The organism is Kosakonia sp. 1610 (genome assembly GCF_050435845.1).
In the GTDB taxonomy this organism is placed as follows: domain Bacteria; phylum Pseudomonadota; class Gammaproteobacteria; order Enterobacterales; family Enterobacteriaceae; genus Kosakonia; species Kosakonia cowanii.
In genome coordinates, this window is sequence record NZ_JBNDKZ010000003.1 from 56381 (window position 1) to 113367 (window position 56987).

General features: G+C 56.2%; 51 protein-coding genes, 3 tRNA genes and 2 pseudogenes (2 of these 56 running past the window's edge). 34 read left to right on the top strand and 22 right to left on the bottom strand.

Annotation, left to right across the window (positions count from 1 at the left end; genetic code table 11):
• Positions 1 to 413 carry the final stretch of an elongation factor P--(R)-beta-lysine ligase gene (gene epmA / locus ABIC80_RS10905; protein ID WP_346439928.1) on the top strand. It extends 565 nt beyond the left edge of the window, so the window shows 413 of its 978 coding nt (coding positions 566-978); its start codon lies off the left edge, out of view; the stop codon is at positions 411 to 413.
• 87 nt (positions 414 to 500) lie between these two features.
• On the opposite strand, the gene mscM is transcribed toward epmA, so the two are convergent.
• The 3 genes from mscM to rsgA all read right to left on the bottom strand — a co-directional run bounded on the left by mscM (position 501) and on the right by rsgA (position 5981).
• Positions 501 to 3833, bottom strand: a complete 3333-nt coding sequence (mscM, locus tag ABIC80_RS10910) for a miniconductance mechanosensitive channel MscM (protein ID WP_429177094.1) — start codon at positions 3831 to 3833, stop codon at positions 501 to 503.
• Between the two features lie 22 nt (positions 3834 to 3855).
• Entirely contained in the window at positions 3856 to 4827 is a 972-nt protein-coding gene (asd, locus tag ABIC80_RS10915) for an archaetidylserine decarboxylase (RefSeq protein ID WP_429177096.1), read from the bottom strand.
• A 98-nt stretch (positions 4828 to 4925) separates the two neighbouring features.
• Positions 4926 to 5981 (bottom strand): small ribosomal subunit biogenesis GTPase RsgA, encoded by a 1056-nt coding sequence (rsgA, locus tag ABIC80_RS10920; protein ID WP_429177099.1) that lies wholly within the window; start codon positions 5979 to 5981, stop codon positions 4926 to 4928.
• 94 nt (positions 5982 to 6075) lie between these two features.
• Between rsgA and orn the strand changes: the two genes are divergently transcribed.
• The 4 genes from orn (at position 6076) to ABIC80_RS10940 (ending at position 7238) form a co-directional block, all read left to right on the top strand.
• Entirely contained in the window at positions 6076 to 6621 is a 546-nt protein-coding gene (gene orn, locus ABIC80_RS10925; protein WP_023478488.1) for an oligoribonuclease, read from the top strand.
• A gap of 254 nt (positions 6622 to 6875) precedes the next feature.
• Positions 6876 to 6951, top strand: a tRNA-Gly gene (locus ABIC80_RS10930).
• 63 nt (positions 6952 to 7014) lie between these two features.
• Positions 7015 to 7090 (top strand) — tRNA-Gly (locus ABIC80_RS10935).
• 72 nt (positions 7091 to 7162) lie between these two features.
• Positions 7163 to 7238 (top strand) — tRNA-Gly (locus tag ABIC80_RS10940).
• Positions 7239 to 7507: 269 nt separating this feature from the next.
• Here ABIC80_RS10940 and queG read toward each other — a convergent pair.
• A complete protein-coding gene (gene queG, locus ABIC80_RS10945; RefSeq protein ID WP_312278934.1) occupies positions 7508 to 8647 on the bottom strand; it encodes a tRNA epoxyqueuosine(34) reductase QueG in 1140 nt (379 codons plus the stop codon).
• Positions 8648 to 8661: 14 nt separating this feature from the next.
• Here queG and nnr point away from each other — a divergent pair, with 14 nt between their 5' ends.
• The 13 genes from nnr (at position 8662) to rnr (ending at position 23636) form a co-directional block, all read left to right on the top strand.
• Positions 8662 to 10173 carry a bifunctional ADP-dependent NAD(P)H-hydrate dehydratase/NAD(P)H-hydrate epimerase gene (gene nnr, locus ABIC80_RS10950; RefSeq protein ID WP_429177101.1) on the top strand — a complete coding sequence of 504 codons (1512 nt, stop codon included), beginning with the start codon at positions 8662 to 8664 and terminating at the stop codon, positions 10171 to 10173.
• Complete coding sequence (gene tsaE, locus ABIC80_RS10955) at positions 10166 to 10627, top strand: tRNA (adenosine(37)-N6)-threonylcarbamoyltransferase complex ATPase subunit type 1 TsaE (protein WP_042716066.1); 462 nt, start codon at positions 10166 to 10168, stop codon at positions 10625 to 10627. Before nnr ends, tsaE begins: the two co-directional genes overlap by 8 nt.
• A gap of 16 nt (positions 10628 to 10643) precedes the next feature.
• Positions 10644 to 11972, top strand: coding sequence for an N-acetylmuramoyl-L-alanine amidase AmiB (gene amiB / locus ABIC80_RS10960; RefSeq protein WP_313161903.1), 1329 nt, complete (start codon positions 10644 to 10646; stop codon positions 11970 to 11972).
• 11 nt (positions 11973 to 11983) lie between these two features.
• Positions 11984 to 13861: a DNA mismatch repair endonuclease MutL gene (gene mutL, locus ABIC80_RS10965; protein ID WP_200134181.1), complete on the top strand. Its 1878-nt coding sequence runs from the start codon at positions 11984 to 11986 to the stop codon at positions 13859 to 13861.
• Positions 13854 to 14804 carry a tRNA (adenosine(37)-N6)-dimethylallyltransferase MiaA gene (gene miaA, locus ABIC80_RS10970; RefSeq protein ID WP_042716071.1) on the top strand — a complete coding sequence of 317 codons (951 nt, stop codon included), beginning with the start codon at positions 13854 to 13856 and terminating at the stop codon, positions 14802 to 14804. The genes mutL and miaA overlap by 8 nt, the downstream gene beginning before the upstream one ends.
• Positions 14805 to 14900: 96 nt before the next feature.
• On the top strand, positions 14901 to 15206 hold the full coding sequence (hfq, locus tag ABIC80_RS10975) for an RNA chaperone Hfq (RefSeq protein ID WP_023478362.1): 306 nt from the start codon (positions 14901 to 14903) through the stop codon (positions 15204 to 15206).
• A 74-nt stretch (positions 15207 to 15280) separates the two neighbouring features.
• On the top strand, positions 15281 to 16561 hold the full coding sequence (gene hflX, locus ABIC80_RS10980; RefSeq protein WP_023478522.1) for a ribosome rescue GTPase HflX: 1281 nt from the start codon (positions 15281 to 15283) through the stop codon (positions 16559 to 16561).
• 82 nt (positions 16562 to 16643) lie between these two features.
• The gene (gene hflK, locus ABIC80_RS10985; protein WP_042711823.1) at positions 16644 to 17900 is read left to right on the top strand and encodes an FtsH protease activity modulator HflK; all 1257 of its coding nucleotides are present in this window, start codon (positions 16644 to 16646) and stop codon (positions 17898 to 17900) included.
• Between the two features lie 2 nt (positions 17901 to 17902).
• Entirely contained in the window at positions 17903 to 18907 is a 1005-nt protein-coding gene (hflC, locus tag ABIC80_RS10990; protein WP_023478485.1) for a protease modulator HflC, read from the top strand.
• A 76-nt stretch (positions 18908 to 18983) separates the two neighbouring features.
• Positions 18984 to 19181, top strand: coding sequence for a DUF2065 domain-containing protein (locus ABIC80_RS10995; protein WP_023478406.1), 198 nt, complete (start codon positions 18984 to 18986; stop codon positions 19179 to 19181).
• Positions 19182 to 19285: 104 nt separating this feature from the next.
• Complete coding sequence (gene purA, locus ABIC80_RS11000) at positions 19286 to 20584, top strand: adenylosuccinate synthase (protein ID WP_023478343.1); 1299 nt, start codon at positions 19286 to 19288, stop codon at positions 20582 to 20584.
• 152 nt (positions 20585 to 20736) lie between these two features.
• Positions 20737 to 21162 carry a nitric oxide-sensing transcriptional repressor NsrR gene (gene nsrR / locus ABIC80_RS11005; RefSeq protein ID WP_023478375.1) on the top strand — a complete coding sequence of 142 codons (426 nt, stop codon included), beginning with the start codon at positions 20737 to 20739 and terminating at the stop codon, positions 21160 to 21162.
• Between the two features lie 38 nt (positions 21163 to 21200).
• Positions 21201 to 23636: a ribonuclease R gene (gene rnr / locus ABIC80_RS11010; protein WP_124970421.1), complete on the top strand. Its 2436-nt coding sequence runs from the start codon at positions 21201 to 21203 to the stop codon at positions 23634 to 23636.
• Positions 23637 to 23712: 76 nt separating this feature from the next.
• Here the strand turns inward: rnr and ABIC80_RS11015 are convergent, their stop codons facing one another.
• Entirely contained in the window at positions 23713 to 24102 is a 390-nt protein-coding gene (locus ABIC80_RS11015) for a hypothetical protein (RefSeq protein WP_429177104.1), read from the bottom strand.
• A 231-nt stretch (positions 24103 to 24333) separates the two neighbouring features.
• Between ABIC80_RS11015 and ABIC80_RS11020 the strand changes: the two genes are divergently transcribed.
• Entirely contained in the window at positions 24334 to 24579 is a 246-nt protein-coding gene (locus tag ABIC80_RS11020) for a biofilm development regulator YmgB/AriR family protein (RefSeq protein WP_094192953.1), read from the top strand.
• Between the two features lie 53 nt (positions 24580 to 24632).
• Here ABIC80_RS11020 and ABIC80_RS11025 read toward each other — a convergent pair whose 3' ends face one another.
• The 4 genes from ABIC80_RS11025 to ABIC80_RS11040 all read right to left on the bottom strand — a co-directional run bounded on the left by ABIC80_RS11025 (position 24633) and on the right by ABIC80_RS11040 (position 28901).
• On the bottom strand, positions 24633 to 24917 hold the full coding sequence (locus ABIC80_RS11025; protein WP_042711827.1) for a hypothetical protein: 285 nt from the start codon (positions 24915 to 24917) through the stop codon (positions 24633 to 24635).
• 560 nt (positions 24918 to 25477) lie between these two features.
• Positions 25478 to 25999, bottom strand: a complete 522-nt coding sequence (locus ABIC80_RS11030; protein ID WP_200134178.1) for a DUF6882 domain-containing protein — start codon at positions 25997 to 25999, stop codon at positions 25478 to 25480.
• Positions 26000 to 26099: 100 nt separating this feature from the next.
• On the bottom strand, positions 26100 to 28097 hold the full coding sequence (locus tag ABIC80_RS11035; RefSeq protein WP_429177106.1) for a BCCT family transporter: 1998 nt from the start codon (positions 28095 to 28097) through the stop codon (positions 26100 to 26102).
• Positions 28098 to 28355: 258 nt separating this feature from the next.
• A complete protein-coding gene (locus ABIC80_RS11040; protein WP_023478513.1) occupies positions 28356 to 28901 on the bottom strand; it encodes a YfaZ family outer membrane protein in 546 nt (181 codons plus the stop codon).
• Between the two features lie 688 nt (positions 28902 to 29589).
• On the opposite strand from ABIC80_RS11040, the gene ABIC80_RS11045 reads away from it, so the two are divergent.
• Both ABIC80_RS11045 and rlmB read left to right on the top strand, forming a co-directional pair.
• Positions 29590 to 31515 carry a methyl-accepting chemotaxis protein gene (locus ABIC80_RS11045; RefSeq protein WP_429177108.1) on the top strand — a complete coding sequence of 642 codons (1926 nt, stop codon included), beginning with the start codon at positions 29590 to 29592 and terminating at the stop codon, positions 31513 to 31515.
• 147 nt (positions 31516 to 31662) lie between these two features.
• A complete protein-coding gene (gene rlmB / locus ABIC80_RS11050) occupies positions 31663 to 32394 on the top strand; it encodes a 23S rRNA (guanosine(2251)-2'-O)-methyltransferase RlmB (protein ID WP_042711831.1) in 732 nt (243 codons plus the stop codon).
• Between the two features lie 58 nt (positions 32395 to 32452).
• On the opposite strand, the gene ABIC80_RS11055 is transcribed toward rlmB, so the two are convergent.
• Positions 32453 to 33742: an MFS transporter gene (locus ABIC80_RS11055; protein WP_429177111.1), complete on the bottom strand. Its 1290-nt coding sequence runs from the start codon at positions 33740 to 33742 to the stop codon at positions 32453 to 32455.
• 192 nt (positions 33743 to 33934) lie between these two features.
• Between ABIC80_RS11055 and ABIC80_RS11060 the strand changes: the two genes are divergently transcribed.
• A complete protein-coding gene (locus ABIC80_RS11060; RefSeq protein WP_429177113.1) occupies positions 33935 to 35554 on the top strand; it encodes an isovaleryl-CoA dehydrogenase in 1620 nt (539 codons plus the stop codon).
• Here the strand turns inward: ABIC80_RS11060 and ABIC80_RS11065 are convergent.
• The 3 genes from ABIC80_RS11065 to bsmA form a co-directional block, all read right to left on the bottom strand.
• On the bottom strand, positions 35551 to 37485 hold the full coding sequence (locus ABIC80_RS11065) for a methyl-accepting chemotaxis protein (protein WP_429177115.1): 1935 nt from the start codon (positions 37483 to 37485) through the stop codon (positions 35551 to 35553). The genes ABIC80_RS11060 and ABIC80_RS11065 overlap by 4 nt on opposite strands.
• A gap of 169 nt (positions 37486 to 37654) precedes the next feature.
• Positions 37655 to 37945 (bottom strand): DUF1471 family protease activator YjfN, encoded by a 291-nt coding sequence (gene yjfN, locus ABIC80_RS11070; protein ID WP_042711837.1) that lies wholly within the window; start codon positions 37943 to 37945, stop codon positions 37655 to 37657.
• Between the two features lie 122 nt (positions 37946 to 38067).
• The gene (bsmA, locus tag ABIC80_RS11075; RefSeq protein ID WP_233631512.1) at positions 38068 to 38370 is read right to left on the bottom strand and encodes a biofilm peroxide resistance protein BsmA; all 303 of its coding nucleotides are present in this window, start codon (positions 38368 to 38370) and stop codon (positions 38068 to 38070) included.
• Between the two features lie 214 nt (positions 38371 to 38584).
• Here bsmA and yjfP point away from each other — a divergent pair, with 214 nt between their 5' ends.
• Positions 38585 to 39334: an esterase gene (gene yjfP, locus ABIC80_RS11080; protein WP_312278922.1), complete on the top strand. Its 750-nt coding sequence runs from the start codon at positions 38585 to 38587 to the stop codon at positions 39332 to 39334.
• A 10-nt stretch (positions 39335 to 39344) separates the two neighbouring features.
• Here the strand turns inward: yjfP and ABIC80_RS11085 are convergent.
• Positions 39345 to 39530: pseudogene (locus ABIC80_RS11085) on the bottom strand (hypothetical protein); the annotation flags it as partial.
• Positions 39531 to 39796: 266 nt separating this feature from the next.
• On the opposite strand from ABIC80_RS11085, the gene rpsF reads away from it, so the two are divergent.
• The 5 genes from rpsF to ABIC80_RS11110 all read left to right on the top strand — a co-directional run bounded on the left by rpsF (position 39797) and on the right by ABIC80_RS11110 (position 42373).
• Positions 39797 to 40192, top strand: coding sequence for a 30S ribosomal protein S6 (gene rpsF, locus ABIC80_RS11090; RefSeq protein WP_042711843.1), 396 nt, complete (start codon positions 39797 to 39799; stop codon positions 40190 to 40192).
• A gap of 6 nt (positions 40193 to 40198) precedes the next feature.
• A complete protein-coding gene (gene priB, locus ABIC80_RS11095; RefSeq protein ID WP_429177118.1) occupies positions 40199 to 40513 on the top strand; it encodes a primosomal replication protein N in 315 nt (104 codons plus the stop codon).
• Between the two features lie 4 nt (positions 40514 to 40517).
• Positions 40518 to 40745: a 30S ribosomal protein S18 gene (rpsR, locus tag ABIC80_RS11100; RefSeq protein ID WP_005974788.1), complete on the top strand. Its 228-nt coding sequence runs from the start codon at positions 40518 to 40520 to the stop codon at positions 40743 to 40745.
• 41 nt (positions 40746 to 40786) lie between these two features.
• Positions 40787 to 41236, top strand: a complete 450-nt coding sequence (gene rplI, locus ABIC80_RS11105) for a 50S ribosomal protein L9 (RefSeq protein WP_042711846.1) — start codon at positions 40787 to 40789, stop codon at positions 41234 to 41236.
• Between the two features lie 207 nt (positions 41237 to 41443).
• Positions 41444 to 42373, top strand: coding sequence for a DMT family transporter (locus ABIC80_RS11110; RefSeq protein WP_312605919.1), 930 nt, complete (start codon positions 41444 to 41446; stop codon positions 42371 to 42373).
• A gap of 21 nt (positions 42374 to 42394) precedes the next feature.
• Here ABIC80_RS11110 and ABIC80_RS11115 read toward each other — a convergent pair whose 3' ends face one another.
• Positions 42395 to 43036, bottom strand: coding sequence for a LysM-like peptidoglycan-binding domain-containing protein (locus ABIC80_RS11115; RefSeq protein WP_429177120.1), 642 nt, complete (start codon positions 43034 to 43036; stop codon positions 42395 to 42397).
• Between the two features lie 263 nt (positions 43037 to 43299).
• Between ABIC80_RS11115 and fklB the strand changes: the two genes are divergently transcribed.
• Entirely contained in the window at positions 43300 to 43920 is a 621-nt protein-coding gene (fklB, locus tag ABIC80_RS11120; RefSeq protein WP_054803029.1) for an FKBP-type peptidyl-prolyl cis-trans isomerase, read from the top strand.
• 295 nt (positions 43921 to 44215) lie between these two features.
• Positions 44216 to 45628 carry a D-serine/D-alanine/glycine transporter gene (cycA, locus tag ABIC80_RS11125; protein WP_076768994.1) on the top strand — a complete coding sequence of 471 codons (1413 nt, stop codon included), beginning with the start codon at positions 44216 to 44218 and terminating at the stop codon, positions 45626 to 45628.
• Between the two features lie 58 nt (positions 45629 to 45686).
• Here the strand turns inward: cycA and ytfE are convergent, their stop codons facing one another.
• Positions 45687 to 46352: an iron-sulfur cluster repair protein YtfE gene (gene ytfE, locus ABIC80_RS11130; RefSeq protein WP_429177123.1), complete on the bottom strand. Its 666-nt coding sequence runs from the start codon at positions 46350 to 46352 to the stop codon at positions 45687 to 45689.
• A 273-nt stretch (positions 46353 to 46625) separates the two neighbouring features.
• Here ytfE and ABIC80_RS11135 point away from each other — a divergent pair, with 273 nt between their 5' ends.
• A complete protein-coding gene (locus ABIC80_RS11135; RefSeq protein WP_312278921.1) occupies positions 46626 to 48281 on the top strand; it encodes a methyl-accepting chemotaxis protein in 1656 nt (551 codons plus the stop codon).
• A 27-nt stretch (positions 48282 to 48308) separates the two neighbouring features.
• Here the strand turns inward: ABIC80_RS11135 and ABIC80_RS11140 are convergent, their stop codons facing one another.
• The 3 genes and pseudogenes from ABIC80_RS11140 to ABIC80_RS11150 form a co-directional block, all read right to left on the bottom strand.
• A complete protein-coding gene (locus ABIC80_RS11140; RefSeq protein WP_429177126.1) occupies positions 48309 to 49274 on the bottom strand; it encodes a DMT family transporter in 966 nt (321 codons plus the stop codon).
• A gap of 73 nt (positions 49275 to 49347) precedes the next feature.
• Positions 49348 to 50172 carry an AraC family transcriptional regulator gene (locus ABIC80_RS11145; RefSeq protein ID WP_094419206.1) on the bottom strand — a complete coding sequence of 275 codons (825 nt, stop codon included), beginning with the start codon at positions 50170 to 50172 and terminating at the stop codon, positions 49348 to 49350.
• A 70-nt stretch (positions 50173 to 50242) separates the two neighbouring features.
• Positions 50243 to 51101: pseudogene (locus ABIC80_RS11150) on the bottom strand (SDR family oxidoreductase); the annotation flags it as partial.
• Positions 51102 to 51184: 83 nt separating this feature from the next.
• Here ABIC80_RS11150 and ABIC80_RS11155 point away from each other — a divergent pair.
• Positions 51185 to 51580, top strand: coding sequence for a winged helix-turn-helix transcriptional regulator (locus ABIC80_RS11155; protein WP_094419208.1), 396 nt, complete (start codon positions 51185 to 51187; stop codon positions 51578 to 51580).
• Positions 51581 to 51616: 36 nt separating this feature from the next.
• Here ABIC80_RS11155 and ABIC80_RS11160 read toward each other — a convergent pair whose 3' ends face one another.
• Complete coding sequence (locus ABIC80_RS11160; RefSeq protein ID WP_429177129.1) at positions 51617 to 53560, bottom strand: bifunctional 2',3'-cyclic-nucleotide 2'-phosphodiesterase/3'-nucleotidase; 1944 nt, start codon at positions 53558 to 53560, stop codon at positions 51617 to 51619.
• Between the two features lie 188 nt (positions 53561 to 53748).
• On the opposite strand from ABIC80_RS11160, the gene cysQ reads away from it, so the two are divergent.
• On the top strand, positions 53749 to 54492 hold the full coding sequence (gene cysQ, locus ABIC80_RS11165) for a 3'(2'),5'-bisphosphate nucleotidase CysQ (RefSeq protein ID WP_429177132.1): 744 nt from the start codon (positions 53749 to 53751) through the stop codon (positions 54490 to 54492).
• Here the strand turns inward: cysQ and ABIC80_RS11170 are convergent.
• Positions 54482 to 55039, bottom strand: coding sequence for a YtfJ family protein (locus tag ABIC80_RS11170; protein ID WP_124970361.1), 558 nt, complete (start codon positions 55037 to 55039; stop codon positions 54482 to 54484). The two genes, cysQ and ABIC80_RS11170, sit on opposite strands and share 11 nt — an antisense overlap.
• A gap of 336 nt (positions 55040 to 55375) precedes the next feature.
• Here ABIC80_RS11170 and ABIC80_RS11175 point away from each other — a divergent pair, with 336 nt between their 5' ends.
• Positions 55376 to 55582 carry a DUF1107 domain-containing protein gene (locus tag ABIC80_RS11175; RefSeq protein ID WP_023478541.1) on the top strand — a complete coding sequence of 69 codons (207 nt, stop codon included), beginning with the start codon at positions 55376 to 55378 and terminating at the stop codon, positions 55580 to 55582.
• A gap of 75 nt (positions 55583 to 55657) precedes the next feature.
• Here the strand turns inward: ABIC80_RS11175 and ABIC80_RS11180 are convergent, their stop codons facing one another.
• Positions 55658 to 56987 carry the 3' portion of a hemolysin family protein gene (locus tag ABIC80_RS11180; RefSeq protein WP_023478420.1) on the bottom strand. It continues 5 nt past the right edge of the window, so the window shows 1330 of its 1335 coding nt (coding positions 6-1335); its start codon lies beyond the right edge, outside the window — the gene reads right to left on this strand; its stop codon occupies positions 55658 to 55660.

The window sequence follows — 56987 nt, forward strand, 5'->3', positions numbered from 1 at the left end:
ACACCCTGCTGCAACTGCTGTTCACCATGGGCGTGGAGCCGCAGATCGGTAAAGATCGTCCGACCTTTGTTTACCACTTCCCGGCAAGCCAGGCGGCGCTGGCGCAAATCAGCACCGAAGATCACCGCGTCGCGGAGCGGTTTGAGGTTTACTTCAAAGGCATTGAGCTGGCGAACGGCTTCCATGAGCTGACCGACGCCCGCGAGCAGCAGCAGCGCTTTGAGCAGGATAACCGCAAGCGCGCCGCGCGCGGATTGCCGCAGCAGCCGGTGGATGTCAATTTGCTGGAAGCGTTAAAAGCGGGCCTGCCGGACTGCTCCGGCGTTGCGCTGGGTGTTGACCGCCTGGTGATGCTGGCGCTGCAGACTGAAACGCTGGCAGAAGTGATGGCGTTTAGCGTCGACCGGGCATAACTCCCCGTTTGTGCCGGGTGGCCGCTACGCCTTACCCGGCCTGAAGAGTAACCCCTCCGCAGGCCGGATAAGCCGGCACTCAAAGAGTTACAGGCTGCCCGCCGGGCGGCTACTTCTCCCCGCTGAAGACAGCGTTTTGGCCGCGCGTTTACCGTCGAGGCTCTCAAGGCGCATCTGGAACGGCGGGAAGGGCAGATCGATGCCGTGTTCACGGAAGCCCGCCAGAATAAGCTGGTGGATTTCGTGGCGCAGCGGCATGCGATGGCCCATCTCAGCCGCGTAGATGCGCAGCTCAAACAGCTGCAGCCCGTGCTGCAAATCGACCAGGAACACTTCCGGTGGCGGGTTATCAATCACCAGCGAACAGCGCTCAGCAGCGGTGTAAAGGATCTGTGTCACCTCTTCGCTGTTGGCATCGACCGGCGCGGGCACTGTTAACACCACACGCGTGACGGAGTCCGAGAGCGACCAGTTAATAAACTGCTCGGTGATAAAGGCCTTATTCGGCACGATGATCTCTTTGCGATCCCAGTCGCTGATGGTGGTAGCGCGGGTATTGATCTTGGTAATGCTGCCGGTCAAATCGCGGATCGTTACCGTATCGCCGATACGGATCGGTTTCTCAAACAGAATGATCAGGCCTGAGATAAAGTTGGCGAAGATCTCCTGTAGACCAAACCCGAGACCAACACCGAGCGCGGCCACCAGCCACTGCAACTTCGACCACTCAATACCAATCATCGAGAAGCCCACCAGCCCGCCAAACAGCATCAGCAGATATTTGGTGATAGTGGTGATGGCGTAACCTGTCCCCGGCGTCAGCTCAAGGTGCTGCAACAGCGCCAGCTCAAGCAAAGCAGGAAGGTTGCGCACCAGCTGGGTGGTGATAATAAACACCAGGATGGCAATCAGCACCGCGCCGAGGGTAATCGGCTCCAGGCTCTCGACGCCCTGTACCGTTGAGGTGACATCCCACAGCGGAATGTTCTCAAGGAAGCCAAAGGCAGAGTGGATCTCAGACCAGAGGAAAATCACCGACAGCAGGGCGATAAGCATCAGGATCGAGCGCACCAGGCGCAGGGACTGCACGCTGATGGCGTCGAGATCGACCTCCTGCTCATCAATTTCGGCAGTGCCTTCGGTGCTGAGCTGATGGGCGGCATCTTCTTCGCCGCGTGCGCGCTGCGCGAGTATTTCCGCGCGGCGGTGGCGTGCGCGCTCGAAGGCCAGACGGCGACGCTGGATAAACATCCAACGGCGAATAATGTGATAAACCACCAGCAGCAGGAACCAGATAGCAACGGAGGTTTCCAGCCTTGCCAGCAGCGCCTGCGCGGTTGCCAGATAACCGACCGCGGCGGCAAGAATCGCCGACAGCGGGGCGCAGAGCAGCAGGTTCCACAGCAGGTGGTTAGCCATATTGTCGCCGTTGCCGCTCTTATCGACATACAGCGGAATACCGGCGCGTTTCAGGCTGAGAGTGACAATCGCCAACGCACCGCAAATCAGGATAAAGCAGAGCCGCCCGAGCGAGCCGGAGAATTCCCGGTCGTTCAGGTTATCGAACATAATCAGCGCCATGATCAGCGGCACGATAAAGCCGATGCTCATCAGGTAGTAACGTAACCCGCGCGCCACGCGGTTTCGCGGCCAGCCGAAGTGGACGACAAACAGCCCGGTTGGCCGGGCGAAGGTCGCACAGATCATCACTGCCCACAGCAGCGGCACGGTGGCGGTGACGCCATCGCCAATTGCTACCGCCAGCGGATAGGGCCACGCCTCCTGCAAACAGTAACCGAGCGTTGCCCACAGCACCGGCAGCGGTGACGCCACCAGAATGGACCAGAAGACGGTGCGCATGGTGAGCCAGAAGTGATCCTGGGTCACTTTGCCCACGCGGGCGCTGGAGCGCTCCAGGAAGCGGGTGAAGTGGCGACGTGAGTAAATACTCACCCCCACCAGAATCAGCGCGCCAAACAGCGGGAAGAGCGTCTCTTTGCTGGTCAGCACCATCGCGCTGGCCTTGCCGAGCTGGCTGATGGTGTTCAGCGACAGCAGGCGGCGCAGATCCTGCACGATCTCAAGCGGCCAGGAGAAGCCCATCGGGCTGACATCCGCCGTCCAGAAGAGGTAACGGTGAGTCGCCTCATTCACCTCTTTTAACGCATCTTCAAGCTGGCTATTGGAAACTTTGAGTTTGGTCAGCTCCAGAATCAGCGTATCGCCGCCCTGCAACAGCGAATTGAGCAGTTCGCGCTGCGTGCGTAGCTGGGCTTCGAGAATACGGTTTTGCTCAGCGGTCAGAACCTTGCCATCCGCCTGGCGAATCTGTCGCAGCTGCGGCTGCTTGTTGAGCAGATCTTCATAACGCATGCGGTGCACGCGCAGCTGCGCCATTTCGGTATCCAGCTGCTGCGGTTTCGGCATCTCCGGCAGACGAGCCACCTGCGCGCGCAGCGCTTCGCCGAGCATATTCGATGCGCCGAGCCACTGAGACTGCTCGCGCAGGGTATTGAGCGCCTGACGCACCTGGAGCGTTTGCCCGGTTGCCTGGCGCTGCTGCGAAGCGACAAGATCCATGCGCTGCGCCTGCTGGTTCAGCGCCTGTGAGAGTTCACGGTTGATACGGAACTGCTCGACGATACTGGCGGGCAGGTTCGCACTGTTCTCCGCCAGCATCTCCGTGCTCTCCAGCGCCTGCTCGGCTTCGCGCTGACGCTGGCTGTTGAGTTGGTTACGCAGTGCCTGCAGATAAGCATCCAGCCGCTCGCTCTGCTTTTGCGCCAGCTCTGAGCGCATACGCGCCAGCTCCTGGCGGTTATTGGCTGAAAGCTGCGCCAGCTCTAATTCATCAACCACTGCTTTCAGCTTTGCCGACTCTGCCTGGGCGGCAAAATTTTGCGCCTGGGCAAGCGCCGAGTTGCTGGTTTGCGCCCCGAGGCGACGCTCCACTTCCGTTACCTGGCGGCGGGCGTCGGTTTGCTGCTGGGGAAGCTGGCTTAAGGAGTCGCTGATCTCCCGTGCGCGCTCCTGCTCCTGCTGCGCCTGGCGCGTCTTCTCCAGCAGCTGGCTGCTGACTTGCAGGATCTCCTGGTTGAGCGCATCGCTGCTCATGCCGGGTGACACAGAAGGGGGATCGTCGCGCAGATTATCGAGCTGGGCGCGAAGGGTGCGGGAAAGTTTGGGGAAGTTGTCGATCACGTCCTGATACTGCTGGGCGCGTTCAAGGGAGCCTTTACGCTCATCCAGGGCGTTCAACGCGCCTTGTAATGTCTCTACAATTTCCGCCTGGTCCGGCGTGTTTTTCGCCGCTTTGGCTTGCTCCAGCTCCTGGGCAATTTGACGGGCATCGGGAGCCGTTGCGGCAACGGCTCCCTGGCTGAGGCACCAGGCCATCAGAAAAGCGATAATCAGGCGCACTGCAGTCTCCCTGGGGTGAGGCTTAAACGTCTTCTTTAGTGTCGTCAACCAGCGGGTTGGCGTCATGTTCCGCTTTAATTTCTTCTTCCGCCAGCGGTGCAGGCTCCTGCGCATCAACCGGGACAAACGGCTCGGTGGAGAGCGCCAGCGGCTGGCCGATTTTGGTCACGGAGAGGCTGCGTAAGGCGTCAACCAGCTGCACTTTACCCGGCGCAAACAGGTTGATAACGGTAGAACCGAGCTTAAAGCGGCCCATCTCCTGGCCCTTCAGCAGCGCGACCGCGCCTTCGCTTTCACCTTGCGGGAAGGTCCAGCGTTTAATGATCCCTTCGCGCGGCGGCGTGACGGTGCCTGCCCAGACGGTTTCGATGCTGCCAACAATGGTCGCGCCGACAAGAATTTGCGCCATCGGGCCAAACTCAGTGTCGAACAGGCAGATAACGCGCTCGTTACGGGCGAAGAGGTTAGGTACGTTCTGCGCCGTTAAGTGGTTAACGGAGAAGAGGTCGCCCGGGACATAGATCATTTCACGCAGGATGCCGTTGCACGGCATATGCACGCGGTGGTAGTCGCGCGGTGAAAGATAGGTGGTGACAAAGCTACCGTTACGGAACAGATCCGCCATCAGGTAGTTGCCTGCCAGCAGCGCTTCGAGGCTGTAGTTATGGCCTTTAGCCTGCAGGATTTTGTCATTGTCGATAGCGCCAAGCTGGCTGATTACACCATCTGCTGGCATGACCAGCACGTTCGGATCGGTATTGAGCGGGCGCACCTCGTCGCGCAGCGGGCGCACGAAGAATTCGTTAAAAGAGCGGTAGCTGGCGGTATCCGGCTTCTGCGCCTCTTTCATATCGACCTTGTAGTATTTCACGAACAGATCGATAACCAGTTTGGTCAGCCAGCCTGCACGTTTGCTTGCGCCCCAGCCCGCCAGGCGAGTGAGCCACAGTTTCGGCAGAATGTATTGAAGCGAAAGTTTGAATGAGTTTAACAAGGTAGCCTCCAGGCCATTGTTTACTGTCGTTCCTGACCCGACGCGCGGCGTCGGAGTCTTAAAATGGGGGACGATTCTAACGACGCTTAGCTTAGTTGTCAGTCATCTGATTCAGAAAAGCTTTTACGCGTCTTTACCTGCGACATGCTTTCGAGAATGCGGTGATAATTTTCGAAGCGGCTCTCCGCAATTTTGCCGTTCTCTACCGCTTCGCGGATCGCACAACCGGGATCGGTATCGTGCTTGCAGTCGCGATATTTGCAGTGACCGAGATAATCATGGAATTCGACAAAACCGTGGGTGATTTGTTCCGGTTCGAGATGCCAGAGGCCAAACTCGCGCACGCCCGGAGAATCAATCACATCGCCGCCCTGCGGGAAGTGGTAGAGGCGTGCGGCGGTGGTGGTGTGCTGGCCCAAACCTGAAACGTCAGAGACGTCATTAGTGAGGATCTGCTCCTCGTTGAGGCCGAGCAGCGCATTAAGCAGGCTCGATTTGCCGACGCCGGACTGGCCAGCAAAGATGCTGATGCGATCGGTCAATGCTGCGATCAGCGGATCAAGGCCATCTTTCGCATGGCTGGAGACCATCAATACGCGGTAGCCAATATGACGATAGATATCCATCTGCTCGTTAACGAACGCCAGGCCCTCTTCATCGAGCAGGTCGGTTTTATTCATCACCAGCAGCGGTTCAACGTCCAGCGCTTCGCAGGCCACCAGATAGCGGTCGATAATGTTGAGTGAGAGTTCTGGCAGGATCGCCGAGACGATAACGATTTGATCGATATTGGCGGCGATAGGTTTAACGCCATCGTAGAAATCCGGGCGCGTCAGCACCGAGGTACGCTCGTGCACCGCTTCTACGATCCCTTTCACGTTGACGCCTTCTGCGGCCGCTTTGCCTGGCCGCCAGACCACGCGATCGCCGGTGACCAGCGAGCGGATAGTGCGGCGAATGTTGCAGCGATGCACGTCGCCGTCGGCGGATTCTACATCGGCATGCATACCAAAGCGGCTAATGACCACCCCTTCGGCCGTTTCGCCAAACAGGTTGTCATCGTAGTCGGGTTTCTCCGTCGAGGTTTTCAGTCGGCGCTCATGGTTCGCTTTAACGCGGCGCTGCTGTCCCTTGGAGAGTTTATTTTTACTCAATCGTGCTGGCTCCTGGTCGCCCCGGATGGGCAAAACCTCTATGATACACTCAATTCTGGATGAATATAGTGACGCGATAAGGGTGGAAAATAGCATGAGCGCAAATGAAAACAACCTCATTTGGATTGATCTCGAAATGACGGGCTTAGATCCCGAGCGCGATCGCATTATTGAGATCGCGACACTGGTGACCGACGCCAATCTCAATATCCTGGCGGAAGGGCCGGTAATGGCAGTGCATCAATCCGACGCGCAGCTGGCGTTGATGGATGAGTGGAACGTGCGAACCCACACCGGCAGCGGCCTGGTTGAACGCGTTAAAGCGAGCACCTTTGACGATCGCGCAGCAGAGCTGGCGACGATTGAGTTTCTGAAAGAGTGGGTACCGGCCGGTAAATCGCCCATTTGCGGCAACAGCATCGGCCAGGATCGCCGTTTCCTGTTTAAGTACATGCCGGAGCTGGAAGCCTACTTCCACTATCGCTATCTGGATGTCAGTACCCTGAAAGAGCTGGCGCGCCGCTGGAAACCGGAAGTTCTCACCGGCCTGAAAAAGCAGAATACTCACCAGGCGCTGGATGATATCCGCGAATCGGTGGCGGAGCTGGCTTACTACCGCGAACACTTTATTAAACTGTAAGCGTCTGCGTGCGCAGAGCCGATATGTCGTTTTCGGCTCTGCAAACCAGTGCTGGCGCGGTTTTGCTGCAAAAATGCGCGTTTTGTCGATTAAATCGGCAGTTAAACAAAAAAAACGAAAATTTGCTTTCAGGGGCTTGCAGCAGGAATGATTTCTCGTATAATGCGCCTCCCGTGAAGACACAGAAATGTGAAACACGGCATCACGAAATTTCAGCGGTTAAATGCTTTAACCTGTTGAAATAGCGCTGATAAGCGGGAATAGCTCAGTTGGTAGAGCACGACCTTGCCAAGGTCGGGGTCGCGAGTTCGAGTCTCGTTTCCCGCTCCAAATTTGAAATGCACCATCCAATTTACAGGCTTCGGTTTTTTGACACTGAACTCTGATAAATATGCGGGAATAGCTCAGTTGGTAGAGCACGACCTTGCCAAGGTCGGGGTCGCGAGTTCGAGTCTCGTTTCCCGCTCCAAATTTGAAATGCCGCAAGGCACGCACCATCCAGATTTACTGGTTCACGGCATCAGCCAGGCCAGATAAGTATGCGGGAATAGCTCAGTTGGTAGAGCACGACCTTGCCAAGGTCGGGGTCGCGAGTTCGAGTCTCGTTTCCCGCTCCAATCTTTCATCTCCAAAAAATTATCCACAGCGAAGAACCGCGCTGCGGGCGATTTCCTTTCGTGCTAAAAAAGTATTGTGAACAGAGTTATCCACAGGGCGAGCTTTGCTTAGCCGGATTTCTATTGCTTCGCTTATCAAATTATTTCTTTATAACTACCTGAATTATAAAATAAAAATAACATTTCAAAATGTTAACACGATCGCTTGACGAATTTGTTAACGTTGAAACGTAATGTGTTTTTTATTTTATTCACAAGCTGTGGATGGCTCAGGCATCGCGCGGCAGACCCTTTTCCACCACCCGCACCAGGCGCTGTTTTTGTGGCAGCTGTACCTCAACGACGCAGGCATTACGCTTCTCAATTTGCTGCGCAATCGCCCAGGCTATGTGCTCATCAAGAAGTGGGTGCTCACCCAGCCGCTGTTCGAGCGCCGCGATATTCGCCTCGTCCCACGGCGCATTGCCCAGCGCGACCGCAATATTGCGCAGCCAGCGCAGATGACCGATACGGCGAATAGCCGACCCCTCCGTGACTTTTAAAAAGTGCGCTTCACTCCAGGCGAACAATTCAACCAATGCTGGCGCGTGCAGGGCTTTGCGCGGGCTGAAATCCGCCTCATCCGTAAGCTGCGAGAAGCGGTTCCACGGGCAGATAAGCTGGCAGTCATCGCAACCGTAAATCCGGTTCCCGATAAGCGGGCGGAATTCCTCGGGGATCGCGCCCTCTAACTCAATGGTGAGATAGGAGATACAGCGACGCGCATCGACGGTATAGGGCTCGACAATCGCCCCGGTTGGGCAGATGGTCATACAGGCGACGCAGCGTCCGCATGCTTCCTCGACTGGTTGATCGACGGGCAGGGGGAGGTCAATCAGCAGTTCGCCGAGGAAGAAAAACGACCCCGCATCGCGGCTGAGAATAAGTGAGTGCTTACCTGTCCAGCCAAGCCCGGCTTTTTCCGCCAGCGGCCGCTCAAGAATGGGCGCAGAGTCGACAAACGGTCTAAAATTCAGCGAAGCACACTGCTGCTGGATCAGCTCGCCGAGCTTTTTAAGGCGGCTACGCAGCAGCTTATGATAATCGCGGCCCAGCGCGTAGCGGCTGACATAGCCGAGCGCCGGGTTTTTCAGCGTGCTGGCGAAGGCCGCGTTCGGCGGTAAATAGTTCATACGTACGCTGATAACGCGAAGCGTGCCGGGGAGAAGCTCATGGGGGCGGGCGCGCATCATACCGTGACGCGCCATCCACTCCATCTCGCCGTGATACTGCTTATCCAGCCACGCCTGCAGCTTCGGCTCGCTGGCGGTGAGATCGGTATCGGTAATACCGACCTGCTGAAAACCTAATTCAGTGCCCCACTGCTTGATTTGTTGCGCTAACTGATTGAGATCGAGGGGCTGTGACATGACGGACCATAGAGATGAAAAAAAACGCGGCAAGTATACCACACTCCATCTGGCCTGCTGGCGACCTGAAACGTCTCGAACAAGAGGCGGCCGACAGCCTTGGCATTACGTTATATGAATTGATGCTGCGCGCAGGCCAGGCCGCCTTCCAGCTGGCGCGGGATAACTTTCCCAATACAAAGCACTGGCTGGTGCTCTGCGGGCATGGCAATAACGGCGGCGATGGCTATGCGGTCGCGCGCCTTGCTGCCGCTGCGGGCATTGAGGTTACGCTCATCGCGATCGAGAGCGATAAACCGCTACCGGAAGAGGCGGCGCAGGCGCGTGAGGCCTGGCTTAATGCTGGCGGCACAATCCACGCCGAAGAGGCGCTCTGGCCTGAAGGCATTGATCTGATTATCGACGGCCTGCTCGGTACCGGACTGAGCAGCGCACCGCGCGACAACGTTGCGGCGCTGATTACGCGTGCCAACCAGCACGCTGCGCCGCGTATTTCTCTTGATATCCCCTCGGGTCTTAATGCGCAGACCGGCACGACACCCGGTGCCGTGATCCAGGCTCGCCACACCATCACTTTTATCGCCTTGAAACCGGGCCTGCTGACCGGCAAAGCGCGCGATGTGGTAGGGCAACTCCATCACCATGCGCTGGGCCTTGAGGCCTGGCTTGATGGGCAGCAGCCACCCCTTTCCCGTTTTGACGCCAGCCAACTTTCAGAATGGTTTACGCCGCGCCCGCCAACCTCCCATAAAGGGGATAATGGGCGACTGGTGATTATTGGCGGTGACCACGGTACGGCGGGTGCGATCCGCATGACGGGCGAAGCGGCTTTGCGCACCGGTGCTGGTTTAGTGCGTATTCTGACGCGGCGCGAGAACATTGCCCCCATCATCACCCAGCGGCCGGAGCTTATGGTTGATGAACTTACTCCAGAGTCCCTTGATGAGAGCCTCGAATGGGCCGACGTGGTGGTGATTGGCCCCGGCCTTGGGCAGCAGGAGTGGGGCAAAAAAGCCCTGCAAAAAGTGGAGAACTTCCGTAAACCGATGCTGTGGGATGCGGATGCGCTGAACCTTCTGGCAATCAACCCCGATAAACGTCACAATCGCGTATTGACGCCGCACCCCGGCGAAGCGGCGCGTCTGCTTAACTGCAGCGTGGCGGAAATTGAGAGTGATCGCTTACTTTCGGCACAGCGTCTGGTTAAACGCTATGCGGGCGTGGTAGTGCTGAAAGGCGCGGGCACGGTGGTGGCGAGCGCGGACGGCGAATGCGGTATTATTGATGCCGGAAATGCCGGAATGGGCAGCGGCGGCATGGGCGACGTGCTCTCTGGTATTATCGGCGCGCTGCTCGGACAGAAATTCAGTTTGTATGATGCTGCCTGTGCAGGCTGCGTCGCGCACGGCGCGGCGGCGGATCTGCGGGCAGCGCAGTATGGCCAGCGCGGCATGCTGGCTACCGATCTTTTTAGCACGCTGCTGCGTGTTGTTAACCCGGATGTAATTGATACAGAAAATGATTAATCGCGTGATTCCTTTACCTGATGAACAAGCCACCCTCGATCTCGGCCAGCGCGTGGCGCAAGCGTGCGCGGGCGCAACGGTGATCTATCTGTATGGCGATCTTGGTGCTGGCAAAACCACCTTTAGCCGCGGCTTCCTGCAGGCACTGGGTCACAACGGGAATGTAAAAAGCCCGACCTACACGCTGGTAGAGCCGTACGACCTCGATAAGCTGATGGTCTATCACTTCGATCTCTATCGGCTTGCCGATCCGGAAGAGCTGGAGTTTATGGGCATCCGCGACTATTTTGCCAACGACGCAATCTGCCTCGTCGAGTGGCCGCAGCAGGGCACAGGCGTATTGCCGGAGCCGGATATTGAAATCCATTTAGAGTATCAGGCGCAGGGGCGTGAGGCGCGCATTGGCGCGGTATCCTCATCGGGCGAATCGTTACTGGCGCGTATGGCTGGTTAACAGGAAAGGTGACGGGATGATCTCTCGCATAACAAGTTGGTTGGCGCTTACGCTGTTGATGCTCTGTTTCCAGGTTAACGCCGCGAGTTTAGCGGATATCCAGGTATCGAATGGCGAGAGCCAGGCACGTATCACCTTCAGTTTTATGGGCGATCCTGACTATGCGTTTAGCCAGCAGGGCAAGCGCAGCGTGGCGCTCGATATTAAGCAGACCGGCATTATTCAGGGGCTGCCGCTGCAGTTCAGCGGTAACAACCTGGTAAAGAGCATCCGTGCCGGGACGGCGAAGGATAACCAGTCGATCCGCCTGGTAGTCGACCTGACGCAAAACGGCAAAACCCGCGCGGTAAAACAGCAGAGCGGGGCAGGGTATACGGTGGTTTTCACCATCGATGCTGATGCACCACCTCCGCCTCCGCCGCCACCTGTGGTGGTGAAGCGTGCCGAGACGCCGGTTATGAGGCCGCAGCCGAGCGCACCTGCGCGCAACCCGTTTAAACCGGACAACGATCGCATCACCAGCGTGGTGAGCAGTAATACCACCACCCGGCCTGCCGCCCAGTCGCGCGCGGCCTCGGGCGACAAAGTAATTATCGCCATTGATGCTGGTCACGGCGGCCAGGATCCTGGCGCAATTGGCGCAGGCGGCACGCAGGAGAAGAGCGTGACGATTGCCATTGCCCGTAAGCTTCGCGCTTTGCTGAATGCCGACCCAATGTTCAAGCCAGTGATGACCCGCGACGGCGACTACTTTATTTCGGTAATGGGCCGTTCCGACGTGGCGCGTAAACAGAACGCCAACTTCCTGGTCTCAATTCATGCGGATGCCGCGCCGAACCGCGACGCGACGGGCGCCTCGGTGTGGGTGCTTTCAAACCGCCGCGCGAACAGCGAAATGGCAAGCTGGCTTGAGCAGCACGAGAAGCAGTCGGAACTGCTGGGCGGCGCGGGCGATGTGCTGGCTAACAGCCAGTCCGACCCTTATCTCAGCCAGGCGGTGCTTGATCTGCAATTCGGTCACTCCCAGCGTGTTGGCTATGATGTCGCCACCAATATGCTGAGCCAGCTTCAGCGCGTGGGCGCGCTGCATAAACGCCGCCCGGAGCATGCGAGCCTTGGCGTGCTGCGCTCGCCGGATATTCCCTCGGTGCTGGTGGAAACCGGGTTTATCAGCAATCGCAGCGAAGAGCGGCTGCTTGCCAGCGACGATTACCAACAGCAAATCGCAGCGGCCATTTATGGCGGTCTGCGTAACTACTTCCTTGCGCATCCTCTGCAATCAGCCCCGCAGGGCGGCGCGCAAATGGCGAACGCGGGCGCGCCCGCAGATGGTCTGCTTAACTAAGGATTCTTTTCATGCCGATACAGGTTCTACCGCCACAGCTTGCGAACCAGATCGCCGCAGGCGAAGTGGTTGAGCGCCCTGCGTCGGTAGTAAAAGAGCTGGTGGAGAACAGCCTGGATGCCGGTGCGACGCGTATCGATATCGATATTGAGCGCGGCGGTGCCAAGCTTATCCGCATCCGCGATAACGGCTGCGGCATCAAAAAAGAGGAGCTGGCGCTGGCGTTAGCGCGCCATGCCACCAGTAAGATTGCCTCTCTCGATGATTTAGAAGCGATCATTAGCCTTGGCTTTCGCGGCGAAGCGCTGGCGAGTATCAGTTCGGTTTCGCGCTTAACGCTCACTTCGCGCACCGCTGAGCAGCAGGAAGCGTGGCAGGCCTATGCCGAAGGGCGCGAGATGGCGGTCACGGTAAAACCGGCCGCTCACCCGGTTGGCACCACCCTTGAAGTGCTGGATCTCTTCTATAACACCCCGGCGCGGCGCAAGTTTATGCGCACGGAAAAGACCGAGTTCAACCATATCGATGAGGTGATCCGCCGCATCGCACTGGCGCGCTTCGACGTCACTATTAACCTCAACCATAACGGTAAGATGGTGCGCCAGTACCGCGCAGTGGCACAGGGCGGGCAGAAAGAGCGTCGGCTGGGTGCCATTTGCGGGATGCCTTTTCTTGAAAAGGCACTGGCGATTGAGTGGCAGCACGGCGATTTAGCCCTGCGCGGCTGGGTTGCCGATCCGAAGAGCAACACCGCTGCGTTTACCGATATTCAATATTGCTATGTGAATGGCCGCATGATGCGCGACCGGTTGATTAACCATGCCATTCGCCAGGCCTGCGAAGATAAGCTCGGGGCCGATCAGCAACCCGCTTTTGTGCTCTATCTGGAGATCGACCCACACCAGGTGGATGTTAACGTCCATCCGGCCAAGCATGAAGTGCGCTTTCACCAGTCGCGGCTGGTACATGATTTTATCTATCAGGGCGTGCTGAGCGTGTTGCAGCAGCAGCTTGACGCGACGCTGCCGCTCTCGGACGAATCTGCGCCGCGCGTGCTTCCGGAAAACCGCGTGGCCGCCGGGCGCAATCAGTTTGCCGAGCCGCGCGCTGCGCGCGAACCCGAGGCTGGATCCTATTCACCCTCTTCCAGCGGTGGATCCTCCTCCGGTACCTCTTCCCGTACGCCAGCAAATAGCGATCGCGGCTGGCCGAATGCGCAGCCTGGTTATCAGAAACAGCAGGGCGCGCTCTACCAAAAGCTGCTGGAAACGCCGGTGGTTGAGCCGAAAGCGGAGAAGCGAGCACCCGCTGCAACGCCTGCGCTCGACGGGCACAGCCAGAGTTTTGGCCGCGTGCTTACGCTGATTGCCCCGCACTACGCGCTGCTTGAACGCGACGGCAAGCTGGCGCTGCTGGCGCTGCCGGTGGCTGAGCGCTGGCTGCGTCATGCGCAGCTCTCGCCCGATAATGGGCCGGGCTGCGGGCAGCCGTTGTTGATCCCGGTACGGCTGAAAATTTCTACTGATGAGAGCGCGGCGCTTAAGCGCGCGCAGCCTGTGCTAACGCAAATGGGCATCGAATTTGTGCCGGATGGCCATCACGTGACCATTCGCGCGGTGCCTTTACCCTTGCGCCAACAAAATTTACAAAACTTGATTCCTGAACTGTTAGGCTACCTGGCGCAGCAGACAAGCATTGACGCGGTGAATATTGCCCACTGGCTGGCGCGCCGTCTGGCGACTGAACATGCACAGTGGAGCGTCGCTCAGGCGATCACTTTATTGGCCGACGTCGAACGGCTTTGTCCGCATCTGGTAAAGACCCCGCCGGATGGTTTATTACAACCTGTTGATTTACAAAAGGCGATGAACGCCCTGAACGATGAGTGAAGTGAGTAAGGCAAGCCTGCCGAAGGCAATTTTTTTAATGGGCCCAACGGCCTCCGGTAAAACAGCGCTCGCAATCGCGTTACGTAAAGTTTTGCCAGTTGAGTTGATAAGCGTTGATTCAGCCCTTATTTATCAAGGCATGGATATCGGTACAGCTAAACCGAACGCGGAAGAGCTTCGCGCCGCGCCGCACCGGTTGCTTGATATCCGGGATCCGGCGCAGGCCTACTCGGCAGCGGATTTCCGCCGCGATGCGCTGGCAGAAATGAAAGCCATCACCGATGCGGGCCGTATTCCTCTACTGGTGGGCGGCACGATGCTCTACTTTAAGGCGCTGCTGGAAGGATTATCCCCCTTGCCATCAGCCGATCCGCAGGTACGAGCCGAGATTGAACAGCAGGCTGCAGAGCGTGGATGGGATGCGTTACATGCGCAGTTACAGATAATCGATCCTGTCGCTGCAGCACGAATCCATCCGAATGATCCGCAAAGGCTTTCCCGGGCACTGGAAGTTTTTTTCATTTCGGGTAAAACTTTAACAGATCTGACGCAAACGTCAGGAGACGCTCTGCCTTACCAGGTGCATCAGTTCGCCATCGCCCCGGCGAGCCGTGAACTGCTCCATCAGCGAATCGAGCAGCGTTTTCACCAGATGTTAGCTTCAGGTTTTGAAGCAGAAGTGCGGGCGCTATTTGCTCGCGGAGATTTGCATACGGATATGCCTTCCGTTCGTTGTGTGGGATACCGCCAGATGTGGTCCTATCTCGAAGGCGAGATTTCATACGATGAAATGGTTTATCGAGGTATTTGCGCGACGAGGCAGTTAGCCAAGCGACAGATGACCTGGCTACGCGGATGGGATGAGGTTCACTGGTTAGAGAGTGAAAAGCCAGAAAAGTCTTACCATGACGTGTTACAGGTAGTTAGTGCTATCGCAGGGTGAATGTGTACAATTACCGCGTATCGTGCGCAAATTTTTACGCAGTTTTCAGAGCTTCCGGGTTCTAAGTACAAAACAAGCATATAAGGAAAAGATAGAATGGCTAAGGGGCAATCTTTACAAGATCCGTTCCTGAACGCACTGCGTCGGGAACGTGTTCCAGTTTCAATTTATTTGGTGAATGGTATCAAACTGCAAGGACAGATTGAGTCTTTCGATCAGTTCGTAATTTTGCTGAAGAATACAGTCAGCCAGATGGTTTATAAGCACGCGATTTCAACTGTTGTTCCGTCCCGCCCGGTTTCACATCACAGCAACAATGCGGGTGGCGGCTCCAACAACAACTACCACCATGGTAGCAACGCGCAAGGCTCTGCACAGCAGGACAGCGAAGAAACCGAGTAAGGTTGAAGGCTGATTTCCAGATCGGGGAGCCAGTTTCGCTGTGTTCCCCGCTGGTATTTAATGAGGGTTTACGCTTGTTTGACCGTTATGACGCCGGTGAGCAGGCGGTGCTGGTACACATCTATTTTTCGCAAGACAAAGATATGGAAGATCTCCAGGAGTTTGAAGCTCTGGTCTCTTCCGCCGGTGTCGAAGCAATGCAGGTGATTACCGGTAGCCGTAAAGCACCGCACCCCAAATATTTCGTTGGTGAAGGTAAAGCAGTCGAGATTGCAGAAGCCGTAAAAGCAACGGGTGCGTCCGTCGTACTCTTTGATCATGCGCTATCCCCTGCCCAGGAACGTAACCTGGAGCGACTGTGCGAATGTCGCGTTATCGATCGCACCGGCCTGATTTTGGATATTTTTGCCCAGCGTGCACGAACGCACGAGGGGAAATTGCAGGTAGAACTGGCGCAGTTGCGCCATCTGGCGACGCGCCTTGTGCGTGGCTGGACCCACCTTGAAAGACAGAAGGGCGGGATTGGTTTGCGTGGTCCGGGTGAAACCCAGCTCGAAACCGACCGTCGTTTGTTACGTAATCGCATCACCCAAATCCTCTCGCGCCTGGAAAAGGTTGAGAAGCAGCGTGAACAGGGGCGTCGTTCCCGTACCAAGGCGGATATTCCTACGGTTTCACTGGTGGGTTATACCAACGCCGGTAAATCGACGCTGTTTAACCAGATAACCGAAGCGCAGGTCTACGCAGCTGACCAACTGTTCGCCACGCTGGATCCGACGCTGCGCCGCATTGACGTTGCCGATGTCGGTGAAACCGTACTGGCCGATACCGTCGGCTTTATTCGCCACCTGCCGCACGATCTGGTCGCCGCGTTTAAAGCGACGCTGCAGGAGACGCGCCAGGCGACGCTGCTGCTGCACGTGATTGACGGCGCTGATGTGCGCGTACAGGAAAATATCGACGCGGTGAACACGGTGCTCGAAGAGATCGACGCACACGAGATCCCGACGCTGCTGGTGATGAACAAGATCGATATGCTGGAGGATTTCGAACCGCGTATCGACAGAGATGAAGAGAACAAACCGACCCGCGTCTGGCTCTCCGCCCAGACGGGGGCTGGCGTACCACTGTTATTCCAGGCTTTGACAGAACGTCTTGCCGGCGAAGTTGCGCAGCACACGCTGCGACTGCCAGCGGAAGAGGGGCGTTTAAGAAGCCGGTTTTATCAGCTTCAGGCAATAGAAAAAGAGTGGACGGAAGAGGATGGCAGCGTAGGTATGCAGATACGGATGCCCATCGTTGACTGGCGTCGACTCTGTAAACAAGAACCGGCGCTCGAAGAGTACATCGTTTGATCGGCAAAGCCTGAAGATTTTTCCCCTTTGGGGGTGCCCGCCTGTGCGGGCATACACCGCAAAATAAATATGGAGCACATACATGGCGTGGAATCAGCCCGGTAACAACGGACAAGACCGCGACCCGTGGGGAAGCAGCAAACCAGGCGGCAACTCTGAGGGAAATGGAAACAAAGGCGGTCGCGATCAGGGGCCACCTGATCTGGATGATATCTTCCGCAAGCTGAGCAAAAAGCTCGGCGGTCTGGGCGGTGGCAAAGGCACCGGCGGGAGTAATCCAGGCGCTTCTGGCCCTCGCAGTCCATTGGGCGGGCGCGTGTTCGGCATCGCTGCCGTTGCTGCCGTGGTGATCTGGGCTGCGACCGGCTTCTACACCATTAAAGAAGCGGAACGCGGCGTGGTGACACGCTTTGGTAAGTTCAGTCATCTGGTTGAACCGGGTCTGAACTGGAAGCCAACCTTTATCGACAACGTGACGGCGGTGAACGTCGAATCCGTTCGTGAACTGGCTGCCTCTGGCGTGATGCTCACCTCTGATGAAAACGTCGTGCGCGTTGAGATGAACGTGCAGTACCGCGTAACCGATCCTCAGCGCTATCTGTTTAGCGTCACCAGCGCTGACGACAGTCTCCGTCAGGCGACGGACAGCGCCCTGCGCGGCGTGATCGGTAAATACACCATGGATCGTATTCTGACCGAAGGGCGTACCGTTATTCGTAGCGATACCCAGCGCGAGCTGGAAGAGACCATTCGTCCTTACAACATGGGTATTACTCTGCTGGACGTCAACTTCCAGGCCGCTCGTCCGCCGGAAGAGGTGAAAGCCGCGTTTGATGATGCGATTGCCGCCCGTGAGAACGAGCAGCAGTTCATCCGTGAAGCGGAAGCCTACACCAACGAAGTGCAGCCGCGTGCGAACGGTCAGGCGCAGCGTATCCTCGAAGAGGCGCGCGCGTACAAAACGCAGACCGTGCTGGAAGCGCAGGGTGAAGTGGCGCGTTTTGCCAAGATCCTGCCTGAGTATAAAGCTGCTCCGGAAATCACCCGTGAGCGTCTCTATATCGAAGCGATGGAGAAAGTGCTGAGCCACACCCGTAAAGTGCTGGTGAATGATAAAGGCGGCAACCTGATGGTGCTTCCGCTGGATCAGATGCTGAAAGGCGGTAACGCGCCGGCGGCGAAGAGCGACAGTAACGGCGCAAATAATCTGCTGCGTCTGCCGCCTGCATCCAATTCCGGCAGCAACGCCAACAGCAATTCGACTTCCTCTGCGGGAGATATCATGGATCAACGCCGCGTCAACGCGCAGCGTAACGACTACCAGCGTCAGGGGGAATAACGATGCGTAAGTCAGTAATCGCGATCATCATCATCGTGCTGGTAGTGTTTTTCACCTCGATTTTCGTGGTGCGAGAGGGCGAGCGCGGAATTTCGCTGCGCTTCGGTAAAGTGCTGCGTGACGGCGACAACAAGCCGTTAGTCTTCGAACCGGGCCTGCACTTCAAACTGCCGTTTATTGAATCGGTCAAACTGCTTGATGCGCGTATCCAGACCATGGATAACCAGGCGGATCGCTTTGTGACCAAAGAGAAGAAAGACCTGATCGTCGACTCCTATATCAAGTGGCGCATCAGCGATTTCAGCCGTTACTACCTGGCTACCGGCGGCGGTGACGTCTCCCAGGCAGAAGTGCTGCTGAAACGTAAGTTCTCTGACCGTCTGCGTTCTGAGATTGGTCGTCTGGATGTTAAAGATATCGTCACCGACTCCCGCGGGCGTTTGACCTCGGAAGTGCGCGACGCGCTGAACTCCGGCTCTGCGGGCACCGAAGATGAAGTGGTCACGCCAGCGGCGGATGACGCTATCGCGAAAGCCGCTGAACGCGTTCAGGCTGAAACGAACGGCAAAGTGCCGGTCATCAACCCGAACAGTATGGCCGCGCTGGGCATTGAAGTGGTCGATGTGCGTATCAAGCAGATCAACCTGCCGACGGAAGTGTCGGATGCGATCTACAACCGTATGCGCGCCGAGCGTGAAGCGGTTGCGCGTCGCCACCGTTCACAGGGTCAGGAAGAGGCGGAAAAACTGCGCGCTACTGCGGACTATGAAGTGACGAAAACGCTGGCAGAAGCCGAGCGCCAGGGTCGCATCATGCGTGGTGAAGGCGATGCCGAAGCGGCGAAACTGTTTGCTGATGCCTTTAGCCAGGATCCGGACTTCTACGCCTTTATCCGTAGCCTGCGTGCGTACGAAAATAGCTTCGACAGCAACCAGGATGTGATGGTGCTGAGCCCGGACAGCGATTTCTTCCGTTATATGAAGACGCCGACCTCAACCGCACGCTAATATCGCGTCAACGGTTTTGATAATGAAAACCACCGCCTCAATCCGGGCGGTGGTTTTTCTTTTGTGAGGATGACCCATGAACGCAACAATCTGGCTCGCGCTGGCGTTAGTTTTGGTGCTTGAAGGGCTTGGCCCGATGCTTTATCCGCGTGCCTGGCGGCGAATGATCGCCTCATTGAGCCAGCTTCCGGATAATATTTTGCGCCGTTTTGGCGGCGGACTTGTGGTTGCAGGCATCGTTGTCTACTACATGTTGAGGAAAACGATTGGCTGAGGCAATAATCGGCTAACTCGCGGGAATTTTGCACGGAAAAAGTGCTGATTCTCTAAAAAAGCGGTGGTAGAATCCATTTTTAAGCAAACGGTGATTTTGAAAAAATGGGTAACAACGTCGTCGTACTGGGCACCCAATGGGGTGACGAAGGTAAAGGGAAGATTGTCGATCTTCTGACTGAACGGGCTAAATATGTTGTACGCTACCAGGGCGGTCACAACGCAGGCCATACTCTCGTAATCAACGGTGAAAAAACCGTCCTCCATCTTATTCCATCAGGCATTCTTCGCGAAAACGTCACCAGCATCATCGGTAATGGCGTTGTGCTGTCGCCTGCTGCACTGATGAAAGAGATGAAAGAACTGGAAGACCGTGGTATCCCGGTTCGCGAACGTCTGCTGCTCTCTGAAGCCTGCCCGTTAATCCTTGATTATCACGTTGCGCTGGATGTCGCTCGCGAAAAAGCGCGCGGTGCGAAAGCGATCGGCACCACCGGTCGCGGTATCGGCCCGGCGTATGAAGATAAAGTTGCCCGTCGCGGTCTGCGCGTTGGCGACCTGTTCGATAAAGCGACCTTCGCCGATAAACTGAAAGAAGTGATGGAATATCACAACTTCCAGCTGGTGAACTACTACAAAGTTGAAGCGGTTGACTACCAGAAAGTGCTGGACGACGTGATGGCAATCGCCGACATCCTGACCGCCATGGTTGTTGACGTTTCCGACTTGCTGGATCAGGCGCGTAAGCGCGGCGACTTCGTGATGTTCGAAGGCGCGCAGGGTACGCTGCTGGATATCGACCACGGTACCTATCCGTACGTCACCTCCTCTAACACCACCGCTGGCGGTGTTGCTACCGGTTCCGGCCTTGGCCCGCGCTACGTTGATTACGTGCTGGGCATCATCAAAGCCTACTCCACCCGTGTGGGTGCAGGTCCGTTCCCGACCGAACTGTTTGATGAAACCGGCGAGTTCCTCTGCAAGCAGGGTAACGAATTTGGCGCGACCACCGGTCGTCGTCGTCGTACCGGCTGGCTGGACGCCGTTGCCGTGCGCCGTGCCGTACAGATCAACTCCCTTTCTGGTTTCTGCCTGACCAAGCTGGACGTGCTGGATGGCCTGAAAGAGGTGAAAATCTGCGTCGCTTACCGCATGCCGGATGGCCGCGAAGTGGACACCACGCCGCTGGCTGCCGACAACTGGGAAGGTATCGAGCCGATCTACGAAACCATGCCGGGCTGGTCTGAAACCACCTTTGGCGTGAAAGAGCGCAGCGGTCTGCCGCAGGCAGCGCTCAATTACATCAAACGTATTGAAGAACTTACTGGTGTACCGATCGATATCATCTCTACTGGTCCTGATCGCACTGAGACCATGATTCTGCGCGACCCGTTCGACGCATAATCCTGCTTAAGGGCGCGAAATTCGCGCCCTTTCTCCTCGCTTTTTTTACCTTTCTGTTCAAATAAATTAGCGACCTGACTGGTGGCTGGTTTATCATCAATAAAGTCAATACCTGCGGGTATCTCGCTTTTTTTCCTGTTATTGAGGTTGGTGTGCAGTTAACAAGCTTTACCGATTACGGTTTACGCGCTTTGATTTACATGGCGGCATTGCCGGAAGGGCAGATGACCAACATTTCTGCAGTGACAGAAACGTATGGCGTCTCCCGTAATCATATGGTTAAGATAATCAATCAGCTAAGTCGTGAAGGCTATGTCGCGGCGGTGCGTGGAAAAAATGGCGGTATCCGTCTGGGCAAGCCCGCGCGAGATATTCGTATCAGTGATGTTGTGCGCTCCCTTGAACCGCTAACGCTGGTGAACTGCCACAGCGATTTTTGCCACATCACCAACGCTTGCCGACTGAAAGTCGCCCTCTCAAAAGCCGTGCAGAGTTTCCTGAAGGAACTTGATAACTACACGCTTGCCGATTTGGTTGAAGAGAATCAACCGCTTTACAAATTATTGCTGGTGGAATGACGAAACGCTCCGCCAGAGCTGACAACGGAGGAACCGCTATGTCACAAGATCCTTTCCTCGAACGCGAAACTGAAAAATACTCTAATCCTATTCCCAGCCGCGAATTTATCCTCGACCATCTCTCCAAACGCGAAAAGCCTGCCAGCCGCGATGAACTGGCTGTTGAGCTCAATATCGAAGGCGAAGAACAACATGAAGCCCTGCGCCGCCGTCTGCGCGCCATGGAGCGCGACGGGCAGCTGGTCTTCACCCGCCGCCAGTGCTACGCCTTACCGGAACGTCTCGACCTGCTGAAAGGCATTGTTATCGGCCATCGCGACGGCTACGGTTTTCTGCGCGTCGAAGGCCGCAAAGACGATCTCTATCTCTCCAGCGAGCAGATGAAAACCTGTATCCACGGCGATCAGGTGCTGGCACAGCCGCTGGGCGCGGATCGCAAAGGGCGCCGCGAAGCGCGCATTGTCCGCGTACTGGTGCCGAAAACCGGGCAGATTGTCGGCCGCTACTTCACCGACGCTGGCGTCGGCTTTGTGGTGCCGGACGACAGCCGCCTGAGCTTCGATATCCTGATTCCGCCTGAAGAGATTATGGGCGCGCGCATGGGCTTTGTGGTGGTGGTTGAACTGACCCAGCGCCCGACTCGCCGTACCAAAGCGGTGGGTAAAATCGTTGAAGTGCTGGGCGATAACATGGGCACCGGCATGGCCGTCGATATGGCGCTGCGCACCCATGAAATTCCCTACCAGTGGCCGCCAGAAGTTGAGAAGCAGATTGCCGACCTGAAAGAGCAGGTGCCGGAAGAGGCCAAAGTGGGCCGCGTCGATCTGCGCAATCTGCCACTGGTCACTATTGATGGCGAAGACGCCCGCGACTTTGATGACGCCGTTTACTGTGAGAAGAAACGCGGCGGCGGCTGGCGCTTATGGGTTGCCATCGCCGATGTCAGTTACTACGTGCGCCACGGTACGCCGCTGGATAACGAAGCGCGTAATCGCGGCACCTCCGTCTACTTCCCGTCGCAGGTCGTTCCAATGCTGCCGGAAGTGCTCTCCAACGGCCTCTGCTCCCTGAACCCGCAGGTAGACCGCCTCTGTATGGTGTGTGAGATGACCATCTCCGCCAAAGGGCGTCTGACCGGGTATAAGTTCTACGAAGCGGTAATGAGCTCCCACGCGCGTCTGACCTACACCAAGGTGTGGCATATGTTGCAGGGCGATGGCGAGCTGCGCGAGCAATACGCGCCGCTGGTGAAACACATTGAAGAGCTGCATACCCTCTATAAAACCCTTGAGCAGGCGCGCGCCGAGCGCGGCGGCATCTCCTTTGAGAGCGAAGAGGCGAAGTTCATTTTCAACGCCGAACGCCGTATTGAGCGCATTGAGCAGACGCAGCGTAACGACGCGCACAAGCTGATTGAAGAGTGCATGATCCTCGCCAATATCTCTGCGGCACGCTTCGTTGAGAAGGCAGAAGAGCCAGCGCTGTTCCGTATTCACGATAAACCGACCAACGACGCTATTACCTCGTTCCGTACCGTGCTCGCCGAGCTGGGTCTGGAGTTGCCGGGCGGTAACAAGCCTGAGCCGCGCGATTATGCCGCACTGCTGGAGTCGATCGCCGATCGTCCCGATCACGAAATGCTGCAAACCATGCTGCTGCGCTCGATGAAACAGGCGATCTACGATCCGGAAAACCGCGGCCACTTTGGTCTCGCGCTGCAATCCTATGCGCACTTTACCTCGCCGATTCGCCGCTACCCGGATCTCTCGTTGCACCGCGCGATCAAGTATCTGCTGGCGAAAGAGAACGGCGAGAAAGGCAACAGCACTGCGACGGGCGGCTGGCACTACAGCATGGAAGAGATCCTCCAGCTGGGTCAGCACTGCTCGATGGCCGAGCGCCGCGCCGATGAAGCGACCCGTGATGTTGCGGACTGGCTGAAGTGCGACTTTATGCAGGATCAGGTGGGTAACACCTTCTCCGGCGTCATCGCCAGCGTCACCGGCTTCGGCTTCTTTGTGCGTCTTGTTGACCTGTTTATCGATGGTCTGGTGCACGTATCGTCGCTGGATAACGACTACTACCGCTTTGACCAGGTTGGTCAGCGCCTGATTGGCGAATCCGGCGGTCAGACCTATCGCCTGGGCGACCGGGTTGAAGTGAAGGTTGAAGCGGTCAATATGGACGAGCGTAAGATCGACTTCTCGCTTATCTCCAGCGAGCGCGCCCCGCGTAATCCGGGTAAAACCGATCGCGAGCGTAATAAGAAAGGCACCGCAGGGCGCAGCAACGCGAGCAAAAAACCGCCGCGTCGCCAGGCCAATAAAAAGGTGAATTTCGAGCCGGATAGCGAATTCCGTGGCGATAAAGCCAAGGGCAAAGCGAAAAAAGCGAAAAAGCCCTCTGAGAAAACGCAAAAAATAGCCGCCGCGACCAAAGCCAAACGCGCGTCGCGCAAGAAAAAAGCCGATTGATAATCAAAACCCCCTCTGCAAAGAGGGGGTTTTTCTTTATTGGGCGCAGGGCGGTAACGCTCCGCGAAATAATGCGTCAGAGAAAAGCCGTTTCGGCGCTACCAATTTCCGTTAAGTCATATCCTTTGAATTTCATACCGATGCCGTGCTCTGGATCGATTTGCGTCGAAAAGAGTAAACCGAAACTCTTCTCTTCCTGCGACAGTAGATAGATCTTTATTAGCGTCAGATCGCTGAGCGTTGCGGAATAGATCCGCGCCGTATAGTTCTGCGCTGCGATAATCGCTGTGTCAAAAATGGCGTGTTGCTGATGAATAAGAAAATCAATCATCGCTCTTATATTGTCATCCGCCACATCGCACTCCAGGGCAGTGCATTGCACCGCCTGCGCGCCAAAAGCGGGCAGGGTTAAATCCGTCGTTATACCTTCATCATCTTGATAAAAATCGGAGTAATCGCAGCCCATTTCTTCTCTCCCAAGCAGGTTTGCATCCCCTCGAAAAGCCGTGTCAGAGCGCGCTCTACAAGGGTTCAACAGGGGGAAGGGTATCAAAACGAGAGGATATATCTTTAAAAAGATTGCGCGCTAACGTTTTCACGTCTAACTTGTCGGTGTTGTACAAGTTTCGTGGGGAAATCTGTACAACATACTGGGCTGACTGCAAAGGATAGCCACGTCACTTTTTCTAGCGAGTTTATGATGAATAACGCGACTTTTAAGACATTTGAGACTACAGACAGCAAGCTTCATGCCTTTGAGGCCGAAAAACAGATTATTGACGAGCTGACCTTTGCACTGAAATCAGTGAAAACCGTGGTAACCAATAAGGATCTGATTCTGGCCCTTATTAGCCGTCTCGAAACGGAATCCGATGTTGTCCAGAACGACATCCTGCGCAACGCGCTGGAGATGATTGTTCATCGCACTCAGGATGATATCTAAGTAAATGGATTTATCGCGGCAGCCTCCGTGTGAGCGGAGGCTGCCGTTTTTTATTAATGGATCTTATCGTCTGCGCCTGGCTTCCATTGTGCAAGGAAGTTCTTACGGCTCACCGGCGCACGCGAACGTTCGTTCGTCGTTTTGGCAATCATCGCCTGAATCTCATCAATAGCGCTGTCGCAGGCGGCAATGCCTTCGCGGTTTACTGCCTGTTTGCGTTTGTCATTGAGTATTTCCAGCACGGCGCGAAAAGAGACTGCCTCATCCGTGTTCAGCAGCTGTTTAACAGCTTTCTCGATAAGCACGCCTGCCTTTTTTTCGGTATCAATGGTGCTCATGGTCTCCTCCTGTAAGGGGCTGCGAAGCGAGGCTCTCACTCTTTCAGTGCGCTCTGCTTTTTCTGCCGCCCCTGCGTTGGTGAGCGTTCTCTGGAAAAGATCTCCAGCTGAGTCAAACCTGCATCTTTTAATTAATAAAAAATCGCCCTGAGCGAATAAAGATGCATATTTAAATCGCCTTATAAGAATTGTCGCTAAAAAAAGTTTTCTTATAAGCGGTAAAGCACTTTGTATAATAAATAATAAGTCGCTGTTGTGAATTGATCACTGTTTATTTAATTATAAAAGATATTAGGGCTTTCTCTTTTTTTTGAGAACTATCTGCTTTTTATTCCGTTATTAATAATAAGCGCACATAGAAATTGTGGTTTAAAAGATGCTGTATTTCAAAGGATTAGATGGGTTTTATCTCAGGTGGGTGGCTATGGGGAGTTATTAAAAACCATAACAGTCTGCTCTATTTATTTGATAACAGTTGAGCATGAATTGAGATTTTGCTTAATGCTGAGATCCGGAAAAAAGCTGCCGTGACGGTTATTTTCCAGATCTGCAACATACCGTTACGCTTGTTTATTAATAGTCACATTGTCATAGACCATAAATACCCGGGTCGTGCCAGCGAGGCCGCTATATCCACCCTGACCGCCGCCAAGATGGCAGGCGAGTGCGGTAAATGTCCAGGCATCTTCTGTTGAAGCGCTAATCTGGCGTGTGGTTAAGGCCTCAAGGCCATGCTGCTCGCCAAACGTGCGCACGCAGGCGGCATATTCGCCAAGCGGTTCGCGCACGGAAGGGTGATCCCAGCCCCATAGCCAGGAGCCCTCTTCCGTGTCATAGGTGCCCACCACTTGAACCGGCGCGGTAATGACCCACCCCTTTTCATGATTGGTAAAGGTAATGGTGCCGGCATCGAGATCGACGCCCCACTCGGCGCTGTCGATCCCCCACATCTCCCTTGCCGCCTGCGTACGCTGCTGCATCTCATTATTGGCGCGGGCAATGGTCAGCTCGGGTTCGCGAAGCGCTTCATCCTTCGCGTTATCGTTACCGCCGCCAAACAACTTCTTAAAAAAATTGGCCATCCAGGGTCTCCATTAACTCGTTGTCATTTCGGCAAAATTAAGCGCGTCAGGCTTTGATAACCAGATGAAAAAACACCGCCCGCAGGCGGTGTTGTCGTGGTTAACGAACCAGATGCAGGAAGTGTAGATGCTTTTCATATTGATCAAGAATATCGTTGATCAACTGCTCCTGGTTCCAGCCCATCACATCATAGTTTTGCCCGCCCTCTTTGAGGTAGATTTCCGCGCGGTAGTACTTATGCTGCTCCGCCTGTTGTTCATCGCTCTCGAGGCCCGAAATCGCAAAGGTTGGGGCGTTATACCCGCGCAGCCTCACTCCATAGATAAAGTTAAGCTCATCGCCGAGGTCGACTTCAAAGCGAATACGATCGTCCGCCGCGTCGCTGATGGTACTGCGCGTTCCCTGCTTATTCAGCTCATCCTGCACCAGCGTCATTGCCGGCTGGATAACATCATCCATAAAGCGTTTTACCAGCGAGCGTTTCGGCAGATAGGCAATATTGCGTAACCGCCGCTGCCACGGAATCGGATTGCGCGCCGCAGTCGGCGCGATGGTCGCCATACTTTGGCTCTCACGTTTAGTGAGATCCCGGCGCAACGCTTTTAACAGCCCATAAATCGAGATCAGCAGGATCACTGAGAAGGGCAGCGCACTGGCAATGGTCACGGTTTGCAGGGCGCTTAACCCGCCCGCCAGTAGTAGCGCAATCGCCACCACGCCCATCAGCGCAGCCCAGAAGATGCGCTGCCAGACCGGCGTATGGCTTGAGCCGCCGGAGGCAAGAGTATCCACCACCATGGCACCAGAGTCAGCAGAGGTGACAAAGAAGACGATCACCATCGCCATGGCGATAAACGACAGGATGCTGGAGAAGGGGAAATGCTCAAGGAAGTTAAACAGCGCCAGCGCGACATCCTGCTGCACGGTGTCAGCCAGGTCGCGCGCGCCTTCGGTCATGATGAGATGGATCGCGCTGTTACCAAACACCGTCATCCACAGCAGCGTGAAACCTGCCGGGACAAACAGTACGCCGGTGACAAACTCGCGGATCGTTCTGCCACGGGAGACGCGGGCGATAAACATACCGACAAACGGCGACCAGGAGAGCCACCAGCCCCAGTAGAGCAGCGTCCAGCCACCCAGCCAGTTGCTCGACTTCGGCTCATAGGCGTAAAGGTTGAATGTCTTACTCACCAGTTCAGAGAGATATCCGCCGGTATTCTCGACAAAGGATTTAAGCAGCAGCACCGTCGGACCCAGCAGCATCACTAACGCCAGCAGCAGCAGCGCCAGGCTGAGGTTCAGCTCAGAGAGGATGCGGATCCCTTTATCGAGCCCTGATACCACGGAAATCGTGGCAAGGCCGGTGATCACGACGATCAAAATAACCTGTACCGTTTCATTAATCGGCACGCCGAATAGGTGATTCAGGCCAGCATTAACCTGCAATACGCCATAGCCCAGCGAGGTCGCCACGCCAAAGACCGTTCCAATCACCGCGAAAATATCGACGGCGTGACCCAAAGGCCCATAAATGCGATCGCCGATAATCGGGTAGAGCGCGGAGCGCAGCGTCAACGGTAAACCGTGACGGTAGCTGAAGAAGGCGAGGATCAACGCGACAATCGCGTAGATGGCCCAGGCATGCAGACCCCAGTGGAAAAAGGTGAGGCGCATCGCCTGCTTGGCGGCCTCAATGGTTTCAGGTGTCCCCACCGGTGGCGATAAGTAGTGCATCACCGGCTCGGCCACACCAAAGAACATCAGGCCGATCCCCATCCCTGCCGAGAAGAGCATCGCGAACCAGGAGTGGTAGCTGAAATCGGGCTGTGCGTGGTCGGGGCCAAGTTTTATATCACCGTAACGCGAAAGCCCAAGGAAGGTGACGCTCAGCAGGATCAGCGCGACGGCAAGGATATAAAACCAGCTGGCATTGGTGAAAAGCTCCTGCTGTAACAGCTTGAATTTGCTGTCGGCGAGCTCGGGAAAAAGCGAGGCAAAAGCCACAAGGAGCACGATTAATAACGCCGATGTAGCAAACACAGGCTTATTGATCGTGTTCCCGGCCTTGTTGGTCGAAAGATTTTGTTCACTCATAATCTATTCATTCCATAGGTTGGTTGCCCTGAACGGATATAAAGAACAGCGAAATAGTAACAAATATGATGGTCAGGAGAAGTTATTATTCGAACGAATATGACTCTGTAAAACATAATCTTTATGCGGTAATGCCTGGCTCGCGGGGTTATGTCTTTGCTACTGGAAGGAGAGGCGCAGTAGAGGATCGATCCTGCCTGCATGCCAATGTTAAGGCGGGGGAATCGGGGAGACGTGCGCTCCCCGCTGTGCGAGATATCAGAAGGTGACGCCAGCGCCTAAATAGGCTCCATCGATAATGGTGTGGCCCGGACGACCATCTTTGCCATCGACGCTTGCGTGGCGGTAACCGGCTTTAAGCGTAAGCGGGGTGATAGGTGTCCACTTAATGCCGCCATTCGCTTCGACGTAGTTTTTCACGCTGTTGGTCAGACCTTCCGGTGCAGAGTAGCCTTCGCCATAGAGATGAATGCTGTCCGTCAGCGCCCAGTCGATGCCGCCGCCAATCGGGAAGGCCACGCCGTTATCGCCTTTTTTCGGCCCGAGGTAGACCGCTTTTGTGCCGGCAGAGAGGGTCAACGGGCCGAGGCCAAAGTTATAACCTACGCCCAGGCTGCCCAGCTGCGCGCCATCTTTGGTGTTTTTTACCCAGTTGCTCTCGGCATATAAGCCGTCTGAGCTTTTACCTAATTCAGCATTGAGATTGGTGTAGTTCTTACTTTGTTCTGCGGTAAAACCCATTGCCAGGGCTGAACCCGATGCCATCACCAGAGATAAAGATAAAAGTACGGATAATTTTTTCACGTTTGTTACTCCTCAATAATTTCGCAGTGAACTTATCAAGTGAGCGGCTGTCTGAAAAATTGCTCTGGTCTCAAAATGTAAATTGCGTAACGCCTGATATTTAATGCCCGTTATGGCTATTATTTAACGAAGTCAATGCTGGTTACCCGTCTGGTTTAGCGTTGGTTTAATTCCCCGCCTCAATTAATAGTGAATATTTTCCCTGGTTGTTCTTTTTTTAATCATCTATTCAAATGTGAAAAGTATTACCATCGCAATTAATAATAATCATTTCTCTTTGACCTTAATATGCAGTTACATTCTTTGAAATAATTATATCTGTCACGAACTTTATAACCCTGCTTGCTTACAGGTTTGCATTATCTATCGGCCATTGCTGAGGGGCTGCTCCGCTTCGCTAAAGCACGCTTGCTCCAGCGTGCAACCGCGTGGTGTAAAATTATTTTTAACGACATTAATAGCACCCTAATAAAATGCTACTGCTAAAAAGCTAAATAAATATGATATATCCTAAGCGAAGCGGTAATATTTTATGCCGAAATGGATTTATCGTGCGTTGCAGTAATACGTGATTTAGATCATGAATACTGTACTTTACGCATAAGCTGAAGAATAAATCATAAAGTTAAATTTTAGGGCTGACGATAACTGGAAATAGCGCCCCCAATCTAACTTTATGGTGAACCGTATGTCCGTTACCGCTTTTGTAGGAAACATCGCGAATAACCTAAGCGTCGGCAAAAAACTGACCTCCAGTTTTATTATCGTGCTTATTATTATGATGATTACCGTTGCAACAGGTCTTATTGGCTTTAAAAAAGTTGAAGAAAATGCGGACAAAGAAGCGGTTACCGTGCAGATGGTAAATACACTCAGTACCGCGCGTCTTAACCGCACCCTTTATCAATATACCGGCTCGGCAGAAAACGCTGATAAAAACCTCAAGGCTTTACAACAAATTATCGAGCTGGCGAAAACCCTGGATACCTTTTCCTGGAGCCAGGAAGGGCAGGCAAAAATTGACAGCCTGCAACAGCAAACCGAAACCTATATGGCACAAAGGAGCGTCTTTGTCTCATCAATACAGCGCCGTAATGAACTGGCCGCCGCGTTGCGCAGCGCAAAGATTGAAGATATCGCCCAGCAGGCCGCCTCACTGAGCGTCAGCGATAGCCTGCCACCTGAAAGCGCGCTGGTGGCCGTGCGCCTTGAAGCCAGGTTGCAGCAGTCGGCGCTGTTAATTGAAGAGCTGATTGACTCCGGCAGCGCTGATACCGCCGCCCGTCTCAGCACCGCGCTTCAGCAAAGCGCGGAATATGGTAAAGCGCTGGCCGGGCAGGGCGGAGAACTCGCCTCTTTAAATGCCGCCTTGACCACCGAGCTTGCCAGCCTGCAGGGGAATATTGACCAGTTCGTTACTACGTTTGCCAATCAGGCAACGCAATCTAAAACCCTGACCGGCACCGCCACCCAGTTAAACGAATCCGTTGAGAATTTCTTCGTCTGGCAGCAGGCGCAGGTGAAGGAAACCATGTCTCATGCGATGACTATCATGCTGCTTGCAGCCGCAGTAGGCATTGCGATTGCGCTGCTGATTGCCTGGCGCATCACCCGCAACATTACCCGTCCGCTGCGTGAAACGCTGCACATCGCCGAGCGCATTTCGCAGGGCGATCTCACCATGTCCATCTCAACCCAACGTCGCGATGAGCCGGGGCTGCTGCTGCAGGCCGTTTCCGTGATGAATGAGAACCTGAAAGAGGTGATCTCTCGTGTGCGTAGCGGCGTGGAGAGCGTGTCGCGCGCCTCGGCGGAGATTGCCGCCGGCAATATCGATCTCTCTTCGCGTACCGAGCAGCAGTCCGCTGCGGTAGTGGAAACTGCCGCCAGCATGGAAGAGCTGACCTCGACGGTGAAACAGAATGCGGAAAACGCCAGCCACGCCAGCAAACTGGCGGCAGAGGCCTCTTCCAGCGCCGATCGCGGCGGCAAGATCGTTGGTGAAGTGGTCACCACGATGGAGGGGATCCGCGCCAGCTCACACAAAATTGGCGACATCATCAACGTTATTAACAGCATCGCTTTCCAGACCAATATCCTCGCGCTTAACGCCGCAGTAGAAGCGGCGCGTGCGGGCGAACAGGGACGCGGGTTTGCCGTGGTCGCCGGCGAGGTGAGAACGCTGGCGCAGCGCAGCGCCACGGCGGCGAAAGAGATTGAAGCTCTCATCCACGAAGCGGGCAGCCAGGTGGAGAATGGTTCTAAGCTGGTGGCGGGTGCCGGTGAAGCGATGGAGGGGATCGTCACCTCTGTGGCCCAGGTCCGCAATATCATGAATGAGATTGCCGGCGCGTCTGAAGAGCAGAGCCGCGGCATCTCGCAGATTGGTCAGGCGATGGCAGAGATGGATACCACCACCCAGCAGAACGCCGCGCTGGTGGAGGAGTCCTCTGCGGCGGCAAGCTCCCTCGAAGAGCAGGCGCGCGAGCTGGAGCAGACTATCTCCATCTTTACCCTCTCCGGCCATAAAGCGCAGGCCGCGAAAAAGCCAGCGGCAAGCAAGCCCGCCGCGCTTAAACCGGCGCTGGCAGAGACAAGCTGGGAGAGTTTTTAACGCGCATTGCCCGGGGTTTAGATAAACCTGCCGCCTCGTGCGGCGGGTTAAGTTCGACCTGAGGCGTGGGTTAGTTATAATGGGCGCCGGTGATATCTATCACGGCCCTAACAACCCGGCGCAAACCGCCCCAAATGAGTACCATCAATGAGTGAAATGATTTACGGCATCCATGCGGTGCAGGCCCTGCTGGAGCGCGCCCCGGAGCGTTTTCAGGAAGTCTTTATTCTGAAAGGCCGCGAAGATAAACGTCTTATGCCGCTGATCCACGCGCTGGAAGCGCAGGGCGTGGTGATCCAGGTGGCGAACCGCCAGTATCTGGATGAGAAGAGCGAAGGCGCGGTGCACCAGGGGATCATTGCACGCGTTAAGCCTGGCCGTCAGTATCAGGAAAACGATCTGCCGGATCTAATCGCCAGCCTCGATCAACCCTTCTTTTTGATCCTCGATGGCGTTACGGATCCCCATAACCTTGGAGCCTGTTTACGTAGCGCCGATGCGGCGGGCGTCCATGCGGTGATCGTGCCGAAGGATAAATCGGCGCAGCTGAACGCCACGGCGAAAAAAGTGGCCTGCGGCGCGGCGGAGAACGTACCGCTGATCCGTGTGACCAACCTGGCGCGCACCATGCGTCTGTTACAGGAAGAGAGTATCTGGATCGTCGGCACCGCGGGCGAAGCGGATCACACCCTGTTCCAGAGCAAAATGACCGGCCCGATGGCGTTGGTGATGGGCGCGGAAGGCGAAGGCATGCGCCGTCTGACCCGCGAGCACTGCGATGAGCTGATCAGCATTCCGATGGCGGGCAGCGTCTCCTCGCTGAACGTTTCGGTCGCGACCGGTATCTGCCTGTTTGAAGCGGTGCGTCAGCGTAGTTAGTTAAGTGCACGTAATGCCGGATGGCGCCTTGCTTATCCGGCCTACGCAACCGCCACCGTTACTCCTCAAGCGACCGCAGATGGTCATCTTTATTGAGCGTCATCAGCGCCGCAATACTCACCACTGCTGTTGCCATCACGTAATAGGCCGGAATATCCAGGTTACCGGTCTGCTTAATCAGCCCAGTAATAATCAACCCCGCACAGCCCGAAAAGAGCGCATTTGAGAGCGAATAGGCCACGCCCAGGCCGGTGTAGCGCACGCGCGTTGGAAACATCTCCGACAGCATCGCCGGGCCGGGGCCTGCCAGCACACCTACCAGACCGCCCGCAATCAGCACTACTACCGCCTTCACCGCCAGCGTGCTCGACTCTGCCTGCAAGATTTTGAGCAGCGGCAGCGCGAGGATCAGCAGCAAGATGGTCGCCGTCACCATCACCGTGCGGCGGCCATAACGGTCACTCGCTATCCCGGCAGGAATAATGGTCAGCGCAAAGCCGACATTGGAGATCACCGCAATCAGCAGCGCCTGGTTAAAGCCGGTATGCAGCGCCGATTGCAGGTAGGTCGGCATAATCACCAGATAGGTGTACCCGGCGGCGGACCACACCATCACCCGGCCGATACCCATAAAAATCGCTTTCAGCGTCGTGGCACGATTGGCCTGCTGGGCGACCGGTTTCTCCTGCTGCTGCACAAAGCTTGGCGTCTCCTCCATGCTCACCCGCAGCCACAGCGCGACCACGCCCATCGGCAGGGCGAGGAAGAAGGGGATGCGCCAGCCCCACTCGTGCAGTGCTTCCGGCGTGAGGATCGTCGAGAGCAGCGCCACCACGCCCGCGCCGCTGAGCAGCCCCAGCGCAACGGTAAAGGATTGCCAGGCGCCATACAGCCCGCGTTTACCGCGCGGGGCGAACTCGGTCATCAGCGACACCGCGCCGCCATACTCACCGCCGGCAAAAAGCCCCTGCAAAATGCGCAGCCCGGTAATGATCAGCGGTGCGGCAATGCCAATCGAGGCATAGACCGGCACCATACCGATAGCGGCGGTCGCCAGCGTCATCAGCACCAGCACGATAATCAGCGTCGGTTTACGACCGAGACGATCGCCAATGCGCCCAAACAGCACCGCGCCCAGCGGGCGAAAGAAAAAGGCGATAGCAAACGAGGCGTAAGTGAGGATCAGGCTGGTCAACCCCGTGTCGCCCGCCAGCTGAAAGAAGTTTTTCGCAATCACGGTGGCGAGAAAACCATACACCGCGAATTCGTACCACTCGATAAAGTTGCCAATCGAGCCGGCAATAAGCGCACGCTTGTGCGCATCTGGCGCAGGGTGAGGTGAATGCATAATGATTCTCGTTGTAAAGGTGAGAATAAATTATTCATTAGAATGTTCGCAGAGAAATATATTATTCCTGAATAATGTGAGCCGTTTCACGATTGATCGCAATGATATTACCGCTGTGTGACCCCCCTCCCATGCAGCGCCAGCGCGGGCTGTCCATACTTAGCGGCGTGGCCATTGAAGGAGGGCGATAGCATGCGCTGGCAAACGCACACCGTTTTTAACCAACCCATTCCCCTGCATAACAGCAACCTGTTTCTGTCTGACCGCCCGCTCTACGACGCAGTGATGCGCGAGGGCGCGGCGTGGGACGCGGAACTGCTCGCCAGCATTGGCCAGCAACTCGGCACGGCAGAATCCCTTGAACTCGGTCGGCTGGCGAATGCCAATCCGCCGGAACTGCTGCGCTACAGCAGCACCGGCGAGCGGCTGGATGATGTGCGCTTCCACCCGGCCTGGCACCTTTTGATGCAGGGACTGTGCAGCAACCGCGTGCATAACCTGGCGTGGGAAGAGCAGGCGCGCGCCGGATCGTTTGTCGCGCGCAGCGCCCGTTTCGTGCTGCATGCGCAGGTGGAGTCCGGCACGCTGTGCCCCATCACCATGACCTTTGCCGCCACGCCATTATTACAGCAGGCACTTCCCGCTGCTTTTGCAGGCTGGCAGCAACCGCTGCTCAGCGATCGCTACGATCCCCATCTGCTGCCGGGCGGGGAGAAGCGCGGGCTGCTTATCGGCATGGGGATGACAGAGAAACAGGGCGGCTCCGATGTGTTGAGTAACACCACGCGGGCGGAGAGGAGCGGCGATCACTATCGGCTGGTGGGGCATAAGTGGTTCTTTTCGGTGCCGCAAAGCGATGCGCACTTAGTGCTGGCGCAGACGCCGGGCGGGCTCTCCTGCTTCTTTGTGCCGCGCTTTCTACCGGACGGTGAGCGTAACGGCGTGCGCCTCGAGCGGCTCAAAGAGAAGCTCGGCAACCGTTCGAACGCCAGCAGCGAAGCGGAGTTTGTCGACGCCTGCGGCTGGCTGCTTGGCGAAGAGGGGGACGGCGTGCGCCAGATCCTCAAAATGGGCGGGCTGACGCGCTTTGACTGCGCCCTCGGCAGCCACGGCCTGATGCGCCGCGCCTTTTCCGTGGCGCTCTATCATGCCCATCATCGCCAGGCATTTGGCAAAAATCTCGTCGATCAGCCCTTAATGCGCGACGTGCTCAGCCGCATGGCACTGCAACTGGAGGGGCAAACGGCGATGATCTTTGGCCTCGCCCGCGCATGGGATAACCGGGCGGATGCTCAGGAAGCGTTATGGGCGCGGCTCTTTACGCCGGTGGCGAAGTTTGCGGTGTGTAAAAGCGGCATACCGTTCGTCGCCGAAGCGATGGAGGTGCTGGGCGGTATCGGTTACTGCGAAGAGAGCGAACTACCGCGGCTCTACCGCGAAGTGCCGGTCAACAGTATCTGGGAAGGTTCGGGAAATGTGATGTGCCTGGATGTGCTGCGCGTGCTAGCCAAACAGCCGGGCGTGCTGGCGCTACTAAGCGAGGAGTTTGCAGCAGTAAAAGGGCGGGATCGCCATTTCGAACGCGCCTGGCGACAGCTCCAGCCGCGGCTGCGTAAGCCGGACGAGGCGCAAGGGCGGGAGATTACCCGGCAGCTTTGGCTACTGGGCGTCGGTGCACAAATGCTGCGGCACGCATCGCCGCCGATAGCGCAGGCGTGGTGCCAGATGATGCTGGATACCCGCGGCGCGTCGCGGATTGATGAACAGGTCAAAAGTGACCTACTGCTGCGCGCCACGGGCGGAGCCCATTAATCCATTTTCAAACGGAACAGGCTGACCAGCTCGCTCAGATGTGCCCCTTTCTCACGCAGAATACGCGCGGTCTCTTCACTCTGGGTCACGCGTCCGGCGTTGATGTGCGTGGCATCGCCAATGTGCGTCATCGCCAGGTTAACCTGATTAATCCCGGCAGACTGTTCATGGGACGCATGGTTAATCTCATGAACCAACTGGTTGATATTGTTCATGTGATTGATGATCGCCTGCATCGCAATGCGGGTCGCTTCCGACTGAGAGTGACCTTCGCCCACTTTTTTCAGCGTATCGCCAATCAGTGCGTCGATCTCTTTCACTGCGTTAGCACTGCGTGCCGCCAGCGCGCGTACTTCCTGGGCAACAACGGCAAAGCCTTTGCCATGCTCGCCTGCGCGCGCCGCTTCCACCGCTGCGTTAAGCGCGAGGATGTTAGTCTGGAAGGCAATTGACTCGATCACATGGGTAATATCGGCGATACGCTGTGAAGCGGCGCGAATATCTTCCATTGTCTCGACGGAGTGTTCGACGGTCTGGCCGCCTTTTTTCACCGCGTCGGTGGTTTCATTCACCAGGTGCTGAGTCTGCTCCATATTGGCGGCGTTTTGCTGCACGGTGGCGGCAATCTGCTCCATGCTGGCGGAGGTCTCTTCCACGCTGCTGGCCTGCTTATTGATTTGATCGCTGATCTCGCTGCTGTCGGCGGCCAGCGCATTGGTGCCGAGGTTGATCTCGGCGGCCGATTCACGCACCTGCAGCACAATTTTATGCAGCCCATCGCCGATGCCATTGATCGCGGCGATCAGCTCTCCCACTTCATCCTGACGATCCACTGCCAGCGTGGCGCGCAGATCGCCTGCGGCATACTGCTGTGCCAGATCGATCACGCTACGCAGCGGGCGCGACAGCCAGCGGCGAATAATCACCACAAACATCGTCGCGAAGAGCAGGGAGACGATCACGCCCGCCAGCAGGAACTGGTTACGCATCGCGTTTACATCGTGCAGCAGCGTGGCTTTATCCACTTCACCCACGACCGCCCAGTTCCAGCCGGGCAGCGCAGTGTAGGAGAGCAGCAGCGTGCGGCCATCGGCGCTCTGCTGTGTCAGCGTGCCGCTCTCGTTGTTCAGCACCGCCTGCAGATCGCTTTCGCTCCACTGCGGACGTTTGCCTTCCTGGTCACCGTGGAACAGGTAGTTGCCGAGGTTTTTCCCCGGATTGCGGTCAATCACGAAGAAATGCCCGCTCTCGCCCAGTTTGCGTCCGAGGATTTTGCCACGCATCACCTGCCAGGAGCGGGTGATATCGACGCCGACAAACAGAATGGCGATGGTGTTGCCGCTGGCATCTTTTACCGGTTGGTACTGGGTGATATAGCGCTTGCCGAACAGCAGCGCGAGGCCGCGATAGACCTCACCTTTCATCACCTGTGCAAACGCCGGGCCGGCGGGATCGAGCTTGGTGCCGATCGCGCGATCGCCATTCTCTTTACGCAGAGACGTGGCAACACGCACAAATTCGTTGCCGCTGCGCACGAAGAGGGTGGCAATCGCGCCGGTGCGGTTAAGGAAATCATCGGGAATGGCGTTGTTGTTGTGCAGTTCAACGTCACCAGCTTTCAGCAGTGGAACGTCGATGCCGTTAATCTCGCGGCGCTGCTGCGGATCAATGGCAAGCGGCTGCGGCAGGAAACTGCCGAACAAGCGGGTGTAGCTTTCAACTTCTTCAGTGAGGCTGCTGTTGAACATCTCTACCATGTCGACCACGCCGGTGGACTGGCTGTGCAGATCTTCCATAGCCAGCGTTTCCAGCTGTTGGCTGGCGTTGTTGCTCATCAGAAAGGTAAATAAGAGAAATAGCGTCGCAACGCTTGCACCAGTCAGCAAAGAGAGCTTTGCACCAAGGCTGGCACGACGAAAGAGGGCGCTCATAATGTGTCCGTTTTTGTATGTGTGAGCCTCCTTAACGGCAGGGAGCGGACAACATTTAGCGTAGATTTGTAACAATGTGTTACACGGATGTATCACCCGAATAACATAATCTTAAAGAAAGTAGGGGCATAAAGAAACGCCCTGATTTGGTGGCTTTTATTGACGACACTCAGGCGTAGAGAATCGCCTGCACCTGCCATGAATCAACCTGCATCGCCTCCTGCATGCGAATAATGCGATACCAGGATGCACCCTGTTCATCCGCTTTCAGGGCAATAACACGCTCAACATCTTGCTGGCTGCCAGCGACGTTATCGACCGAGATAAGGCCAATTTCGTTAAGCCCCGTTACGCGGTCGGCGCAGGCGAACTCGGCGGACTGCGCGGTGGTGTGCAGCATACCGGCAGAGAGTAACAGCGAGTTTAAGGCGAGAGATTGTTTCATTGTCGTCAGCTCCATTTTTCGCTACCCCGAGTCGGATCGGGGCTTCCTTACGCACAAGAGAAGTCAGAACCCAATAGTGCACAGAAGAACATCAATGGACGCAAAGCAGTGTAAAAGTCCTTAAAATCAATACCTCGCTACGATCGATAAAGCAGGGCGCGGCCATACCAACGGCCGGGGAATACGCTGTCATCCATCATGATGATGACGTAATAGTCTGCTTTCGCCTCGGAGGCTTTGGCTTTGAGCGCTGTTTCGACATCCATGGGCGAGCCCATCACCGTGACGTTAACCGCCCCGATCTCCCGCAATCCCTGCGTCTGATTTCGACTAATCTCTTGCGGCGTTTCCGTGGCCGGCGGCGCAGGTTGCGGTTTGCCTTGCAGCGCGGCACAGCCGCTGACAAGCAAGGCAAACAGCAGCGGCAGCAGGGCGCGCATCGGTTTCTTATCTCTACTGATAGCCATAGTGTAGTTCCTGATGGGTTTCACTTTGGGGGTGATATTCCCGAAGTGTTAGCTTGAGCACTGATTTCGAATGAAAGTGTTTTGAAAGCGTAATCTGGCTCTCATCATGCGCAATGCTTATGCGGAATCTGGCTTGCGCCAGCGCGCTGCGAGTGGCATATCTGCACTATAGATCACGGAGGGTAAAATGATTGAAATTCAGACAGACCACTTTGCCGGTAATGAGGCGCTGCACGCCTTCCCCGCCGGAAAAGGGCAACAGCCGCTCCCCTGCGTCGTGTTCTATCACGGCTTCACCTCATCAAAGCTGGTTTACAGCTACTTCGCCGTTGCGCTGGCGCAGGCGGGTTTTCGCGTGATCATGCCCGACGCGCCCGATCATGGCGCGCGCTTTAGCGGCAATGCTGAGCGCCGCTTGCGTCAGTTCTGGCAAATCCTGCTGGGCAACCTTGAAGAGTTTGCCGCGCTGCGCGATGCGTTGCACCAGCGCAACCTGATTGAAGATAACCGGCTGGCGGTGGGCGGCGCATCCATGGGCGGCATGACGGCGCTGGGCATTATGACTCGTCATCCGGAGGTGCGCTGCGTCGCCAGCCTGATGGGATCGGGCTACTTCACCTCGCTTGCCCGCACGCTGTTCCCGCCGCTAGAGGTCACCAACGCCGCGCAGCAGGAGACGTTCGACGCTATTCTCGCGCCGCTGGCGAAATGGGAAGTGACGGGCCAACTGGAGAGAGTCGCCGATCGCCCGCTATTGCTGTGGCATGGCGAAGCGGATGATGTCGTGCCCGCAGCTGACTCCTTCCGGTTACAGCAGGCGCTGGCCGACGAACAGCGTGACGCCAGGCTTACCACTCTGTGGGAAGCGGGGGTTGCTCATCGTATTACGCCGCAGGCGCTGGAGGCGACGGTCGGCTTCTTCAGCCGTCATCTTTAAGCGGCGGGGCGGCATCCGGACGTCGAACCAACACCGGTTCGGCGTCGCTTTCGTCGGTAAGGTTATGATTAATATAGATAACACCTAAGCTCTGCACGTCATCCATATTGCGGGCTTGCGGTGGGGGAGGGGCGATCGCTGCGCTAGCCTGGGCGCTAAGCAGCAGGGTTGCTAGTAAAAGTGCGATGTATTTCATGATGTTACGCTCCAGTACGTCTTCGGGAACTATCGCCTGTACATCTCTTCTCCTTAGGTTATGAGGTGCGCTGGTTAAGTGTAATGCGCCGTGGCGGCTTCTCTTGGCGCTTAGTGCGAATTAATTGTGCAATTCACCTTGAGTTCCTGGGGTGACGCCAGTATTATGACGCGTCAATTTTTCAGCCGACCTTTAACACGTTCCTTGCCTCCCCGGGCCTCGGCTGACCCAGACAGGAGGCTGAATAATCCGTAAGGAGCAATTCGATGCGTCATTACGAAATCGTTTTTATGGTCCATCCTGACCAGAGCGAACAGGTTCCGGGCATGATCGAACGTTACACTGGTGCAATCACTGCAGCAGAAGGTACGATCCACCGTCTGGAAGACTGGGGCCGCCGTCAGCTGGCTTACCCGATCAATAAACTGCACAAAGCACACTACGTTCTGCTGAACGTTGAAGCGCCGCAGGAAGCGATCGATGAGCTGGAAACAAACTTCCGCTTCAACGACGCCGTTATCCGTAGCATGGTTATGCGTACTAAGAACGCGGTAACCGAAGCATCTCCGATGGTTAAAGCGAAAGACGAGCGCCGTGAGCGTCGCGATGATTTCGCAAATGAAACCGCAGATGATGCTGATGCTGGGGATTCTGAAGAGTAATTCCTGATGACCAACCGTCTGGTGTTGTCCGGCACCGTGTGCAGGACGCCGCTGCGAAAGGTCAGCCCGTCAGGAATTCCACACTGCCAGTTCGTGCTTGAGCACCGCTCTGTGCAGGAGGAAGCCGGTTTTCACCGGCAGGCGTGGTGCCAAATGCCTGTAATAATCAGCGGGCAGGAGAACCAGGCCGTTACTCACAGTATAACGGTCGGTAGCGCAGTAACCGTTCAGGGGTTCATCAGTTGCCACAAGGCAAAGAACGGCCTGAGCAAAATGGTTCTGCATGCCGAGCAGATTGAATTGATAGATTCTGGAGACTAGCCAAATGGCACGTTATTTCCGTCGTCGCAAGTTCTGCCGTTTCACCGCGGAAGGCGTTGTTGAGATTGATTACAAAGATATCGCTACGCTGAAAAACTACATCACCGAAAGCGGTAAGATTGTCCCGAGCCGTATCACCGGTACCCGTGCAAAATATCAGCGTCAGCTGGCACGCGCTATCAAACGCGCTCGCTACCTGTCCCTGCTGCCGTACACTGATCGTCATCAGTAATCGGTCACGGTCCATTAATACGACTTTGAGAGGATAAGGTAATGCAAGTTATTCTGCTTGATAAAGTAGCAAACCTGGGTAGCCTGGGTGATCAGGTTAACGTTAAAGCGGGCTACGCTCGTAACTTCCTGGTACCGCAGGGTAAAGCTGTTCCGGCTACCAAGAAAAACGTTGAGTATTTCGAAGCACGTCGCGCTGAGCTGGAAGCCAAACTGGCTGACGTTCTGGCGGCTGCTAACGCTCGTGCTGAGCAAATCAATGCACTGGGCACCGTTACCATCGCGTCTAAAGCAGGCGACGAAGGTAAACTGTTCGGTTCCATCGGTACCCGCGATATCGCTGACGCTGTAACTGCAGCTGGCGTTAAAGTGGCGAAGAGCGAAGTTCGTATGCCGAACGGCGTTCTGCGTACCACCGGTGAGCACGAAGTGGACTTCCAGGTTCACAGCGAAGTATTCGCTAAGCTGACTGTAAACGTAGTTGCTGAGTAATTTTTTACTCTTCACTGCGCTCTGAGTTGTTCGGGTCTGCAGGCGCTAACGCCTCTGCAACGTGAACGACAACGAGAGACGAAGCGCCGGCCTTGTGCCGGCGTTTTGCTTTTCTGCCCCGCCCACAATTCCCGCCTTTCCCGGTAGCTATTTGCGCCGCATTCTCAGATACTAAATTGAAACGCAATTTTATTTTTGAGATTAGCCATGGACTCCCCTCTGCCCGCTCCCGTTTTTGCCCGTCGTCACATCGCTTACGCCTGCGCCACGCTGTGCTGTCTGTTATGGGGTAGCTCCTACCCGGCGATCAAAAGCGGTTATGAACTGTTCCATATCGCCACGGACGATATCCCCTCTAAAGTGGTGTTCGCCGGGTACCGTTTTCTCTTTGCCGGGGCGCTACTGCTGCTGTTTGCGCTGGCGCAGCGTAAACCCATCGCCAGGCTAAGCGCTTCGCAGTTTGGACAACTGACGCTGCTCGGGCTGACCCAGACCTCGCTGCAATACACCTTCTTTTATATTGGCCTTGCCTATACGACGGGGGTGAACGGATCGATCATGAATGCTACCGGCACCTTCTTCAGCGTGCTGCTGGCGCACTTCATCTATCACAATGACAAGCTGAGCTACAACAAAACCCTCGGCTGCGTGCTGGGCTTCGCGGGCGTGATGCTGGTGAACTTCCACGGCGGGCTGGCGGATTTCCGCTTTGTCTGGCAGGGCGACGGCTTTGTCATTCTGGCGGCATTTATCCTCTCTGCCGCCACGCTGTACGGTAAGCGTATCTCGCAAACGGTCGATCCGACGGTGATGACCGGCTGGCAGCTGGCGATAGGCGGTCTGGCGCTGCTGGCAGGCGGATACCTTACGGGCGGAAAGCTGGCGGTGGATAGCGCGGCGGCGGTCGCGGTGCTCGCCTACCTGACGCTACTCTCTTCTGTCGCTTTCGCGCTCTGGAGCGCGCTGCTGAAAGTGAACCGCGTCAGCATGATCGCGCCCTTTAATTTTGTGATTCCGGTGGCGGGCTCGGTGCTGTCGGCCATCTTCCTCGGCGAGAATATTCTGGAGTGGAAATATGCTGTTGCGCTGGTGCTGGTCTGTACGGGGATCGCGTGGGTCAATAAGCGCGCCGGGTGATCGCTGCCCGGCGCATCAGGTTTAGCGGGCGCGGATAAAGCTGCCGTCCGGCTGGCGGGTAAAGAGCACCTGCTGGCCGCTGGTCTCAATCGTCAGGCCCGTCACCACGCCGCTGGCATTCTGGCGGATCTTCACCATCTGGCCGCTTTGCAGATTGCTGAGCGGCTTGCCGTCGCCCTCAACCTTCGCCATCGCGTAGACATCCGTTGGCGGCAGATTGTGATCGCGAAAGAGCTGCGCGAGAGTTTTCCCTTCGCCCACCCGGTAGGTGCGCCACTGCTGCTCAATTCCGCTATTGGTCGCCAGCGGCTGGCTGTTCTGCTCTGCGGCGGGCTGCTGCTCAGTGGAAGGCTGCTGCTCAATCGACTCCTGCTGCTGCATCGACGCTTCCGCGCTGGGTGCGTTGAGTTGCGGATCGTTGACCACCTGCGGCGGCGCGACATTAGGCGAGTTTTGCAGATCGAGCTGCGCATCGCGTGCCTCACCGCTGCGCTGCGGCACGCTCTCATCCGTTGTCGGCAACAGAAAGCCGATAATAACCAGCAGCGCCGCCAGAATCAGGCCGCGACGGTGAAAGGGCGGGAGCGGGTCCATCAGGCGAAGATTGTCCGGGGCATGCCAGATCTTCGCAAGGGTAGGTTTCAGTTCAAATCGCCCGGGCATGGCTCTCCTCCTGCTCCGCGTCATTTAATATCCTGTCTCGTTGAGTATATACACTTTATCTTCCTGCATTGGCGTTCGCGGCGTTTAAGCGCATGAAAGCCCGTACAAACTACTATTTTGTCACCACAATGCAGGGTTTTGCTAACGTGAACCATTCTTTCCCTTTCGCGCCCTTTTGTCATCTTTCCCGTGACAAAGTTGTGCCTGGCCCAGGGCGGCTGTTATGCTGCGCGCTACTTTAAAAAGCGATGGAAGGAAAACCCATGACCACCCCAACTTTTGACACGATCGAAGCGCAAGCCAGCTACGGCATTGGTTTGCAGGTAGGACAGCAGCTGAGCGAATCCGGGTTAGAGGGGCTGTTACCGGAAGCGCTGGTCGCGGGTATTGCCGATGCGCTGGCGGGCAAACAGCCTGCTGTACCGGTAGACGTTGTTCATCGCGCGCTGCGTGAAATCCACGAACGTGCTGACGCGGTTCGTCGCTCCCGTTTCGAAGAGATGGCGGCAGAAGGCGTGAAATACCTTGATGAAAACCGCGAGCGCGAAGGCGTTAACAGCACCGAATCCGGTCTGCAATTCCGCGTTATCACCCAGGGCGAAGGCGCTATCCCGGCGCGCACCGACCGCGTACGCGTGCACTACACCGGTAAGCTGATTGACGGCACCGTATTCGACAGCTCCGTCGCACGCGGCGAACCGGCTGAATTCCCGGTTAACGGCGTGATCGCAGGCTGGATCGAAGCCCTGACGCTGATGCCGGTTGGCTCCAAATGGGAACTGACCATTCCGCACAACCTCGCTTACGGCGAGCGCGGCGCTGGCGCATCCATCCCGCCATTCAGCACGCTGGTGTTTGAAGTGGAACTGCTGGAAATTCTGTAAGCTCCAGCGTGAAACCCTCTCTTTTAATAACGGAGAGGGTTTCTGACTTCGCGGATCGTTGGTAAACAGAACTATTAGCAATATATTATCTTGCAAAGCGCACAATCAGGTGTATTTTTGTGAGCTGTTTCGCATTTGCCAGGTGATATAACACTCACTTTAAACAAATATTTAACATTCGATTTAATTCAGAGTATTCATCCCGCCGATTCTTACCTAATATCGATGCGTCCATTAAGGACGAAGCAGACACGTAAAGGCCAGCAGAGCCCAACAACACAGACAGGAAAACAACATGGTAGATCAAGTTAAAGCCGACGCTGATAATGCGGCTCCGGCTGAACAGTCGCTACGGCGTAATCTTACGAACCGGCATATTCAGCTAATTGCTATTGGCGGTGCTATTGGTACCGGTTTATTTATGGGTTCCGGCAAAACAATTAGCCTCGCCGGTCCGTCAATCATCTTCGTTTATATGATCATCGGCTTTATGCTGTTTTTCGTTATGCGTGCGATGGGCGAATTACTGCTTTCCAACCTCGAATATAAATCTTTTAGCGACTTCGCCGCCGACCTGCTCGGGCCGTGGGCGGGGTACTTTACCGGCTGGACCTACTGGTTCTGTTGGGTGGTCACCGGCATGGCGGATGTGGTCGCCATTACCGCCTATGCACAATTCTGGTACCCCGGCCTTGCCGACTGGATCGCCGCGCTGGCCGTGGTCGTCGTGCTGCTGAGCCTCAACCTCGCGACGGTGAAAATGTTCGGCGAGATGGAGTTCTGGTTCGCGATGATCAAAATCGTCGCCATTGTGGCGCTGATTATCGTCGGCGTCGGTATGGTGCTGATGCATTTCAAATCGCCGACCGGCGTTGAAGCCTCCTTCAGCCACCTTTGGAATGAGGGGGGCTTTTTCCCGAAAGGTATCAGCGGCTTCTTTGCTGGTTTCCAGATAGCGGTGTTTGCTTTTGTCGGTATTGAGCTGGTCGGTACGACCGCCGCCGAGACGAAAGATCCGGAGAAATCCCTGCCGCGCGCCATCAACTCGATTCCGATTCGTATCATCATGTTCTACGTCTTCGCGCTGATCGTCATTATGTCGGTCACACCGTGGAGTTCTGTGGTAGCGGATAAGAGCCCGTTTGTTGAGCTGTTCGTGCTGGTCGGCATTCCGGCGGCGGCGAGCATCATCAACTTTGTGGTGCTGACTTCTGCCGCCTCTTCCGCCAACAGCGGCGTCTTCTCCACCAGCCGTATGCTGTTTGGCCTGGCGCAGGATGGCGTGGCCCCGAAAGCGTTCGCTAAGCTCTCTAAACGCGCGGTACCGGCGAAAGGGCTCACCTTCTCCTGCATCTGCCTGCTGGGCGGTGTGGTGATGCTCTATGTCAACCCGAGCGCGATTGCGGCGTTCACCATGATCACCACCGTGTCGGCGATCCTGTTTATGTTCGTCTGGACCATTATTCTCTGCTCGTACCTGGTCTACCGTAAACAGCGCCCGCAGCTGCACGAAAAATCGATCTACAAGATGCCGCTCGGCAAAGTGATGTGCTGGGTGTGCATGGCGTTCTTCCTGTTTGTGCTGGTGCTGCTGACCCTTGAAGCGGACACCCGTCAGGCGCTGATCGTCACACCGCTGTGGTTCGTGGTGCTGGGCGCGGGCTGGCTCTTTGCCGGTAAGAAGCGCATTGCTAACCGCAAGCCATAAAAAAAGAGCCGCAGGGCGGCTCTAAACTTCCATATCAAGGACGCTCTCGGGCGTCTTTTTATTTTTCGCCTGCGAGGGCACGCGGGAAAAGATTGTTATTTTCCAGGCTGATGTGTTCCATCAAATCATCTATCAGCATGTTGATGCCGTTATACATCGCCTTCCAGGTGGTGCAGGCTTCCGGCGGCGGCGTCACATTCTGCGTGGTGTGCTTGATCACCTCCAGCAGTTCGCCCGCCTCATCATGCTCGCTCTCCATCACGCTGATTGGCCCCATCGCCTGTGCGCCCATGCCCTGTTTAATCATCGGGAAGAGGATCTGCTCCTCCTTCATCATGTGGCTGGAGAGCTCCTCATGCAGCATGGTGAGGTACTTGGTTAACCCGCGCGGCACATTCGGTTTATCGGCGTGGACGCGCTCCACTTTGCTGGCTTGCAGAATCAGCTCCGGCAGCTGTTCGCGGTGGCGATCGTGGTAACGCACAATGATGTGGTCGATGATCTCTGCCAGCGGTGCTGTGCGCCACTCCTTGTCGAGAGGCTGCTCGGCCAGCTTCGCCAGTTCGGCTTCGATAGCATCGATATCGAGTTCTTTACGCGCCGCCGAGCGGCCCAGCGTCTGCTTACCGCCGCAGCAGTAATCCATATCATATTTACGAAACAGAGCAGAGGCGCGGGGGATGGAGAGCGCCAGCTCGCCCAGGGGTTGATCGCGGAAAGCCATAGCAGTTACCTCATCGTGGAATCTATAAGTTGTATTTTAAATGCATCTTTATGGCGATGATATACCCCTTACGGAGAACGCGGCAGCCCTTATTCCTTTACTGCGTGAAAAACCGTGATATGCATCACAAAAAATCTTTCGAAATTAACACATTGAATACAATTACTTTTTCTGGAAAGTTTTGGATAGGGCAAATTATTGACATTAAACAACTTTTCATCGCTGCCGATAGTCACTGTTCTGACAATATTCTGTACGCAATAAAGGCCGACGATGTTCAAACGTATCAAAGTTATAACTTTATTAATCATGGTTTTAGTTGTGCTTGGCGCACTTCAGCTGATTTCAGCTGGCGTTTTCATTAGTGCGCTAAACAATGACAAGCACAACTTCAATGTTTCCCAGGTATCGAGCCAGAACGTATCCGAATTTACCGATGCGTGGATCAGCCTCAACCAGGCGCGTGTGACCCTGAACCGCGGTATGCTGCGCTTACAGAGCAGCACCGCCAGCCAGATTAACGGCGGCCAGCTCGGTGAGCTGGTGCAAAACGCCACCAACCTGCTTAACCAGGCGCAGCAGCATTACGATATTTACTACAAGCTGCCGCAGACGCCGGGTATGGACCAGGCGCTCTCTGACGAGCTGGAGAAGCAGTACAGCACCTACCACGCAACGCTGACCGAGATGAACCGCCTGCTGCTGGCCGGTAAGCTGGAAGATATGTTCCGTCAGAATGCGCAGAAAAAACAGGAAGGGATGGAGAAGAGCTACCGCGCCTGGCGCGCCGAGCAGGCAAGGCTTGCCAGCGAAGGCGTGCAGCAGAACGAACATGACTACATCCGCATTCTCTGGATCCTGGCGGCAGTGATGGTTGTTGTGCTGGGCGTTATCGCTATGAGTTGGGTGGCAATGCAGCGCGTGCTGCTGAAGCCGCTGCATGAAGTTATGGGCCACATTCGCCATATCGCGACCGGTGATTTGACCCACGCGATCCACGCCGAAGGCTCCAACGAGATGGCGCGTCTGGCGCAGAACGTGCAGGAGATGCAGCAGTCGCTGGTGAAAACCGTCAGCGTGGTGCGCGATGGCGCAGACACTATCTATACCGGTGCCGGTGAAATCTCTATCGGTAACAACGATCTCTCCTCGCGCACCGAGCAGCAAGCGGCCTCGCTGGAAGAGACCGCAGCCAGCATGGAGCAGCTGACCGCGACAGTGAAACAGAACGCCGACAACGCCCGTCAGGCAACGCAGCTGGCGCTTAATGCGTCCGGTACCGCGAAGAAAGGCGGTGAAGTGGTGGATGGCGTGGTGCGTACCATGGACGAAATCGCCGCCAGCTCCAGCAAAATCGCCCAGATCACCAACGTGATCGACGGTATTGCTTTCCAGACCAACATTCTGGCGCTGAACGCCGCGGTAGAAGCCGCGCGTGCCGGTGAGCAGGGTCGTGGTTTTGCCGTAGTGGCAGGTGAAGTGCGTACGCTGGCACAGCGCAGCGCGCAGGCCGCGAAAGAGATCAAAGGGCTGATTGATGACTCCGGTAACCGCGTAAGCGCCGGTTCGGCGCTGGTTCACGAAGCCGGTGAAACCATGGCTGAGATTGTCAGCGCGGTAACGCGTGTAACGGATATCATGGGCGAAATCTCCTCTGCGTCCGATGAGCAGAGCCGTGGTATCGACCAGGTTGGCCAGGCTGTTGCCGAGATGGATCGCGTGACCCAGCAGAACGCCTCGCTGGTGCAGGAGTCCGCCGCTGCGGCCGCTGCCCTGGAAGAGCAGGCTGCGCGCCTGACCGAAACCGTTGCGGTGTTCAAAGTGAACCGCAGCCGTGACGTTCAGCGTCCTGCGTTGCGCTCGCCGGTTGCGATGGCGAAGACACCGGCCACGGCCAGCGTTAACGAAGCCAACTGGGAAACCTTCTGATTAAAACCCGGCGTAAGCCGGGTTTTTTTATGGCTGCTCAAGGGATGTGATACGGGCTTTCTGCGGTTTCGACGCGACGGCCATCACCACGCCGCCAATCAGCAGGGTAATGCCGAGCAGGGTTAAGAGCGGCGGCAGGCTCTGGCGCAGCAGAAAGGTATAGAGCATCCCGGCAAGGGTTTCAAAGACGATCAGCGGGCCGACAATCACCGTCGGCAGACGCTGGCAGGCAATGTTCCAGCACAGCGCCCCCACCCACGAGCAGAGCACCGCAATGATGAACATCAGGCCGATAAACAGCAGCGGACGCGGGCCGAAGGGGAGCGCGAAGTCGGGCTGCTGAACGTCAAGCCACAGACACGCCGCAAGATAGCCTACCAGGGACAACGGCAGCGTCACCAGCGCCTGCGCCGTTGCCCACATCATCGGGTTCTTATCCGGGTTTTCCCGCAGCCAGCGGGCGTTACGCAGCGCATACCACGCCCAGCAGGCCACGGAAACAAAGGCCAGCGCAATGCCTGAGCCATACCGGCTCCAGCTAAAATCCGCAATGCCCTGGCGCAGTTCGGCAACATTCACACACCCCAGCCCAACAGCGATGGCGATCAGCGCCGGTAGCAACCGGCCCCATGCGAGCTTGCCGTCACGCTGGCTGTAAAGCAGGTTGGCACACACCGGGATCACCACCGGCAGCGTGGCGATGATCATCGTCGACACCGGGCCGCCGGTGCGCTGAATAGCGCTGGCAAGGCAGACGTAGTAGATCAGATTGCCCATTAACGTGAGCCACAGCGCTGTCCACCAGTCGCTTCGCGTTAGCTGGCGCAGACGCGCGCGCCCAAGCCACGCCAGCGGCAGCGCGATCAGCCCCAGCGCCAGGTAGCGCCCCGTCGATTGCAGGGCGGCCGGGTAATCCGGCACGATCAGCGGCCCGACAAAAATCAGGCCCCAAAACAGCCCGGCGAGCAAGGCATACAACACACCACTTACCATCTCTTCACCTCTTTTATCTGGTTGACGCCAGTGTAGGGGAGCAGGGCGGGGGCGTATTGTAGGAGATTGCGCATTATCGGCGCGCAACCTGCTTTTGATAGCGCACCGGAGTAATGCCGTAGCGCAGGGTAAAGGCACGGGTGAGGTGGGATTGATCCGTCAGGCCTGTTAAGGCGGCAACATCTGCCGCAGGCATCCCCTGGGTGAGAAAATGCTTGGCGCGCCACAGGCGGATCGCCATCAGCATCTGGTGCGGCGTGACGTGAAAATGGGCTTTGAACTGGCGCTGGAAGTGATAGGGGCTGAGCGCCGCGACGCTTGCCAGATCGTCGAGCGTCAGGCTGCGCATATAGTTGTCATGCAGGTATTCGCGCACCCGCTCAAAACGGTGCGCTCCTTCCGGGCGCTGCGGCGCGTGTTGCGCCAGCGGGCGAAAGGTATCAATCAGATCGAGCAGCACGCCCTGTTGCGCCAGTGGATCGTCGGTATGCCAGAGGGCATAAATATGGCTGGAGATCTGGCGCGCGCGCAGCGCATCGAGCCGCGTGACATCGCGAAACCACCAGTGACGCACGCCGGTTACCTGCTCCAACAGATCGGGGTCGAGATAGACCATGCGGTAGCGCCACCCCTCTTCACCTACCGCTTCGCCGGTGTGGATCTCATCGGGGTTCATGGTGACGATGGCGTTGGTCGGGGCGACATGCTGCGTTCCGCGATAGCGAAAGCGCTCGGCACCGGATTCAATCGCGCCAATGCCAAACGCTTCATGAGTATGTGGCTCAAAGGCGTAGCGGGAGATATGCGCATGGTACAACTCCACCCCCGGCAACTGCGCCAGGTGGCGAAACCGCGCGCTGTCGCGCTCATCAATAAACTGCTCAGGTACGCCTTCCACACTTCACCTCCCCCGGAACATGCCCTCTATTATTAGGGATGGCCCGGTGAGAGGCTATAAAATTTAACCAATTATTAACGTTACAGCAGATCGTTAACGCTATCGGCGATCGAGGTGGTCGGGCGACCGATCAGTTTGCTCAGGGTCTGGCTATCGTCAAACAGCCCACCTTTCGAGGCACCGATATCGGAATCCGCCAGCATCTCTGCCAGCCCGTCCGGCAGACCTGCGCCTTTCAGCGCGGCGGCAAAATCCGCTTCACTCAGGTTCTGGTAAACCACTTTCTTACCGCTGGCCTCGCTCAGCAGCGCCGCCAGTTCGCTCAGCGTCCAGGCGCTGTCGCCCGCCAGTTCGTAAACTTTGCCGACGTGACCCTCTTCGCTAATGACACGCGCGGCAGCAGCGGCATAATCGGCACGCGTTGCCGAGGCAATTTTGCCCTCGCCCGCCGCACCGATGAAGACGCCGTGCGCCAGCGCCGCCGGTACGCTCGCAAGGTAGTTCTCGCTGTACCAGCCGTTACGCAGCAGGGCAAACGGGATGCCGGATTCGGCGAGCAGCTTTTCGGTTTCCACGTGCTCAACGTGCAGGCCAAGCGGTGAGGTATCGGCATGCAGCAGGCTGGTGTAGGCGATAAATTTCACCCCTGCGGCTTTCGCAGCGTTGATCACATTGCGGTGCTGCGCGGCGCGCTGGCCGACTTCGCTGCTGGAGATGAGCAGCAGTTTTTCGACGCCCGCCAGCGCCTGGGTGAGGGCGGCCTGATCGTTGTAATCGCCCTGGCGAACAATAAGGCCTTGTTTGCTGAGCGCTTCGGCTTTCGCCGGGTTACGCACGATGGCGACAATCTCTTTTGCGGGAACGCTTTTTAACAGGGCTTCTACAACAAACTGGCCGAGTTGGCCGGTGGCGCCGGTGAGTGCAATCATGATGTTTCTCCTGCGTGGGGGTAAGTGTTGTGGTAGGCTAGCACCCTAGCTAACTTTTAGTAAGTACGTACAAAAAGGTAAGTATGAAACAGCAAACTCGCCCACAAACCCTGAGCGAACAGATGCGCGACGGCAATCTCTTCGCCGAGCAGTGCCCTTCCCGTGATGTGCTGAAACACGTCACCAGCCGCTGGGGCGTCTTAATTCTGGTCGCCCTGCGCGAAGGGACACACCGCTTTAGCGATCTGCGCCGCAAAATGGGCGGCGTCAGTGAGAAGATGCTGGCGCAGAGCCTGCAGTGGCTGGAGCAGGATGGTTTTGTTAACCGCGTCGCCTTTCCGGTGGTGCCGCCACATGTTGAATATAGCCTGACGCCGCTTGGTGAGCAGGTGAGTGAAAAGGTTGCCGCGCTGGCAGACTGGATTGAGCTGAATTTGCCCGAAGTGATGGCCCATCACCGCGAGCGCGATGTGGCGTAATCAACCCGCAGCCGCTACCGACTGCGGGTAAATTGCTTACTTGCGTAAATCGATGCTGTAGAGCGCGAAACCGATCTCGTCATTGCCGACTTTCTGCATCGGATACTGCGCTTTCTCTTTGATAAACGCCGCCGCTTTCTCCGATGGCGCAGTTTCAAAGCGAATATCCAGCTTGTGGCTGCTGCTGATCGGTGCCAGTCGCCAGTTGTTGTCCGCCGCCGGGTGGATTTCCCCTGCGCGCTGCGTCTCATCGCTAATCCACTTCGCCAGCACCGCGCGGTTCTCATCCGGCGAGGCAAACGCGATATGGCTGTCGCCGGTACCGGCAAATTTGCCGCCGTAAGCGCGGTAGTTATTGGTAGCAACAAGGAAGACCGCATTCGGATCAATAGGCTTGCCGTCAAAGGTCAGGTTCTTAATGCGCTCTGCCTTGGGATTGATGCTCTGGCACTCGCCGTCGTAGCGCGCCGGTTGCGTGACATCAATCTGGTACTTCACGCCGTCGATAACGTCGAAGTTATAGGTGCGGAACCCGTCCCAGTTAATTAAGTTCTGCGGCTTGTCGCTGTTGGGATCGATCTGGTTGAACTGCCCGGCGGAGCACTCCAGCCACTCTTTCACCTCTTTGCCGGTCGCTTTCACCACCACCAGCGTATTGGGGTAGAGGTAGAGATCGGCGGCGTTACGGAAGGTGAGCTGCCCCTTTTCCACTTCAACAAAGCTGGCCGGATCGTTTTTACGCCCGCCCGCTTTAAACGGCGCGGCGGCAGAGAGCACCGGCAGTTTCGCCAGATCCGGATCGCCCTGAATAAAGTGCTCAACATAGGCTTTCTGCGCGTTGTTCACTACCTGCACGGTCGGATCGTCCTGCACCAGCGACAGGTAGCTGTACATATTGTCCGCTGATTTGCCAATCGGTTTGCCGACAAACTCGCGGGTGGCATCGTGATCGTGCTTGAGGATCTGCACCAGTTTTGCATCTTCTCCGACCAGCGCTTTCTTGGCGGCGGCGTCATAAATTGGCCGCGCTTCGGCTTTCGCGTCGCTGACTTTCCACTTACCGGCATCGTTATTCAGCACCAGGTCGACCACGCCGAGGTGATCGCCCCACATGCCCGGCATCACCGCCGGAATACCGTTCAGCGTCCCTTTGCTGACATCCGCGCCTTTAATCGCGGCAAACTCTTTGCTCGGGAAGACGGCGTGCGCGTGACCAAACAGGATCGCATCAACGCCCGGCACCTGGCTGAGGTAGTAAACGGAGTTCTCTGCCATCGCCTGGTAAGGCTCCGCCGAGAGGCCGGAGTGGGCAACGACGACCACCAGATCGGCACCTTTTGCGCGCATCTCCGGCACATAGTGGCGGGCGGTTTCCGTAATGTCGTTTACCGTCACTTTGCCGCTCAGGTTGGCTTTGTCCCACACCATAATTTGCGGCGGCACGAAGCCGATATAACCGATACGCAGGGTGTGGGTTTTACCCTCTTTGTCCACCACCGGCGTCTCTTTGATCAGATAAGGGGTGAAGAGCGGTTTGTTGGTTTTAGCATCGATGATGTTGGCGTTCACATAGGGGAATTTCGCCCCGGCCAGCGCCATATGCAGGTAATCCAGCCCGTAGTTAAATTCGTGGTTACCGAGGTTGCCGACCGCATAATCGAGAGTGTTCAGCGCTTTGTAGACCGGGTGAATATCCCCTTTTTTCAGCCCCTTCGCCGCCATATAGTCGCCCAGCGGGCTGCCCTGGATTAAGTCGCCGTTATCGACCAGCACACTGTTTTTCGCTTCGTCGCGCGCGGCATTAATCAGGCTGGCGGTGCGCACCAGGCCAAATTTTTCCGTTGCCGAGTCTTTGTAGTAATCAAAATCCATCATATTGCTATGCAAATCAGTGGTTTCCATAATACGTAAATCCACCGTTGCCGCTTGCGCGCTGGCCGCAATCAGCGTGGCCAAAAGCGTTGCACTAAACTTAATCATCAGAGGCGTCCTTTTCGATCTAAGCCACAAAAGAAATTGTTATGTACAGTGTGTTGCTTACAGAATTGTGAATAGTGCCATAAAAGTGAGCAATAAAACTGCAATCCCTCTCACAGTTGGCAGATCGCGGCGCAATGCGATATAAGTAAAACAATGAGTTACACACCACTGCACAGAGAGAGGTGGATATGTTAGATGCAATTTGTCGGCTCGCGCGCGACGCGGGCGATGCCATTATGCAGGTGTACGACGGCCATCAGCCGATGGATGTGACCAGTAAAGTGGATGACTCGCCGGTGACGGCGGCAGATATTGCCGCGCACCATGTGATTGTGCGCGGGTTGCAGGCGTTAGCGCCGGATATTCCAATCCTGTCTGAAGAAGATCCTCCCGCGTGGGAGACGCGCCAGAGCTGGGATCGTTTCTGGCTGGTGGATCCGCTCGATGGCACCAAAGAGTTTATCAAGCGTAACGGTGAGTTTACCGTCAACATCGCGCTGATTGAGCAGGGCAAACCGGTGCTGGGCGTGGTTTATGCCCCGGTGCTTGATGTGATGTACGCCGCCGCAGAGGGCAGCGCATGGAAAGAGGAGGGCGGTCATCGCCAGCCGATCCAGGTGCGTGATGCGCGACCGCCGCTGGTGGTTATTAGCCGCTCGCACTCGAACGATCCTGAGCTGGAGGAGTATCTGCACCAGCTGGGCGAGCATCAAACCACGGCGATTGGTTCATCGCTGAAGTTCTGCCTGGTGGCGGAAGGGAAAGCGCAGCTCTATCCGCGTTTTGGGCCGACCAGCGTCTGGGATACGGCGGCCGGCCACGCGGTGGCGGTAGCGGCCGGGGCGCATGTTCACGACTGGCAGGGGCGCACACTCGATTACACCCCGCGTGAATCCTTCCTCAACCCCGGTTTTCGCGTCTCTATTTACTGAGCAATTTATGCAGCAGGGCAACCACCTGCTGCACCTCTTGCTGGCTCAGGCTGCCATCTTTGGCAAACTCTACGCGACCCTCTTTATCAAGCACCACAATCGCGGAGCCTTTCTCCTCCAGCTGCCAGGCTTTACGCACGGAACCTTCGCTGTCGACGATAAATTGTGACCACGGATAGAGCTTCTTATTGCTCTCCAGGCTGCTGCGCACAAACATCGCGCTGCCCGGAATGGCGTCGTCGGTGTTCACGATGGTAGTGGTCTGGTATCTGTCGTGCGGCAGGTTGGCGCTTTTGATCGCCTCAATTAGCGCGGCATTCTTCTCTTTTGCCGAGGTGCGACCGGCAATATGCATTACCACGCGCACTTTTCCCGGCAGCTGCGCGCTATTCCAGTTTTTGTAGCTAAACTTGTCGTTATTCAGTAGCAACTCCCCGCGGTCGGCAACGCCCACAGGCGGCACGCGCTGGTTAGTTTCAAAGTTATGCGCTGAAGCGACCAGCGGCAGTAACAAGCATGTCGCTGCCAGAATGTTACGTAGGGTCATGGTGTCTCCATCTCTCATGTTTATATGCAGGTGATCCGACCACTCGGTACGGCAGTTTAATCATATGTGCGATCAATACGCTTTTCCCGCAATTGGGGTGCCAGTTTGCGGGTTAACGCACATATCGGTTAAAAAACGTAGGCTTATACTGCGAAGTTTCAGGGTTTGAAAAGAAAATTCTGATTAATTGTCATCAAAAGGTAAATAAACCCATTCAGACTATGTATCGCTCATGTTGTGGACTATAGTCACTGGGCATCAAAATTTGCGCTCATCAACGTCGGACCAAATGTGGCACCGCAAGGGCGTAATCTGTTTTACAGGAGAGATAGAAGAATGAAAATTTTCCAGCGTTACAACCCACTTCAGGTGGCTAAGTACGTCAAGATCCTGTTCCGTGGACGGTTGTATATCAAGGACGTTGGCGCTTTCGAGTTTGATAAGGGCAAGATCCTTCTGCCGAAAGTGAAAGACAAACAGCACTTCTCTGTCATGTCTGAAGTTAACCGCCAGGTTCTGCGCCTGCAGACCGAAATGGCTTAATCTGTTGTGCTATGCAGTAATAAAGTCCTATAAAAAACGGCCCCACAGGGGCCGTTGATGTTTCCGCTTCTGGCTTTACGCCGCGCCTTTATCTTCCATATCCGGTAACTTCGGCGTCAGCACCGTGGTGCGGGCATCAATACGCGTCACCAGCAGCTGATCGATGCGGTAGTTATCGATATCCACCACTTCAAACTTGTAGCCGGAGAACTTCACCGCGTCGGTGCGTTTCGGGATTTTACGCAGCATAAACATCATAAAACCGCCGATGGTTTCATAATTGCCGGACTGCGGGAACTCATCGATATCCAGCACGCGCATTACGTCGTCAATCGGTGTACCGCCGTCAATCAGCCACGAGTTTTCATCGCGGGCGACGATCATCTCTTCCACCTGGCCGACCAGATCGCCCATCAGCGTGGTCATTACGTCGTTGAGGGTAATCACCCCGACCACCAGCGCATATTCGTTCATGATCACGGCGAAATCTTCACCCGCAGTTTTGAAACTTTCCAGCGCTTCAGAGAGCGTCAACGTGTCCGGCACAATCAGCGTCGTGCGGATCTGCACGCCGCTGTTCAGGGCCATACTCTGGTTTGCCAGCACGCGGTTAAGCAGATCTTTCGAATCAACATAACCGACGATATGGTCGATATCACCGTTACAGACCAGAAACTTCGAGTGCGGATGCTCAGATACCTTGTTTTTCAGGCTCTGCTCATCCTCGTGCAGATCGAACCAAATCACGTTTTCACGCGAGGTCATCGACGAGGGAACGGTGCGCGACTCCAGCTCAAACACGTTCTCAATCAGTTCATGCTCCTGCTTACGTAGCACCCCGGCTAATGCACCGGCTTCCACCACGGCGTAGATATCGTCAGAGGTGATGTCATCTTTGCGCACCATCGGCAGTTTGAAGATGCGGAAAATGACGTTCGCCATGCCGTTAAAGAACCAGACCAGCGGGCGGAAAACGAAGAGACAGAAGCGCATCGGGTTGATGATGCGCAAAGCCACAACTTCGGGCGCAATCATACCGATGCGTTTCGGCGTCAAATCAGCAAACAGGATGAAGAGACTCGTTACCAGCGTAAACGAGATGATAAAGCTCAGCTGATCGGCAAGCTGTGGTGAAACGACATTGAGCAGCAGATTGTAAAACGCGGGAGAGAAAGCGGCGTCACCGACGATACCACCTAAAATGGCGACGGCGTTCAGGCCGATTTGCACCACGGTGAAGAAGGTGCCGGGATTTTCCTGCATTTTCAGGATGCGTTGGGCGTTGATGTTGCCATCATCGGCAAGCAGTTTAAGTTTGATTTTTCGCGATGCGGCAAGCGAGATCTCAGATAACGAGAAAAACGCGCTCACCGCGATCAGACAGAGTATGACTAAGATACTGTTT

Excerpts from the sequence above, each read along its gene's own strand:
- orn (WP_023478488.1), top strand. The coding sequence starts at position 6,076 with ATGAGCGCAAATGAAAACAACCTCATTTGGATTGATCTCGAAATGACG.
- queG (WP_312278934.1), bottom strand. The coding sequence starts at position 8,647 with ATGTCACAGCCCCTCGATCTCAATCAGTTAGCGCAACAAATCAAGCAG.
- nnr (WP_429177101.1), top strand. The coding sequence starts at position 8,662 with ATGAAAAAAAACGCGGCAAGTATACCACACTCCATCTGGCCTGCTGGC.
- tsaE (WP_042716066.1), top strand. The coding sequence starts at position 10,166 with ATGATTAATCGCGTGATTCCTTTACCTGATGAACAAGCCACCCTCGAT.
- amiB (WP_313161903.1), top strand. The coding sequence starts at position 10,644 with ATGATCTCTCGCATAACAAGTTGGTTGGCGCTTACGCTGTTGATGCTC.
- mutL (WP_200134181.1), top strand. The coding sequence starts at position 11,984 with ATGCCGATACAGGTTCTACCGCCACAGCTTGCGAACCAGATCGCCGCA.
- miaA (WP_042716071.1), top strand. The coding sequence starts at position 13,854 with ATGAGTGAAGTGAGTAAGGCAAGCCTGCCGAAGGCAATTTTTTTAATG.
- hfq (WP_023478362.1), top strand. The coding sequence starts at position 14,901 with ATGGCTAAGGGGCAATCTTTACAAGATCCGTTCCTGAACGCACTGCGT.
- hflK (WP_042711823.1), top strand. The coding sequence starts at position 16,644 with ATGGCGTGGAATCAGCCCGGTAACAACGGACAAGACCGCGACCCGTGG.
- hflC (WP_023478485.1), top strand. The coding sequence starts at position 17,903 with ATGCGTAAGTCAGTAATCGCGATCATCATCATCGTGCTGGTAGTGTTT.
- ABIC80_RS10995 (WP_023478406.1), top strand. The coding sequence starts at position 18,984 with ATGAACGCAACAATCTGGCTCGCGCTGGCGTTAGTTTTGGTGCTTGAA.
- purA (WP_023478343.1), top strand. The coding sequence starts at position 19,286 with ATGGGTAACAACGTCGTCGTACTGGGCACCCAATGGGGTGACGAAGGT.
- rnr (WP_124970421.1), top strand. The coding sequence starts at position 21,201 with ATGTCACAAGATCCTTTCCTCGAACGCGAAACTGAAAAATACTCTAAT.
- ABIC80_RS11015 (WP_429177104.1), bottom strand. The coding sequence starts at position 24,102 with ATGGGCTGCGATTACTCCGATTTTTATCAAGATGATGAAGGTATAACG.
- ABIC80_RS11020 (WP_094192953.1), top strand. The coding sequence starts at position 24,334 with ATGATGAATAACGCGACTTTTAAGACATTTGAGACTACAGACAGCAAG.
- ABIC80_RS11025 (WP_042711827.1), bottom strand. The coding sequence starts at position 24,917 with ATGAGCACCATTGATACCGAAAAAAAGGCAGGCGTGCTTATCGAGAAA.
- ABIC80_RS11030 (WP_200134178.1), bottom strand. The coding sequence starts at position 25,999 with ATGGCCAATTTTTTTAAGAAGTTGTTTGGCGGCGGTAACGATAACGCG.
- ABIC80_RS11035 (WP_429177106.1), bottom strand. The coding sequence starts at position 28,097 with ATGAGTGAACAAAATCTTTCGACCAACAAGGCCGGGAACACGATCAAT.
- ABIC80_RS11045 (WP_429177108.1), top strand. The coding sequence starts at position 29,590 with ATGTCCGTTACCGCTTTTGTAGGAAACATCGCGAATAACCTAAGCGTC.
- rlmB (WP_042711831.1), top strand. The coding sequence starts at position 31,663 with ATGAGTGAAATGATTTACGGCATCCATGCGGTGCAGGCCCTGCTGGAG.
- ABIC80_RS11055 (WP_429177111.1), bottom strand. The coding sequence starts at position 33,742 with ATGCATTCACCTCACCCTGCGCCAGATGCGCACAAGCGTGCGCTTATT.
- ABIC80_RS11060 (WP_429177113.1), top strand. The coding sequence starts at position 33,935 with ATGCGCTGGCAAACGCACACCGTTTTTAACCAACCCATTCCCCTGCAT.
- ABIC80_RS11065 (WP_429177115.1), bottom strand. The coding sequence starts at position 37,485 with ATGAGCGCCCTCTTTCGTCGTGCCAGCCTTGGTGCAAAGCTCTCTTTG.
- yjfN (WP_042711837.1), bottom strand. The coding sequence starts at position 37,945 with ATGGAGCTGACGACAATGAAACAATCTCTCGCCTTAAACTCGCTGTTA.
- bsmA (WP_233631512.1), bottom strand. The coding sequence starts at position 38,370 with ATGCGCGCCCTGCTGCCGCTGCTGTTTGCCTTGCTTGTCAGCGGCTGT.
- yjfP (WP_312278922.1), top strand. The coding sequence starts at position 38,585 with ATGATTGAAATTCAGACAGACCACTTTGCCGGTAATGAGGCGCTGCAC.
- rpsF (WP_042711843.1), top strand. The coding sequence starts at position 39,797 with ATGCGTCATTACGAAATCGTTTTTATGGTCCATCCTGACCAGAGCGAA.
- priB (WP_429177118.1), top strand. The coding sequence starts at position 40,199 with ATGACCAACCGTCTGGTGTTGTCCGGCACCGTGTGCAGGACGCCGCTG.
- rpsR (WP_005974788.1), top strand. The coding sequence starts at position 40,518 with ATGGCACGTTATTTCCGTCGTCGCAAGTTCTGCCGTTTCACCGCGGAA.
- rplI (WP_042711846.1), top strand. The coding sequence starts at position 40,787 with ATGCAAGTTATTCTGCTTGATAAAGTAGCAAACCTGGGTAGCCTGGGT.
- ABIC80_RS11110 (WP_312605919.1), top strand. The coding sequence starts at position 41,444 with ATGGACTCCCCTCTGCCCGCTCCCGTTTTTGCCCGTCGTCACATCGCT.
- ABIC80_RS11115 (WP_429177120.1), bottom strand. The coding sequence starts at position 43,036 with ATGCCCGGGCGATTTGAACTGAAACCTACCCTTGCGAAGATCTGGCAT.
- fklB (WP_054803029.1), top strand. The coding sequence starts at position 43,300 with ATGACCACCCCAACTTTTGACACGATCGAAGCGCAAGCCAGCTACGGC.
- cycA (WP_076768994.1), top strand. The coding sequence starts at position 44,216 with ATGGTAGATCAAGTTAAAGCCGACGCTGATAATGCGGCTCCGGCTGAA.
- ytfE (WP_429177123.1), bottom strand. The coding sequence starts at position 46,352 with ATGGCTTTCCGCGATCAACCCCTGGGCGAGCTGGCGCTCTCCATCCCC.
- ABIC80_RS11135 (WP_312278921.1), top strand. The coding sequence starts at position 46,626 with ATGTTCAAACGTATCAAAGTTATAACTTTATTAATCATGGTTTTAGTT.
- ABIC80_RS11140 (WP_429177126.1), bottom strand. The coding sequence starts at position 49,274 with ATGGTAAGTGGTGTGTTGTATGCCTTGCTCGCCGGGCTGTTTTGGGGC.
- ABIC80_RS11155 (WP_094419208.1), top strand. The coding sequence starts at position 51,185 with ATGAAACAGCAAACTCGCCCACAAACCCTGAGCGAACAGATGCGCGAC.
- ABIC80_RS11160 (WP_429177129.1), bottom strand. The coding sequence starts at position 53,560 with ATGATTAAGTTTAGTGCAACGCTTTTGGCCACGCTGATTGCGGCCAGC.
- cysQ (WP_429177132.1), top strand. The coding sequence starts at position 53,749 with ATGTTAGATGCAATTTGTCGGCTCGCGCGCGACGCGGGCGATGCCATT.
- ABIC80_RS11170 (WP_124970361.1), bottom strand. The coding sequence starts at position 55,039 with ATGACCCTACGTAACATTCTGGCAGCGACATGCTTGTTACTGCCGCTG.
- ABIC80_RS11175 (WP_023478541.1), top strand. The coding sequence starts at position 55,376 with ATGAAAATTTTCCAGCGTTACAACCCACTTCAGGTGGCTAAGTACGTC.